At 64.7% G+C, this 57061-nt stretch carries 49 protein-coding genes and 1 pseudogene (1 of these 50 cut by a window edge); 21 read left to right on the top strand and 29 right to left on the bottom strand.

What is annotated here, in order from left to right; all coding sequences use genetic code 11:
* From AC3WL2_RS20795 to AC3WL2_RS20760, 8 genes are all read left to right on the top strand, one after another.
* Positions 1–780 carry the 3' portion of an LLM class flavin-dependent oxidoreductase gene (locus AC3WL2_RS20795; RefSeq protein ID WP_102683993.1) on the top strand. It extends 369 nt beyond the left edge of the window, so the window shows 780 of its 1149 coding nt (coding positions 370–1149); its start codon lies beyond the left edge, outside the window; its stop codon occupies positions 778–780.
* Positions 781–799: 19 nt separating this feature from the next.
* Entirely contained in the window at positions 800–1864 is a 1065-nt protein-coding gene (locus AC3WL2_RS20790; protein ID WP_102683994.1) for an ABC transporter substrate-binding protein, read from the top strand.
* Positions 1861–2919 carry an ABC transporter substrate-binding protein gene (locus AC3WL2_RS20785; RefSeq protein ID WP_102683995.1) on the top strand — a complete coding sequence of 353 codons (1059 nt, stop codon included), beginning with the start codon at positions 1861–1863 and terminating at the stop codon, positions 2917–2919. The genes AC3WL2_RS20790 and AC3WL2_RS20785 overlap by 4 nt, the downstream gene beginning before the upstream one ends.
* A gap of 207 nt (positions 2920–3126) precedes the next feature.
* Complete coding sequence (locus AC3WL2_RS20780; RefSeq protein ID WP_102683996.1) at positions 3127–5370, top strand: TonB-dependent receptor; 2244 nt, start codon at positions 3127–3129, stop codon at positions 5368–5370.
* Positions 5371–5435: 65 nt separating this feature from the next.
* Positions 5436–7883 (top strand): TonB-dependent receptor plug domain-containing protein, encoded by a 2448-nt coding sequence (locus AC3WL2_RS20775; RefSeq protein ID WP_102683997.1) that lies wholly within the window; start codon positions 5436–5438, stop codon positions 7881–7883.
* Between the two features lie 196 nt (positions 7884–8079).
* Entirely contained in the window at positions 8080–8832 is a 753-nt protein-coding gene (locus AC3WL2_RS20770; RefSeq protein ID WP_102683998.1) for an ABC transporter permease, read from the top strand.
* Between the two features lie 10 nt (positions 8833–8842).
* Positions 8843–9598 carry an ABC transporter permease gene (locus AC3WL2_RS20765; protein ID WP_102683999.1) on the top strand — a complete coding sequence of 252 codons (756 nt, stop codon included), beginning with the start codon at positions 8843–8845 and terminating at the stop codon, positions 9596–9598.
* Positions 9599–9609: 11 nt separating this feature from the next.
* Positions 9610–10395 carry an ABC transporter ATP-binding protein gene (locus AC3WL2_RS20760; protein ID WP_102684000.1) on the top strand — a complete coding sequence of 262 codons (786 nt, stop codon included), beginning with the start codon at positions 9610–9612 and terminating at the stop codon, positions 10393–10395.
* A 136-nt stretch (positions 10396–10531) separates the two neighbouring features.
* On the opposite strand, the gene AC3WL2_RS20755 is transcribed toward AC3WL2_RS20760, so the two are convergent.
* The 3 genes from AC3WL2_RS20755 to AC3WL2_RS20745 are packed head-to-tail and all read right to left on the bottom strand — an operon-like array spanning position 10532 to position 12283.
* A complete protein-coding gene (locus AC3WL2_RS20755) occupies positions 10532–11086 on the bottom strand; it encodes a hypothetical protein (RefSeq protein ID WP_102684001.1) in 555 nt (184 codons plus the stop codon).
* Positions 11083–11607, bottom strand: a complete 525-nt coding sequence (locus tag AC3WL2_RS20750; protein ID WP_102684002.1) for a hypothetical protein — start codon at positions 11605–11607, stop codon at positions 11083–11085. Before AC3WL2_RS20750 ends, AC3WL2_RS20755 begins: the two co-directional genes overlap by 4 nt.
* A gap of 22 nt (positions 11608–11629) precedes the next feature.
* Complete coding sequence (locus tag AC3WL2_RS20745) at positions 11630–12283, bottom strand: hypothetical protein (protein ID WP_102684003.1); 654 nt, start codon at positions 12281–12283, stop codon at positions 11630–11632.
* A 277-nt stretch (positions 12284–12560) separates the two neighbouring features.
* On the opposite strand from AC3WL2_RS20745, the gene AC3WL2_RS20740 reads away from it, so the two are divergent.
* A complete protein-coding gene (locus tag AC3WL2_RS20740; RefSeq protein ID WP_102684004.1) occupies positions 12561–13283 on the top strand; it encodes a tellurite resistance TerB family protein in 723 nt (240 codons plus the stop codon).
* A gap of 174 nt (positions 13284–13457) precedes the next feature.
* Positions 13458–13901 (top strand): GFA family protein, encoded by a 444-nt coding sequence (locus tag AC3WL2_RS20735; RefSeq protein ID WP_102684005.1) that lies wholly within the window; start codon positions 13458–13460, stop codon positions 13899–13901.
* A gap of 142 nt (positions 13902–14043) precedes the next feature.
* On the opposite strand, the gene AC3WL2_RS20730 is transcribed toward AC3WL2_RS20735, so the two are convergent.
* From AC3WL2_RS20730 to AC3WL2_RS20710, 5 genes are all read right to left on the bottom strand, one after another.
* Entirely contained in the window at positions 14044–14478 is a 435-nt protein-coding gene (locus AC3WL2_RS20730; protein ID WP_102684006.1) for a PRC-barrel domain-containing protein, read from the bottom strand.
* A 305-nt stretch (positions 14479–14783) separates the two neighbouring features.
* The gene (gene arsH, locus AC3WL2_RS20725) at positions 14784–15485 is read right to left on the bottom strand and encodes an arsenical resistance protein ArsH (RefSeq protein WP_102684007.1); all 702 of its coding nucleotides are present in this window, start codon (positions 15483–15485) and stop codon (positions 14784–14786) included.
* A 12-nt stretch (positions 15486–15497) separates the two neighbouring features.
* Entirely contained in the window at positions 15498–15968 is a 471-nt protein-coding gene (locus AC3WL2_RS20720; protein ID WP_102684008.1) for an arsenate reductase ArsC, read from the bottom strand.
* A gap of 27 nt (positions 15969–15995) precedes the next feature.
* The gene (locus AC3WL2_RS20715) at positions 15996–17279 is read right to left on the bottom strand and encodes an arsenic transporter (protein WP_102684009.1); all 1284 of its coding nucleotides are present in this window, start codon (positions 17277–17279) and stop codon (positions 15996–15998) included.
* Between the two features lie 21 nt (positions 17280–17300).
* Positions 17301–17648 (bottom strand): metalloregulator ArsR/SmtB family transcription factor, encoded by a 348-nt coding sequence (locus AC3WL2_RS20710; protein WP_102684010.1) that lies wholly within the window; start codon positions 17646–17648, stop codon positions 17301–17303.
* 239 nt (positions 17649–17887) lie between these two features.
* Between AC3WL2_RS20710 and AC3WL2_RS20705 the strand changes: the two genes are divergently transcribed.
* Positions 17888–19114 (top strand): MFS transporter, encoded by a 1227-nt coding sequence (locus AC3WL2_RS20705; RefSeq protein WP_102684034.1) that lies wholly within the window; start codon positions 17888–17890, stop codon positions 19112–19114.
* Between the two features lie 137 nt (positions 19115–19251).
* A complete protein-coding gene (locus AC3WL2_RS20700) occupies positions 19252–21102 on the top strand; it encodes an ABC transporter ATP-binding protein (protein ID WP_102684011.1) in 1851 nt (616 codons plus the stop codon).
* A 57-nt stretch (positions 21103–21159) separates the two neighbouring features.
* Here AC3WL2_RS20700 and AC3WL2_RS20695 read toward each other — a convergent pair whose 3' ends face one another.
* Positions 21160–22047 carry a LysR substrate-binding domain-containing protein gene (locus tag AC3WL2_RS20695; protein ID WP_102684012.1) on the bottom strand — a complete coding sequence of 296 codons (888 nt, stop codon included), beginning with the start codon at positions 22045–22047 and terminating at the stop codon, positions 21160–21162.
* Between the two features lie 126 nt (positions 22048–22173).
* Between AC3WL2_RS20695 and AC3WL2_RS20690 the strand changes: the two genes are divergently transcribed.
* Both AC3WL2_RS20690 and AC3WL2_RS20685 read left to right on the top strand, forming a co-directional pair.
* Positions 22174–22809: a glutathione S-transferase family protein gene (locus AC3WL2_RS20690; protein WP_102684013.1), complete on the top strand. Its 636-nt coding sequence runs from the start codon at positions 22174–22176 to the stop codon at positions 22807–22809.
* A 23-nt stretch (positions 22810–22832) separates the two neighbouring features.
* Positions 22833–23861, top strand: a complete 1029-nt coding sequence (locus AC3WL2_RS20685) for an LLM class oxidoreductase (RefSeq protein ID WP_102684014.1) — start codon at positions 22833–22835, stop codon at positions 23859–23861.
* Between the two features lie 82 nt (positions 23862–23943).
* Here the strand turns inward: AC3WL2_RS20685 and AC3WL2_RS20680 are convergent, their stop codons facing one another.
* The 4 genes from AC3WL2_RS20680 to AC3WL2_RS20665 all read right to left on the bottom strand — a co-directional run bounded on the left by AC3WL2_RS20680 (position 23944) and on the right by AC3WL2_RS20665 (position 29162).
* Positions 23944–26355 (bottom strand): TonB-dependent siderophore receptor, encoded by a 2412-nt coding sequence (locus AC3WL2_RS20680; protein ID WP_102684015.1) that lies wholly within the window; start codon positions 26353–26355, stop codon positions 23944–23946.
* Between the two features lie 171 nt (positions 26356–26526).
* Positions 26527–27447, bottom strand: a complete 921-nt coding sequence (locus AC3WL2_RS20675; protein WP_102684016.1) for a FecR domain-containing protein — start codon at positions 27445–27447, stop codon at positions 26527–26529.
* Positions 27444–27959 carry a sigma-70 family RNA polymerase sigma factor gene (locus tag AC3WL2_RS20670; RefSeq protein ID WP_102684017.1) on the bottom strand — a complete coding sequence of 172 codons (516 nt, stop codon included), beginning with the start codon at positions 27957–27959 and terminating at the stop codon, positions 27444–27446. The genes AC3WL2_RS20675 and AC3WL2_RS20670 overlap by 4 nt, the downstream gene beginning before the upstream one ends.
* Positions 27960–28145: 186 nt before the next feature.
* Entirely contained in the window at positions 28146–29162 is a 1017-nt protein-coding gene (locus AC3WL2_RS20665; protein ID WP_102684018.1) for an AraC family transcriptional regulator, read from the bottom strand.
* 185 nt (positions 29163–29347) lie between these two features.
* On the opposite strand from AC3WL2_RS20665, the gene AC3WL2_RS20660 reads away from it, so the two are divergent.
* A complete protein-coding gene (locus AC3WL2_RS20660) occupies positions 29348–30364 on the top strand; it encodes a PNPOx family protein (protein WP_102684019.1) in 1017 nt (338 codons plus the stop codon).
* 316 nt (positions 30365–30680) lie between these two features.
* On the opposite strand, the gene AC3WL2_RS20655 is transcribed toward AC3WL2_RS20660, so the two are convergent.
* The 8 genes and pseudogenes from AC3WL2_RS20655 to AC3WL2_RS20620 form a co-directional block, all read right to left on the bottom strand.
* A complete protein-coding gene (locus AC3WL2_RS20655) occupies positions 30681–33104 on the bottom strand; it encodes a TonB-dependent siderophore receptor (protein ID WP_102684020.1) in 2424 nt (807 codons plus the stop codon).
* A gap of 89 nt (positions 33105–33193) precedes the next feature.
* Positions 33194–34027 (bottom strand): FecR family protein, encoded by an 834-nt coding sequence (locus AC3WL2_RS20650; protein ID WP_102684021.1) that lies wholly within the window; start codon positions 34025–34027, stop codon positions 33194–33196.
* A 3-nt stretch (positions 34028–34030) separates the two neighbouring features.
* On the bottom strand, positions 34031–34540 hold the full coding sequence (locus tag AC3WL2_RS20645; RefSeq protein WP_046855966.1) for an RNA polymerase sigma factor: 510 nt from the start codon (positions 34538–34540) through the stop codon (positions 34031–34033).
* A 182-nt stretch (positions 34541–34722) separates the two neighbouring features.
* Complete coding sequence (locus AC3WL2_RS20640) at positions 34723–35649, bottom strand: DNA-3-methyladenine glycosylase family protein (protein WP_256582645.1); 927 nt, start codon at positions 35647–35649, stop codon at positions 34723–34725.
* Positions 35650–36011: 362 nt separating this feature from the next.
* Positions 36012–37019: pseudogene (locus AC3WL2_RS20635) on the bottom strand (chitinase); the annotation flags it as partial.
* Positions 37020–37056: 37 nt separating this feature from the next.
* Positions 37057–37692, bottom strand: coding sequence for a lytic polysaccharide monooxygenase auxiliary activity family 9 protein (locus AC3WL2_RS20630; RefSeq protein WP_046855967.1), 636 nt, complete (start codon positions 37690–37692; stop codon positions 37057–37059).
* Between the two features lie 227 nt (positions 37693–37919).
* Positions 37920–39608, bottom strand: coding sequence for a phospholipase D-like domain-containing protein (locus AC3WL2_RS20625; protein ID WP_102684023.1), 1689 nt, complete (start codon positions 39606–39608; stop codon positions 37920–37922).
* Positions 39609–39631: 23 nt separating this feature from the next.
* Positions 39632–40402: a ribonuclease T2 family protein gene (locus AC3WL2_RS20620; RefSeq protein ID WP_102684024.1), complete on the bottom strand. Its 771-nt coding sequence runs from the start codon at positions 40400–40402 to the stop codon at positions 39632–39634.
* A 154-nt stretch (positions 40403–40556) separates the two neighbouring features.
* Between AC3WL2_RS20620 and AC3WL2_RS20615 the strand changes: the two genes are divergently transcribed.
* On the top strand, positions 40557–40730 hold the full coding sequence (locus tag AC3WL2_RS20615; RefSeq protein WP_102684025.1) for a DUF2986 domain-containing protein: 174 nt from the start codon (positions 40557–40559) through the stop codon (positions 40728–40730).
* A gap of 49 nt (positions 40731–40779) precedes the next feature.
* On the opposite strand, the gene AC3WL2_RS20610 is transcribed toward AC3WL2_RS20615, so the two are convergent.
* The gene (locus tag AC3WL2_RS20610; RefSeq protein WP_102684026.1) at positions 40780–41664 is read right to left on the bottom strand and encodes a LysR family transcriptional regulator; all 885 of its coding nucleotides are present in this window, start codon (positions 41662–41664) and stop codon (positions 40780–40782) included.
* A gap of 175 nt (positions 41665–41839) precedes the next feature.
* Here AC3WL2_RS20610 and AC3WL2_RS20605 point away from each other — a divergent pair, with 175 nt between their 5' ends.
* Positions 41840–42832, top strand: coding sequence for an NAD(P)H-quinone oxidoreductase (locus AC3WL2_RS20605; RefSeq protein ID WP_102684036.1), 993 nt, complete (start codon positions 41840–41842; stop codon positions 42830–42832).
* 224 nt (positions 42833–43056) lie between these two features.
* Here AC3WL2_RS20605 and hchA read toward each other — a convergent pair whose 3' ends face one another.
* The 7 genes from hchA to AC3WL2_RS20570 all read right to left on the bottom strand — a co-directional run bounded on the left by hchA (position 43057) and on the right by AC3WL2_RS20570 (position 51217).
* Positions 43057–43911 carry a glyoxalase III HchA gene (gene hchA, locus AC3WL2_RS20600; protein WP_102684027.1) on the bottom strand — a complete coding sequence of 285 codons (855 nt, stop codon included), beginning with the start codon at positions 43909–43911 and terminating at the stop codon, positions 43057–43059.
* Between the two features lie 118 nt (positions 43912–44029).
* On the bottom strand, positions 44030–44593 hold the full coding sequence (locus AC3WL2_RS20595; RefSeq protein ID WP_102684028.1) for a nucleotidyltransferase family protein: 564 nt from the start codon (positions 44591–44593) through the stop codon (positions 44030–44032).
* Positions 44590–45561, bottom strand: coding sequence for an XdhC family protein (locus tag AC3WL2_RS20590; protein WP_094011103.1), 972 nt, complete (start codon positions 45559–45561; stop codon positions 44590–44592). Before AC3WL2_RS20590 ends, AC3WL2_RS20595 begins: the two co-directional genes overlap by 4 nt.
* Before the next feature lie 3 nt (positions 45562–45564).
* Positions 45565–46776 (bottom strand): cytochrome c, encoded by a 1212-nt coding sequence (locus AC3WL2_RS20585; protein WP_038705916.1) that lies wholly within the window; start codon positions 46774–46776, stop codon positions 45565–45567.
* A 2-nt stretch (positions 46777–46778) separates the two neighbouring features.
* A complete protein-coding gene (locus AC3WL2_RS20580; RefSeq protein WP_102684029.1) occupies positions 46779–47318 on the bottom strand; it encodes a (2Fe-2S)-binding protein in 540 nt (179 codons plus the stop codon).
* Positions 47311–50142, bottom strand: coding sequence for a xanthine dehydrogenase family protein molybdopterin-binding subunit (locus AC3WL2_RS20575; protein WP_102684030.1), 2832 nt, complete (start codon positions 50140–50142; stop codon positions 47311–47313). The genes AC3WL2_RS20580 and AC3WL2_RS20575 overlap by 8 nt, the downstream gene beginning before the upstream one ends.
* A 163-nt stretch (positions 50143–50305) precedes the next feature.
* A complete protein-coding gene (locus AC3WL2_RS20570) occupies positions 50306–51217 on the bottom strand; it encodes a LysR substrate-binding domain-containing protein (RefSeq protein WP_046855980.1) in 912 nt (303 codons plus the stop codon).
* Between the two features lie 95 nt (positions 51218–51312).
* Between AC3WL2_RS20570 and AC3WL2_RS20565 the strand changes: the two genes are divergently transcribed.
* The 4 genes from AC3WL2_RS20565 (at position 51313) to AC3WL2_RS20550 (ending at position 56498) form a co-directional block, all read left to right on the top strand.
* On the top strand, positions 51313–52404 hold the full coding sequence (locus tag AC3WL2_RS20565; protein ID WP_102684031.1) for a tartrate dehydrogenase: 1092 nt from the start codon (positions 51313–51315) through the stop codon (positions 52402–52404).
* Positions 52405–52638: 234 nt separating this feature from the next.
* Complete coding sequence (locus tag AC3WL2_RS20560; protein WP_102684032.1) at positions 52639–54237, top strand: BCCT family transporter; 1599 nt, start codon at positions 52639–52641, stop codon at positions 54235–54237.
* A gap of 101 nt (positions 54238–54338) precedes the next feature.
* Positions 54339–55460, top strand: a complete 1122-nt coding sequence (locus AC3WL2_RS20555; protein ID WP_038705911.1) for an aromatic ring-hydroxylating oxygenase subunit alpha — start codon at positions 54339–54341, stop codon at positions 55458–55460.
* Between the two features lie 63 nt (positions 55461–55523).
* Positions 55524–56498 (top strand): PDR/VanB family oxidoreductase, encoded by a 975-nt coding sequence (locus AC3WL2_RS20550; RefSeq protein WP_102684033.1) that lies wholly within the window; start codon positions 55524–55526, stop codon positions 56496–56498.
* Positions 56499–57061: the final 563 nt, after the last annotated feature.

Genomic DNA, 57061 nt, shown 5'->3' with positions numbered 1-57061 from the left:
TGGAACATCATCACCGGCGGTAACCCGGCCAGCCAACGCGCCAATGGCGATTTCCTGGAACATGACCTGCGCTACAAGCGCACTGGCGAATTCCTCGACGTGATCCAGGGCCTGTGGGCGCAGGACAGGTTCTCCTACGATGGCGACATCTACCGCCTGGAAAACGGCAGCCTGCCGCCAGGCCTGCAGAACGAACGCAAACCGGGCGTTTATTTCTCCGGATTTTCCGATGCCGCGCTGGAGGTGGCCGCGCGCCATGCCGACGTATACCTGAACTGGGCCGAGCCGATCGACAAGCTCAAGCCGCATATCGAACGGGTACGCGAGCTGGCCGACAAGCAAGGGCGCACGGTGCGCTTCGGTCTGCGCGTCGACCTGTTCGCCCGCGAAACCGAGGAGCAGGCGTGGCGCGAGCTGCGCCAGCAGTTCGAACGCCTGGAAGGCAAAGCCAGCAGCACCGCGAAAAATTTCGTGACCGGCTCCGACTCGGTCGGCGGCGCACGTCAGGCGGCCTACCACCAACACCTGCAGGGCTTCGACGAGCTGGTACTGGCGCGCAACCTGTGGGCCGGCTTTGCCAAGGCCAAGCCTGGCCCTACCGTAGGCCTGGTGGGCAGCCACCAGCACATCGCCGAACGCCTGGCCGAATACCGCGATGCGGGTTTCAGCACCTTCATCCTCGCCGCCAACCCGCACCTGGAAGAGGCCTTGCGCATCGGCCAGGAAGTGCTGCCGCTGGTGCAACAGGCGACCAATCCCCCTTTGCAGGCCAGCGCCTGATCCCGACCGGAGCCCGAACATGAGCCAACCCCTCGAAACCCTGTGGTACACCCGCTGTCCGGTGCCCACCGGCCTGGGCATTGCCGTGCAGCAAGGCTGGCTGCAAGACGACCTGGCCAGCCTGGGCACCCAGGTGCAATCGCTGCGCGAAGCCGACCAGCAGGCGGTGCGCGAATCGCACTTCGACCACAGCCTGCTCAACTCGGTGCGCCATGGCGGCAGCATCCCGGCCATCTGGGCCCGCGCCCAGGGCCGCGAAACCCGCGTGATCGGCCTGTCGTGGGCCGATGAGGCGCAGTTGATCCTGACCCGGCCAGACAGCGGCATCCACAGCGTGAAAGACCTCAAGGGCCGGCGCTTCGGGCTGCCTGACTGGGCTGCCGCGCAGATCGACTTCACCCGTGCCCAGGCCCTGCGCGGGCTGGAAAACGCCTTGAAGCTCGAAGGGCTGCAAGTGGGCGACGTGGCGCTGGTCAACTACCGATACGACGGGACCTTCAGCGACCGCCCAGTGCGCAACGTGGCCGGCACACCGGTGTCCAGCACCCAGAGCGAAGGCCGCAACCTGGAACTGGCTGGCCTGCTGCGCGGCGAAGTGGACGCCATCTTCCTCAAGGGTGCCAGCGCCGTGCAACTGGCCCACGCCTTTGCCCTGCACACGGTGATCGATACCGGCAGCCACCCCGACCCACTGATCCGCAGCAACAACGGCACGCCACGCACCCTGGCGGTGGACAGCCACCTGCTGACGCAGCACCCGCACGTGGTACGCACCCTGCTCGGTTCGGTGCTGCGCGCCGAGCGCTGGGCACACCAGCACCCGGATGAAACCCGCCGCTACCTGGCGCGAGAAACCAACAGTAGCGAGTACTGGGTGCAAGTGGCCTACGGCAATGACGCCCACCTGCGCCTGAGCACCCGCCTGGACGAGCAGGCCATCGTGGCCTTGCAGGATTTTGTCGAGTTCCTCGCACGCTGGCGCTTCATTCCGGCGCGCTTCGAGGTGCGCGACTGGATCGCCCGCCAACCCCTGGATCAGTTGCTGGCCCCCACTCCCATGGACAGGAAACCCGTTACCCCATGACCAAGCCCCTGGAAACCCTCTGGTACACCCACAGCCCGGTGCCCACCGGTCTCGGCATTGCCGTGCAGTCGGGGCGCCTGGCCAAGGCCTTTGCGCCATTCGGCACCAATATCCAGTCGCTGCGCGAGTCCAGCGAACGCGAGGTGCGCGAGGCCCACTACGACCACCACCTGCAGAACTCGGTGCGCCACGGCGGCAACATCCCGGCGATCTGGGCCTACGCCAGCGGCGTCGAGACCCGCGTGCTGGGGCTGTCGTGGAGCGATGAGGTGCAGTTGATCCTCACCACCGAAGAAAGCGGTGTACGCAGCATCCGCGACTTGAAGAACCGCCGCTTCGGCTTGCCCAAGTGGGCCAATGTGCAGATCGACTTCACCCGTGCCCAAGCCCTGCGCGGGCTGGAAAACGCCCTGAAGCTCGAAGGCCTGGCGGTGGCCGATGTGGAGCTGGTCGACTACCCCTACGGCGGCACCTACAGCGACGATGCCAAGCAGCACCTGTATGGCGCCGAAGTGAGCCTGGACACCAGCCGCTTCAGCCGCCGCAACAACGAGCTGATCGGCCTGCTGCGTGGCGACATCGACGCCATCTTCCTCAAGGGCGCCCATGCGGTACACCTGGCCCATGAGTTCGGCCTGCGCGTGGTGGTGGATACCGGCAGCCACCCCGACCCACTGATCCGCAGCAACAACGGCACGCCGCGCACGCTGACCGTCGACCGGCACTTGCTGGAGAACCATTTCGAGGCCAGTCGCACGCTGGTCGACACGGTGCTGCGTACCGAGCAATGGGCCTGGGCCAACCCCGAAGAGACTCGGCGCTTTCTGGCGCGTGAACTGAACACCAGCGAGTACTGGGTAGCGGCGGCCTATGGCGACGATGCGCACCGGCGGTTGCGTACGACGCTGGACAGCCGCTCGATCGAGGCGCTGCAGGACTTTACCGAATTCCTGTTCAGGTGGGGGTTCATACCTCGGCGTTTCGATGTGCGGGAGTGGATTGATTTTCGCGTGCTGGAGAATGTGATCGGCTCGACTTCGCGCTTGGCCGTTTAAGACGCTGGGGCTGCTGCGCAGCAGCCCCAGGCATTTCTGCCACCCCACTGCTGCCCCAGCAGCACCCGCCCAGCACCCCACTGCTGCCCAACCTGCAAGACCCTCCAAGCAAAGGCATTAAATTCATATAAATCAATCATTTAACAATGTGGCACAGTCCCTGCTCTAGCTCTCCCCAACAACGTTTTACATACGGGGAGATCCACCATGCACCAACGTCAACCACTCGCCCGCCAGGTCAGCCTTGCGCTGCTGCTGGCCGGCACCGGCACCCAGGCCATCGCTGCCAACCAAGACAAAAAGAACGAACCGGCCCTGGAAACCGTCACCGTCACCGCCCAGCACCGCGAACAGACTTTGCAGGAAGTCCCGGTCGCCGTGTCGGCCATCAAGGGCACCAGCATCACTGCCGACGGTGTGCGCGCGATGGGCGACATCACCACCTTCGTGCCCAACGCCTCGGCCAAGAACCCCGACGGCGACGGTCGCCCGCGTTGGTACATCCGCGGCCTGGGCACCGGCGACACTGGCGCGGCGACGGTCTACCCGGTGGGCATCTACGCCGATGACGTGTACCTCAACGCACCCATCGCCGGTGGTGGGCCGCTGTTCGACCTGGAACGCATCGAAATCCTGCGTGGCCCGCAAGGCACCCTGTATGGCAAGAACACCACGGCCGGCGCGGTCAACGTGATCTCGAAAAAGCCGACCTTCGACACCGACGGCTACGGCACGGTCGGCTTCGGTACCAAGAACGAGCGTATTGTCACCGGTGCCATCGGTGGGGCGCTTGTGGATGAAAAATTGGCTGGGCGGGTAGCGCTGTACTCCGAGGAGCGCGACGGTTTCCAGAACAACGACTTCGATGGCAACACTTACGGCGATGTGAACAAGAAGGCCATCCGCCTGCAGTTCCTGGCCCAGCTCAACCCCGATCTGGACGCCCTGCTCAAGCTGCACAGCCGCCAGTTCAAGGGCGACGGCAGCAACGGCTCGCTGCCGGTGGGCCGCTACTACAACGTCGGCTACGAACGCCCGCACGGGCGCGACATCTCGTTGAACGTCAATGAAGACTATCGCCTGGACCACGACGGCGCCTCGCTGACCCTCAACTGGTACCTGGGCGACTACACCCTGACCTCGATCAGTGCCTACGACTACATCCGCAACCGCTCCACCAGCGATGCCGACTACACCCCCTACGAGGTCAACGGCGCGGCCATCACCGACAACAGCTACCGCCAGTGGTCGCAGGAGCTGCGCCTGGCCTCGCCGGAAGACCGCCCACTGCACTGGCTGGTGGGCACCCACTACTTCCATGAAGACCTGGACAGCTCTGCGCAGCGTATCGTCACCCCGGGGCCGACCCCCAACGGTACCGGCTCAAACCAGGTGGGCACCACCGCGTTCCGCGACCTGGGTTACGATCACCGCACCGACAGCTACGCCCTGTTCGGCAACCTGACCTACGACTTCACCGATGACTTCAGCGTCACCGGCGGCCTGCGCTGGACTCAGGAGAAAAAGGACATCGACCTGGACCTGGTGCAGCAGACCCGTGCCACGGCCAGTGGCCCGCTGATCCCATTGGCTGGAGCAGGCACCAACGGCAACCGCCAGGAAGACAAGACCTGGGAAGCCTGGACTTACGACCTGACGCCTGAATACCGCATCAACGACAACCTGCGGGTGTTCTTCCGCTACGCCCATGGCTTCCGCTCGGGCGGCTTCAACACCGGGCTGTCGACCAGCCTGGCGCAGTTGACCACGGTCGACCCGGAAAAGCTGGACGCGTACGAACTGGGGCTGAAGTCGGAGTGGTTCGACCGCCGCCTCACGGTCAACGCGAACATCTTCTACTACGACTACTCCGACATCCAGGTGAACCTGCTGACGGTGAACAACGGTGTGCTCACCACCGCTCTGACCAACGGCGCCAAGGGCAAGGTCAAGGGCGCGGAACTTGAGATCGAGGGCCAGCCGACCGATCGCCTGCACCTGCGCGCGGCGTTATCGTTCCTGGACACCGAGTACACCGACTTCAAGAACACCAACCCCACCACCGGCGCAGTGACCGGCGACTACAGCGGCAACAGCTTCGTGCGTTCGCCGCGCAACGTGGTGTCGCTGGGGGCGGACTACACCATCCCGCTGGAAGTGGGCGGCAAGCTGGTGGCCGGCGGCGACGTGAGCTTCCGTGACAAAGAGTACTTCCTGGCCGACCGTCAGAGCAGCGCCGACGCCACCCTCAGCCAACCCCACTACACCCTGGCCAACGCACGCCTGAGCTGGTTCAGCCATGACGACAAGCTGAGCGTGACTGGCTTCGTCAACAACCTCACCGACCGCCGCTACCAGGTGCACGGCCGGCCCAACGGCACCGCCGGGCAGTACGTGATCACCTACGGCGACCCGCGCACCGTCGGGCTCAGCGTTACCAGCCGCTTCTGATTATCAAGCCATTGGGCTGCTATGCAGCAGCCCCAATGCATCACGCTGCATAAAAGGATTACTCCATGCCCCATCCAACCGCCTTGGCCAGCGCCATCGCCCTGGCCATCGCCGGCCTTGCCGTGCCCGCATTCGCCGCCGAACCCTCCGCCCGCCTCGACACCGTTGTCGTGGTCGGCACCCATCGCAGCGACGTCACCGCCCTGCAAAGCGCCGCCCCGGTCGATGTGCTGAGCGGCGAAAAACTCCAGCAAACCGGTGCCAGCGACCTGTCCGCCGCGCTTACCGCGCTGTCGCCCTCATTCAGCTTCCCACAGTCGCCGCAAGGTGCGTTTGCCGGCTCCATCGCCCAGGGCGCCTCGCTGCGCGGCCTGGCTTCGGACCAGGTCCTGGTGCTGGTCAACGGCAAACGCCGCCATACCAGCGCCAACGTCACCCGCCAGGGCCTGGTCAACGCCCGGGGCGCGGCAGCGGTGGATCTTGGCCTGATCCCGCTGTCGGCCATCGAACGGGTGGAAATCCTGCGCGATGGCGCCGCAGCTCAGTACGGCTCGGATGCCATCGCCGGGGTGATCAACATCGTGCTCAAGGAGCGCGACGAAGGCGGCAACGCCGGCTACCGCTTCGGCGGCTACAAGAAAGGCGACGGCCTGCAGCGCAAGCTCAGCGGCTGGAAGGGCTTTGCCCTGCCCAACGACGGCTTCCTGACCCTGGCCTTCGACGCCGGCAGCCAGGACCCCGCCAGCGATACCCGTGACGACAACCGCCTGTTCTACCCCGGCTCCACCAGCATCGACACACCGCGCGAGCAGAACAACCGCTACCGCAACTGGCGCTGGGGCTCGGGCAATGTCTCGGACCAGTACAATTTCACCGCCAACGCCGAAATGGGCTTGAGCGAGGGACTGAGCGCCTATGGTTTCGCGACCTACGCGCACAAGAACACCGACGCCGAGAATTTCTTCGACCCACCGACCACCCTGCGCAGCAACTATGGCAGCGTAGCCCTGGCGCGCTACCCAGACGGCCGCCTGCCAGTCACCCGCTACGGCCTGGAAGACTATGCCGCCACCGGTGGCCTGCGCCTTGAAAACGACACCCTGGGCAATTTCGACCTGGCACTGAACTACGGTAACAACCGCGTCGACTCCACCGACCGCAACGCCATCAACCCCAGCTGGGGCACCACCAGCCCGTCGACCATCTACACTGGCCGGCGCGAAGCAGACCAGACCAACCTGACCCTGGACTGGACCCGCGACTTCGCCAACGACTGGCTGTTCAAGCCATTGACCGTGTCCGCCGGGCTGGCCTGGCGCCAGGAAAACTACGACCTCAGCGAGGGCGAGGCTGCCGGCTGGTCCAACGGGCCGCTATTCAACACGATCGACCCCATTACGGGCCGACGCATTCCTGGTTACTACTCGGGGATCACCCAGGTCGATGCGGTGTCGCTGGACCGCCGCGTGATCGGTGCCTACTTCGATGTCGAAGCCCAGCTGACCGAGAAATTCCAGGCCGGCGTGGCGGTGCGCAGCGAACATTACTCGGACTTTGGCGACACCACCAACGGCAAGCTGTCGCTGCGTTACGACTTCACCCCGCAAATTGCCGCGCGGGCCAGCGCCAGCACCGGTTACCGCGCGCCCTCGCTGGTGCAGAGCGGGTTGTCGTCGTTCAGCGTGCAGGTGGTGGAGCAGCCGCCGGGCAGTGGCAACTGGGTCGAGGTGCAGCAGCGCACCCTGCGCGCCGACAGCCCGGAAGCAGCCTTGCTGGGCGGCAAGGCACTGAAGCCGGAAGAGTCGACCAACTTCTCCGTGGGCCTGGTCTGGCAGCCACTGCCTAACGCCTCGGTCACACTCGACGCCTACCGCATCGACATCGACAATCGCATCACCCTGTCCGACCAGTTGCCCGCGTCGGTGGTCGGCCCGATCTTCGCCGGCACGCCCTACGCCAACATCCAGAGCGCGGCGTTCTACACCAACATCGCCGACACCCGCACCGACGGCTTCGAGCTGGCCGGGCATTACCAGCTGGACGTGGGCCGCTGGGGGCGTGTGGACTTCAATGGCGGCTATGCACGCAACAACACCCGCATCACCGGCCTGGGCGACGTGGGCAACATCCCCGGCAACCAGATCATCGGCCGCAACACCCAGGGCCTGATCGAAGACGGCACACCCAAGGACAAGCTGACCCTCAGCGCCAACTGGCTGCATGACGGCTGGAGCGTCACCGTGGCCCAGCGCCGGTATGGCGAGTGGCAGAACCGCAACGCCGCCAACCCCGCCCTGGACCAGACCTTCAGCCCGCAGTGGGTAACCGACCTGGACGTGTCGTACCACTTCGACCTGGGCCTGACCTTGTCGGCGGGCGCGATCAACCTGTTCGACAGCCACCCGGACAAGCTTGAGGGCGCGCAGCTATATGGCGTGCCGAAATACTCCATTACCAGCCCGGAGGGGGCGCAGGGGGCGTTCTACTACACCAGTGTGAGTTACGATTTCTGATCTGAAACCGAGTGGGCGGCTTCTCGGGCAAACCCGCGAAGCGCCAACGCCGATGCTGCTGACCGACTGCTGCTGCAGCAACACCGCGCTGCTTCCCCAGCACCATCCCCTCCCTGCAGCCCTGTAATCCAGGGCCTGCGCCGCCTGGCACAGCTCTTGCGATAAGCCGTTATCTCCTGCTCTCCCAAGGCCAGCCATGCGCGTGCTCTCGTCCCTTACCTGGTTCATCTCACCCCTGGCCCTGCTCACCCTCTGGGCCGTGGTGGCCAATGCCGGACTGTTTCCGGCCAACCTGCTGATCTCGCCGCTGGACGTGTGGCGCAGCCTCACCGACCTGCTGGCCAGCGGCGAGCTGCAGGAGCACCTGGCCGGCAGCCTGTCGCGGCTGGCCCTGGGCTTTACCGGTGGCGCACTGGCCGGCCTGGCCTTTGGCGCGGCACTGGCGCTGTCGAAAACCGTGGAGGCTTACTGCGCCCCTCTGTTCCATACCCTGCGCCAGGTGCCGAGCATCGCGCTGATCCCGATGTTCGTGCTGCTGTTCGGCGTCGACGAAACCTTCAAGGTGGTCATCGTCGCCAAGACCGCGTTCTTCCCGGTGGCGCTGGCCACCTGCGAAGGCATCCGTGCGATCCCTCGCAGTCATTTCGAAGTGGCAGCGGTGTACCGCCTGCGCTGGCCCACGCTGGTAGGCCGGATTGCCCTGCCCGCCGCGGTCCCGGCCATTGTCACCGGTATCCGCGTGGCCCTCACCCGTGCCTGGGTGGTGCTGGTGGCCTGCGAACTGCTGGCGGCCGACAGCGGCCTGGGGCAGATGATCGAGATGGGCCGGCAGATGCTGCGCATCGATGTAGTGATGGTCGGCGTGGTGCTGACCGGGCTGATCGGTTTCTGCCTGGATTTCACCCTGCGCCGTGTGCAGCGGCGCCTGTCTGCCTGGCAAAGCCGCTGAGGAGGATGCGATGAAACTGCAGAATGTGCGTGGCCTGGTATTACCGCTATTGCTGCTCGGTGCCTGGGAATATGCCTCGCGCCAGGGCGCGACTGGCGCCTATGCCTTCGTACCGCTGGCGCAGGTAGGTAGCGCACTGGCCGAACTGCTGGTCAGCGGCGAGTTGCTGGTCAACCTGTGGGCGAGCCTGTTGCGCACCTGCAGCGGCCTTGCCATCGGCATCGTCGGCGGTGTCGGCCTGGGGGCACTAATGGCCCTGTCCGTGCCGGCCAACCGCCTGATCGCACCGCTGTTCCATGCCCTGCGCCAGGTGCCGATGCTGGGCTGGATCCCGCTGATTGCCCTGTGGCTGGGTAACGGTGAAGGCGCCAAGCTGCTGATCGTCAGCCTGGCAGCGTTGTACCCGATGGTGCTGAACACCTTTGAAAGCCTGCGCCAGGTCGCCGGCCCGCACCGTGAGGCCGCGCGAGTATTGATGCTCGGCCGTTGGCAGCAACTGTGGCTGATCCTGCTGCCGGCGGCATTGCCAGGCATTGCCGCCGGCGTCTTGCAAGCCCTGGCCTTCGCCTGGGTTACCTCGGTGGGCAGCGAGTTGTTTCTGTCCGCCGGGGCTGGCCTTGGCAGCCTGATGATGAACGCCGAGGCCGCGGCGCGCATGGAGATTATCGTGGTCTGCGTGCTGTGTATCGGCCTGTGCGGCTACCTGATGTCCTGGCTGTGTTCCCTGCTTACCCGCCGCCTGCTGCGCTGGCAGCCCACCCGTTGAAAGGCCCGATCATGAACGCTATCGCCCATGCCTTACCCACCAGCGTCAGCCCTGCCGCCCTGACCATCCGCGGCCTGAGCAAGGCCTACCCGCTCAAGGGCAAGCCAGTGCCGGTACTTGAAGACATCGACCTGGACATCCGCCCCGGCGAGTTCGTCAGCATTCTCGGCGCCAGCGGCTGCGGAAAGTCGACCTTGCTACGACTGATCGTCGGCCTTGATCAGGATTACCAGGGGCAGATCCTGCTGGACCAGCAGGCGGTGCGCGGGCCGGGCCTTGAGCGCGGCATCGTGTTCCAGGACCACCGCCTGTTCCCGTGGATGACCCTGCAGCAGAACATTGCCCTGGCCTTGAAGAACCATAGGTTACCGGCGGCTGAAAAGAGCCGGCTGGTGGCCGAGCACATCGAACTGGTGGGCCTGGGCGGTTACGAGCAGGCCTACCCGCACCAGCTGTCTGGCGGCATGGCCCAGCGCGCGGCGATTGCCCGGGCACTGGTGAACAAACCCAAGGTGCTGTTGCTGGACGAACCGCTCGGCGCACTGGATGCCTTGACCCGGGTGCGTCTGCAACAGGAGCTGCAACGCATCTGGGTGCAGGAGCGCTGCACCGTGATCATGGTGACCCATGACGTCGAAGAGGCTCTGTACCTGGGTGACCGGGTGATCGTGATGGATGCGCGGCCTGGCAGGATAAAGGAAGACATCAGCATCCCCCTGCCCCATCCACGCCGACGAGACAGCGCACGCCTGCACGATCTCAAACAGCGTCTGTTGCAAGAATTGGCCGGCGCTTGAGCTCAGCGTTACGCATCATGCCGAATAGCACCCGGTTCGAACACGTGGGCGGTGGCAAGTCACATTCAGAACAATGCAGGTTCTGGATCAATCATCCTCGGATGTGCGATGGAGATCTCATTGTGCTGCCCACGACTTACCGTTGATCAACCAACCCAACCTGCCCCGCATCATCGACATGGGGAATCAGCGCACTGGCCTCCAGGTCGCGCATCAGTTCAGTCAGCATCTGCCGTTGGTTCTCGGTAATCGGCGGCGGCACATACCAGGCGCCCACACTCATGCCCTCGCGCTTGTAGCTGAAGCTGCGCAGCAGCTCGCCATCCTTGTAGACCTTGCCGGTGAGGTTGTGCACGTAGCTGTAGGGCATCGGGAACGTCAGCAGCGTCAGGGCGTTGAGCGCGACCAGAAAACCAGCCCCTTCCCCTGGCGGCTGGCTGATGACCAGGGCGTAACCCTTGCGCGGCAGTCCGTGGTCGACGAAAGAGAACGCGCCCGACGACCTGACCGCCTTGGTCAGCTCGTCGCGCTTCTGGACGTCCAAGCGGGTGTAGCCATCCGGCAGCACCAACAGGCTCATCGGCACATAGGGCTTTTGCGCGTGATAGCCCAGCGGCTTCATCGACGGGTTGCAGCCGCCGAGCAATGCCAGCCCGGCCACCATCAGCGCCGCCTTGACCAGCTTGTTCATCGCTGCGCCTCCAGCGGCTTGCTGCCCTGGTTGGCGGCCTGCATGTCACGGGCGAAGGCGCGGGCGACCCTCCGGATGTTTTCCTCGCGTTCAGGAACACCGAGGTCAAGCAGCCAGGCGTACTTGGCCATGTAGTTCTCATAGTGATAACGCTTGAGCACCTTGCCATCACGCATCACGATGAAGTCGGCCTTGGTGTCCAGGTCACTCTGCAAGGGCAAGAGGAACAGAGTGGCGGCACTTAGGAACAGTAGAGGAAATGGCGCGACCTTGCGCTGGGCATCCAGCTTGACCATCACCTGGGTCTGCCCTTCGCCGGCGGCACCATTCTCGACCTTGCTGAATACGCCGCTCTCGCGCAGGTAATTGCGCAGCTCGGTGCCGTGCTCGAGCGAATCGACCATTACCGCGATCGGCGGCAGGTAATCCTGACCTGCCTCGATGTGCGGATCGGGCAAGGTCTGGGTACCTGCGCAGCCGGCCAGCAGCAGGCTGGCGCTGAGGAACAGAGTCTTTTTCATTGCGGGGTTTCCTGGGTACGGGTCACTTCGCCGGCTGGGCGGCTTGGGGCAGTGGCATGACGAAGGGGAATGCCGGCGCCATGTTCAAGTTCAGGGCCTGCAGGGGTGGCAATGCGGGGGTGTAGCGCCGGGCGATCACTTCATCGCGCGGCTGCTGGTCGCCATGGAAGAACAGGCAGGCGGAAGGCCCGAGGCAACGCGAACGGAATTCGCCGATGTAGTACGCCTTGCCGGCTTCCAGGTGCATGGGCACGAGGAACTGTTCCCGTGCCCGGATGGAGCTGTAGCCACCGTTGTAGCCGTTCCAGAAGAACTGGAAGTCATAGAATTCGTAGTCGCCCGGCTTGAGTGGCATGACGAACACGCTGGCCTCGCCGGGTAGCGCCTGTTTGTCGGGGCCGCGCACCTCTTCGATGTCCTTCGGGGTGTGGGCCACCTCGGCGAAACCCCACCATGCCGCCGCGCCGTCCTGCGCGCCACGTTTGCGCAGGAGGATGCGTTGGTTGGTGTAGGCACTATCGCGGCCAAGGGGGCCGATGCTGCCTACCAGGTACGTTACTGGACCACCAGCGGCCGGTTGCAGGGCCTCGCTGACCAGGACGGAGGATTTGGCGGCGCAGCCGGTAAGTAGGGCAAGCGGTAAAAGACGTGCGAACGCACGGAGCAATCCAGACATGAAAAATCCTTGGGGCGGGTCTCGATCCATCGGCAGCTGCAATCAGCGAGCAAGCACCTCAGCTGCGAGGGCGCAATGATATAGCGCGGCAAGGGATCAGGCGAGCAGGAATACGGCCTTTTGCCACCATCGTTGGGCAGACGGTATTGCCCTCCCTCAATCCAAGCAACGACAACGCATTGAGCCGAACGCCCCATTGGTCAGGCGGTCATGGCGGATCGCCTTCAGGGGGCTATCGTTGCTTGTCTGGGCGACCACGACCGACGAGGGCGGTGCCATGAATACCAGTGATCTACTCGAACAGCTGCTTCGGGCAAGACAAGCTTCGCAGATGCAAAAAGGGAGCGGCGGCAGCTCATCGCAAGACAGCATGGGTGGCTTGGGTGGCTTGCTCGGCGGCCTGCTTGGCGGCGGCGGTACGACGGCTGGCGGTGGCGGCCTTGGTGGATTGCTGGGCGGACTGCTGGGCGGCGGTGGCAGCAACACTGGCGGCTATACCCAGGGGCGTTCCGCGGGCGGCGTCAATTACGCGGCCCTGGCGTCGCTGGGGATGATGGCATTCAAGGCCTATCAAAGCTGGCAGCGCAGCCAGGCGGCAACCCCGCAGCAGGCGGTTCGCACGGTGGATCAACTGTCCGGCGCCGAGGCCGAGGATCACAGCCATGCGATCCTGCGCGCGCTGATTGCGGCGGCCAAGGCCGATGGGCGCATCGACCAGCAGGAAGAACAGTTGATCTACGCCGAAATCAAACGCCAGACCAGCGACCCGCAACTGCAGCAATGGCTGGATGAAGAAGTCGGCAAGCCACTCGATGCTGCAGAGGTGGCGCAGTCGGCGCGGGACCCGGCGATGGCCGCGGAAATGTACCTGGCCAGCGTGATGCTGGTGGATGACCAGCAGGAAGCAGAGCGGGCCTACCTGGATGAGCTGGCCGGCGCACTGCAACTGGATCCGGCATTGCAGGTGCATCTGGAGCAGCAGGCCAAGGGCGCCGCCTGACTTGGATGCGATGTCTGCGCTCGCCATTGATCCGCGGCCAGAGTGGGCAAGGCTTTTGCGAACGACGGCCGTGGGGCGATCGCTACCATCTGCGAGTGACCACTTACGACTCAAAATACTCGCCCCAACCTGTTGGGCCGGCCATCCGTTCCCAGACTCAAGTAGAAGAATGCCATGCTCAATGAAACAAACGATAACCGCGCTGTCTACCAAGCCGCCTGCCATTGTGGGACAGTGCAATTCTCATTGCGCTTGACCGACGGCACGCGTACAGCGCGCAGGTGCAACTGCTCTCTCTGCCGTATGCGTGGTGCCGTGGCGGTATCAGCTAACCTGGGCGACATCACTGTTACCCAAGGGGAAGAGGCGCTGACTCTTTATCAGTTCAACACACGCGAAGCAAAGCACTACTTCTGCTCGAAGTGTGGCATCTACACCTTCCACCAGCGCCGTTCTGCGCCTGATCAGTATGGAGTCAATGTGGCCTGTATCGAGGGCATGAGCCCATTTGACTTCCCAGAGGTGCCTGTCTGTGAAGGTCGGATTCACCCCAAAGACCGTGTAGTCGCAGGTTCCGAGGTTGCAGGATGGGTGCGATACGAAAGCACCGCAGAGTGACTGCACAGCCTGCCTGGAGACCGTGCTGCGAGGGCGTGTGGCTCTCGCTGCGAAGAGCACGTCCATCGACCCAAAGCCGCCTGTCACGGTTCTGTTGATCAGGATAGGCTTGGCCGGGAGCCCGGCCAAGCAGGTTGACACATCACAGCCGGGGATCGTTTTCCCACGTGGTGCCGTAGTAGTCGTGGATACCTCTGCCCCAAGTCGGATCACTCATGTTTGGCCAGTTGTCCTTATCGAAGCCTGGGGCGTTCTTCAGGCGGTCCTTGTCGGCATCAAGGACGAAGCGCTTGTTCACCGTATCCAAGCGTAAAGCCCCCCACGGCACGGCGAACAGCTTTTCACCCATCCCAAGGAAACCGCCGAACGACAGTACAGCGTACGCAACCTTGCCGCTGGCGGTGTCCAACATGATTTCCTTGATGTCACCCAAGTCTTCGTCTTGCGTGTTATACACGTCGTTGCCGATGAGTGTATCCGCCCCCATCAGCCGCGGCCCCGGGCCGCGGTCTCCCTCGGCAGTGAAATCGGTCCGTCCCTTGTACATACCGTACTTGTCGCGTTCTTCGAAGTTCATAGTGCGCTCCTGGCCAGAGGCCATAGGCAGTGAGCATCTCGACGCTTGGTTCAAGGCTGCTCGGGTGACGCCGGCGGTGATGCCCGGCGTGATCAGACAATTTTTTAACCGCACGGTATCTCTCCTCCGTCAGCAAGGCTCGTAGGAGAGGCGGGCGGGACAGCGAGCGACGGGCTAGGACACTAAGCTTCGAGGGCCTGGATCCGTTGCTGCGGTGCTCAGAACAGGAGAGTGATGAGCATCATCAGCCGTTCGCTATTTGCGACCAGCGGTGGGACGTGGAGACGACTGAAGCGGCATCCGTCTCAGATCGAGCGCTGGTTCACACGGGCAGCGAGTTGCTCGGCGTTTTCCTTACGTTCCGAATAGCGATCCACCAAGAGCGCCTGGCGGTCGCGCAACAGAACGGTGAACTTCACCAGCTCCTCCATGACGTCCACCACACGATCGTAGTACGGCGAGGGTTTCATTCGCCCGGCGTCATCAAACTCAAGGTAGGCTTTGGGCAGCGAAGACTGGTTGGGGATGGTGAACATGCGCATCCAGCGGCCAAGCACGCGCAACTGGTTGACCACGTTGAATGACTGCGAGCCGCCACACACCTGCATGACCGCCAGGGTCTTGCCTTGAGTGGGGCGAACCGCACCCAGTGCCAGAGGAATCCAGTCGATCTGCGCCTTGAACACCGCTGACATTGCACCGTGGCGCTCTGGCGAACACCAGACCTGACCTTCCGACCACTGCACCAGATCACGCAGCTCCTGCACCTTGGGGTGCTCAACAGGTACATCGTCAGGTAGCGGCAAGCCCGACGGATTGAAGACCTTGGTCTCGGCACCGAAGTGCTCCAGCAGGCGTGCAGCTTCCTCCACCAGCAGGCGACTGAAGGAACGTTCGCGGGTCGATCCATACAGCAACAGGATGCGCGGTTTGTGCTCGCTGGAGCGGGTTGCCGCTGGCGGCAGATCGAACAGCGAGAGATCGAGATTAGGCAGTTGCTCGGACATGTTTCCTCCTGCTCAAAGCGTAGCGATGCGATCCAGCTCATTTTTGAGCTGCTCACGATCGAGATGTTCGAATGGCAGCGCAAAGAAGGCCTGGCAGCGAGACTGGATCCGGGCCAGCGTTGCGCGGAATGCAGCGTCGGCCGACGCTTCGTCAGCCACGACAGCGGACGGATCCTCCAGCCCCCAGTGCGTCTTCAGCGCAGGGCCGAAATACACGGGGCAGGCTTCACCGGCAGCGTTGTCGCAAACGGTGATGACGATGTCAGGAGGGCAACGCTCGAACGCGTCATTGCCCTTGCTGCTCAGACCCTCGATCGAGATGCCGGCATGCTGCAAGGTGGTCAGGCTGCGAGGCAACACTTGGCCTTTCGGGTAACTGCCGGAACTGACGGCTTCAAATCCGTGAGGCGCCAGGTGATTGAACATGGCCTCGGAAAGGATGCTGCGGCAGCTATTGGCCGTGCACATGAATAGGACTCGCATGAGGGCTCCTGCGCTTCGTGGCGGGTTTCAGAGGCTGAGGCGCAATGCCAGAGCCGAAAGGGTGATCAGTAGAACTGGCAGCGTCAGCAGGATGCCGACTTTGAAGTAGTAACCCCAGGTGATGCGCATGCCTTTGCGCTCCAGTACGTGGAGCCAGAGCAGCGTGGCGAGGCTGCCGATGGGGGTGATTTTCGGGCCGAGGTCGCAGCCGATGACGTTGGCGTAGATCATCGCCTCGCGTACCAGCCCTTGCGCCTCGCTGGCCTGGATCGACAAAGCGCCGATCAGCACGCTGGGCATGTTGTTCATGACCGAGGACAGCAATGCAGCGATCAGCCCGGTGCCGATGGCGGCACTCCACAGCCCTTGCTGCGCAAGGCGGTCGAGCAGGTGGGTGAGCATGTCGGTGAGGCCGGCGTTCTTCAGCCCGTATACCACCAGGTACATACCGAGAGAGAAGATCACCACCTGCCAGGGTGCTTCGCGCAGCACACGCCGGGTCGAGATGCGGTGGCCACGGGCGGCGACGGTAAACAGGATCGCTGCACAAGTTGCTGCTACCGCACTGATCGGGATACCCAGTGGTTCCAGAGCGAACAGGCCGATCAGCAACACCAGCAGCACCCAGCCACCAACCTTGAAGGTTGCGCGGTCATGAATTGCCTCGTTTGGCATCTTCAGGGCCGCGAGCGCGTACTGTCTCGGGATATCACGGCGGAAGAACAGGAACAGCACCAGCAGGGTTGCCGACACACTGGCGAGATTCACTGGCACCATCACCGAAGCGTATTCGCTGAAGCCCAGCTTGAAGTAGTCGGCCGAGACGATGTTCACCAGGTTGGAGACCACCAACGGCAGGCTCGCCGTGTCGGCGATGAAACCGGCCGCCATGACGAAGGCCAGTGTCGCGGCGGGCGAGAAACGTAGCGCGAGCAGCATCGACATGACGATAGGTGTGAGGATCAGCGCCGCACCATCGTTGGCGAACAGCGCCGACATAGAGGCGCCGAGTAGCACACAAAAGGCGAACAGGCGATAGCCGCTGCCGTTTGCCCAGCGCGCCACGTGCAGCGCGGCCCACTCGAAGAAACCGGCCTCATCCAGCAGCAGGCTGATGATGATGACGGCGATGAAGGTGACGGTGGCGTTCCAGACGATGGCCCACACAGTCGGGATGTCATGCAGCGAAACGGCGCCTGCCGCCAGGGCGATGAGGGCACCGAGCGCTGCGCTCCAGCCAACGCCAAGCCCCTTCGGCTGCCAGATGACCAGGATGAGGGTGAAAACGAAGACTGCAATCGCTACCAGCATGATGACCTCGTACAGTGATGATCAGCAGCAGGCAGCGTCACGAACGGGGCGACCGTCCATGTTCTGCAGACGCAGGGTGTTTTCTGCCAACCATTGCCTGTTGGCCTGCAGTGTCGCCTGCAAGATCTCGTGTACCCAGGCGGGCAGGTCCGGGTTGAGGCGGTAGTACACCCATTGCCCTTGGCGGCGGTCCAGCAGCAGGCCACTGCTGCGCAGCTGCGCCAGGTGGCGACTGATCTTCGGCTGGCTGTCGTTCAGCGCGCACATCAGCTCACAGACACATAGCTCACCGAGACTGGCAATCAGCAGGCTGGCGCGAGCACGGGTTTCGTCAGACAGGCTCTTGAACACATCGGGCGGGGTTATCATGGCTGCACCAATACATATGGAAATCCAAATATACGGATCCCCATATGTATTTTGCAAGCGTCCACGGGCGTTCAGGCGTGCCAGGAGTGGTCGTATTCGCGGTACAACCATCGATCAGGCTGATGTTTACTATCGAGCGCCCCGCCTGTCGGCTCGGCAAAACCGTCTCTTATAATCGCCAACCATTTTTTCCGCTCCCCGGTCCGCCCCAGGCGGCATCCCCCATGGAATCCAACACCATGCCCAGTGTCACTCCGCCGTCTCACGGCCGTCCCGAACACAGTCAACAAAGCGTCAGCCAACAGTGGCTGGCGATTCTCTCGGTCGCCGTGGGCGCCTTCGCGCTGGTCACCAGTGAGTTTCTCCCGGTGGGCGTACTCAACGATGTCGCCAGCGACCTGGGCATCAGCGCCGGCCAGGCCGGCCTGATGGTCACCCTGCCCGGCATCATGGCCGCCCTCGCCGCGCCCTTGCTGTCGGTGGGCATCGGCGCCCTGGACCGTCGCTACCTGCTGATCGGCCTGACGCTGATCATGATCCTCGCCAACGCCGTCGTGGCCTACGCCAGCGACTTCAGCCTGCTGCTGTTCGGCCGCGTGCTGCTGGGCATCAGCATCGGCGGTTTCTGGGCGACCGCCATTGCCCTCAGTGGCCGGCTGGCCCCCAAGGGCGTGGGCGTGGCCCAGGCCACCTCGATCATCATGGTCGGCGTGACCTTGGCCACCGTGCTGGGCGTGCCGGTCGGCACCTGGCTGAGCGGCCTGATGGGCTGGCGCATGACCTTCCTGGCCACCGCGCTGGTGGGCGTGCCAGTACTGCTGGCGCAGGTCTTCCTGCTGCCGCGGCTCACCCCCGACAAAGCCATTCGCATCAGTGACCTGCCGGCGCTGTTCGTCAATCCGCAGGCGCGGGTCGGGTTGATCGCGGTATTGCTGATCGGCCTGGCGCATTTTGCCGCCTATACCTATGTCGCACCGTTCTTCAAGCAAAGCGCCGGTTTCGATGGGCCGACCATCGGTTCGCTGCTGTTGCTGTACGGCGTGGCCGGGGTGATCGGCAACATCTTCGCCGGTTTCGCCGCCAACCGCAGTGTGCGTCACACCCTGTTGCTGGTCGCCCTGATGATCGGCATCAGCACCGCCCTGTTCCCCTACTTCGCCACCGGCATGACCGGCGCCGCGATGCTGATCGCGCTGTGGGGCTTCGCCTTTGGTGCCTTCCCGGCCTGCGCCAGTATCTGGATGTTCGTGGTGGCGCCCAAGGATGTCGAACGCGGCATGCCGCTGTTCGTCGCCATGTTCCAGGTGATCATCGCCTTGGGCTCGTTCTTCGGCGGGCGCATTGTCGATCAGCTCGGTACCGCGGTGCTGTTGAGCCTGGCCACGGCCCTGGTGGGCTGCGGTTTTGTCGCGGTACTGGTGCTCGGGCGCAACGTCTCCAATCGGATGGCGGCGCAGCCTTGCTGACCAATCGCGGTAGATAACACTGGGCAGCGGCTGCCCTCGGGAGGACACGAGCGGCAAGGCGAACACCTCGATGTGCGGTATGGTTGCACGATCGCTACGGCGTTGCCGATCAACGCCGCGCCCTTCCGGAGACCAGCATGCTGCGTGTTTTTGAACGATGGCTCGACCCCTTCCCGCCTGATGAAATACCACCGCCACCGCTAGGCCTGCTGCGCTTTTTGTGGGCCTGCACGCGGGGCGCGCGCGGGTACCTCCTGGCCCTCGCGCTGTTCAGTGCCGGCGTGTCGATCTATGAAGCCTGGCTGTTTTCCTTCCTTGGCCAGGTGGTCGACCTGCTTCCCGCCTGGCAGGCGGGTGGCGCAAGCGAACAGGAAAGCCGCGTGCTCTGGAGCATCGGTATCGTCCTGCTGACCAGTATCGTGCTGGTGACCCTGCGCACCCTGATGCAGCACCAGGTGCTGGCGATCAACCTGCCGCTGCGCCTGCGCTGGGATTTCCATCGGCTGATGCTGCGCCAGAGCCTGTCGTTCTTCTCCGACGAGTTTTCCGGCCGGGTCACCACCAAGGTGATGCAGACCGCGCTGGCCGTGCGCGAGGTGTTGTTCACCCTGATCGAAGTCCTGCCCGGCATCGGCGTGTACTTCATCGCCATCATCGCCCTGGCCGGCGGCTTCGCCGTGCAACTGATGCTGCCGTTCCTTGCCTGGGGTGCCCTGTTCGGGCTGGCCATGCTGTACTTCGTGCCGCGCCTGGGCAAGGTCGGCCAGGAGCAGGCCCACGCGCGGTCATCGATGACCGGGCGCATCTCCGATGCCTACACCAACATCACCACGGTGAAACTGTTCTCCCATTCCAAACGCGAAGCGCACTTTGCGCGGGCGGCGATGGAAGACTTCAAGCTCACCGGCTTTCGCCAGATGCGCCTGGTCAGCCAGTTCGAGATCGTCAACCAGGCGCTGGTGGTCGGCTTGATCCTGGGGGCCGGCGGCTATGCCCTGTGGCTCTGGCACCAGGGCCAGGTCGGCGCGGGCGCCGTGGCGGCGGTCACGGCCATGGCCCTGCGGATCAACGGCATGTCGCACTGGATCATGTGGCAGATGACCTCCCTGTTCGAAAACATCGGCACCGTGCAGGACGGCATGGCCACCCTGACCCGCGGCCCCAAGGTGCAGGATGCGCCCGACGCCGGCACGCTGGTGACCCGCGGTGGCGCGGTGACCTTCGACAAGGTGAGCTTCAACTACAACGGCGAACGCCAGGTGCTCGATGACCTGACCCTGCACATTCGCCCCGGCGAAAAAGTCGGCCTGGTGGGCCGCTCCGGCGCCGGCAAATCCACGCTGATCAACCTGCTGCTGCGCTTCTACGACGTCAACGACGGCGAGATCCGCATCGATGGGCAGAACATCGCCCAGGTCACCCAGGACAGCCTGCGCAGCGCCATCGGCATGGTCACCCAGGACACGTCGTTGCTGCACCGCTCCATCCGCGACAACATCGCCTATGGCCGCCCCGAAGCGACCGAGGCGCAGATCCGCAGCGCCGCGGCCAACGCCCAGGCCGATGGTTTCATCAGCCAGCTGAGCGACCGGCAAGGCCACAGCGGTTACGACACCCTGGTGGGCGAGCGTGGCATCAAGCTGTCCGGTGGTCAGCGCCAGCGCATTGCCATTGCCCGGGTGATGCTCAAGAACGCGCCGATCCTGTTGCTCGACGAAGCCACCAGCGCCCTGGACTCGGAGGTTGAAGTCGCGATCCAGGAAAGCCTCGACGACATGATGCAGGGCAAGACCGTCATCGCCATCGCCCACCGTTTGTCCACGATCGCCGCCATGGACCGGCTCATCGTCATGGACGAGGGGCGCATCATCGAACAAGGCAGCCATGCCGAACTGCTCGACAGGAACGGCACCTATGCACGGCTGTGGCGGCATCAGAGCGGTGGTTTCCTGGGTGAGGACCAGGGGCTGGCGGAGGCAGTGGAGTAGCGTAAAGCAGGGAAACGTCGTGAAAGTCGCGGCTCGGAAAGTACCGCCCCCTGCCCTCTAGTCGCCAGCAAGCTGCCCACCCAGCCAGTCGATGAACGCCCGCACCGGCGGTCGTTCGAGCTTCTCCCTGCGGGCGACCACGTAGTAGGCGAAACGCGACGGCCAGGGCCGGTCCACGGCCACCACCAGTCGACCCTCGCGCAGGTCTTCCTCGGCATGCTGCGCCTGCACCAGCGCGATGCCCTGGCCACCGACGGCCGCACGCAACAGCAGCAAGTCCTCGTCGAAGCTCGGCCCGCGCCGGCTGCGGCTGTCCGGCACCACGCCGTGGGCCTGCAACCACAGCGCCCAGTCGGCGCGCTCGGCCTCCTGCAGCAGCGGGTAGTGCAGGCAGTCCTGCGGCTCGCGCAGCTGCGGCCCGCCGGCGAGCAGGGCCGGGCTGCAGACCGGCAGCAGCACCGGTGCCAGGAAAGGGATCGATTCAAGCCCCGGATAGTCGCCCAAGCCATGGCGCAATGCGATATCAACACGCCCACGCTGCAGGTCGACCAGTTGCGCGGTGGCCTCCACGCGCACCTCGATATGCGGATGCAGCGCATTGAAAGCGGCCAGGCGCGGCACCAGCCAGCTGGAGGCGAACGAGGGCTGGGTACTGATGGTCAAGGTGCTGGCGCCGACCAACGCGTCCAGGTCCAGCAGCGCGCTCTCGATCTCGCCGAAGCCACGCGAGAGGCCCGGGTACAGCGCCGCTCCCGCCTCGGTGAGCTGCACACCATGGCGGCTGCGGGTCAGCAAGCTGACGCCAAGGCGGTCCTCCAGCTGGCGGATCTGCTGGCTGATCGCCCCAGGCGTCACCCCCATGCGCTCGGCCGCAGCCTTCAGGCTGCCCAGGCGAGTGGTTTCGGTAAAAGCGCGCAAGGCGAGCAATGGCAGGACAGCGCCCATAGGGACCCCTTGATTTAGAAAATCTAATTCTGGTAACAGAAGCTATCGTTTTAAATGCGCATACAGCATGCATAGGATAGCGCTCAGGCCAAACAACTTACGTTAGTTTTCCTGAGGTTATCCAGCATGCAAGACCCCTCCCTCGTTCTTTACACCGACAGCTCCCCCAACGGTTTCAAAATCACCATCGCACTGGAAGAGATGGGCCTGCCCTATCACCTGGAACATGTCCGAATCGAGCACGGCGAGCACATGCAACCAGACTTTCTCGCGCTCAACCCGGCAGGCCGCATTCCCGTGCTGGTCGACCGTGATGCCGATATCGTGCTGTTCGAGTCCGCCGCTATCCTGCTTTACCTGGCTCAGCTCAGCGACCAGTTGCTCGATCAGGCAGCGCAGCCCCGCTGGGCCGCGATCACCTGGCTGATGTACCACAGCACCAGCATGGGGCCCCTGCTCGGCCAGCGCGTGCACTTCGAGTGCTTCGAGGCCACGCCCAACCCGGCGGCGCTGCAGCGCTACCGCAGACTGACCGAAAGCACCTTCGAAACGCTCGACCAGCACCTGGCCAGCCGCTCGTGGCTGGCTGGGGACGCTTATTCGATTGCCGACATCGCCACCTTCGCCTGGCTGCATATAGCAGCCCTTGTGAGCTTTGATTTCAGCGCCCACCGCCACCTGACGCGCTGGTACCGGCAGGTCGAACGGCGCCCGGCTGTGCAACGCGGTATCCGCCTCCCCGCCCCGGCCACCGGCCCGTGAACACGCTGACCCAAGGAGCAGTCATGAATACCACCCCGAACACCTGTGGCGCCGACGCCGATGCCTTCCGCGAGCATCCCGGCTACCGGCGCATGTTCGCCCCCGACACACTGACGCTGGGCATCTTCATGCCACTGCGCTTCTATGACGGCGATATGCGCGTGCTGTCCGGCCAGGCGCGCCTGGTCGGCAAGATCGACCAGTTGGGTTTCGCGGCGGTCTGGGTGCGTGACGTGCCGTTGTTCGACCCGCACTTTGGCGATGCCGGGCAGGTCTTCGATCCATTTGCCTACCTCGCCTATCTGGCCGCCCATACCGAACGCATCGCCCTGGTGACCGGCAGCACCGTCTTCCCCCTGCGCCACCCCATCGACCTGGCCAAGGCCGCGGCGACCCTCGACAACCTGTCGGGCGGGCGCCTGGTGCTGGGCATCGCTTCGGGGGACCGGCCCGTGGAGTTCCCGGCCTACGGCCTGGACCACGACAGCCGTGGCGAACGCTTTGCCCAGGGCGTGGACTACTTCCGTCGGCTGTTGGCCCAGCAGCCTGGGCCGATCGACTCACCGCTGGGGCAACTGCACGGCGCCCGCCTGCTGCCCGCGCCTGTCTGCGGGCGCATCCCGCTGGTGATGACCGGCTCGTCGCGGCAAAGCCTGCAGTGGCTCGGCGAGCATGCCGATGGCTGGCTCACCTACCCGCACGCCACCCACGACAGGCACGGGCCGCTGCGCCTGGCGGCAAAAGTCCGCGCCTGGCGCGAAGCGATACCGGGTGGTGGTTTTCGCCCGCACATGACCAATGAATGGATCGACCTGGACGACGACCCGCACTTTCCCCGAACGCCCCTGCAGGGCGGTTATGTGCTGCGCACAGGGCGCCATGGGCTGGTCGAACTGCTGGAGGAATGGCGCGAGGCCGGGGTGAACCACGCCGCGCTGGGATTGCAGATGGCCAGGCGTCCGGCGCAGGAGATCATCCAGGAGCTGGCCGAGGAGGTGTTGCCATTGTTTCCGACACTGCCTGGGCCGCAGCCTCATTCCCAAAGCTGGTAGCGCCAGGCAGCCGCAGAGCCTGTCCATCGCGGTATGTCGGGTGGCCCCAGCCATCGGCGCCACCCGACCTGCCCGACGTGGATCAGAATGCGTAGACCAACGTTGCCGTGGCACTGCGCGGGGTGCCGTACCATCCGCGCCCACCGATCGCGGAGTAGTACTTCTCATCCAGCACGTTGTTGAGGTTCAAGGCGACGCTGGTCTGCGGCGTGAACGCGTACTGCGCCATCAGGTCGACCACACTGTAGGCGCCCTGGGTGAACGTCTCCTTGTTCGGGCCGGCGTTCTTCTTGTACTCCATCCCCTGCCAGCGCACGCCGCCGCCAATCTTCAACTGTGGCAAGGACTGCAGTTGGTAACTGGTGAACAGCTTGAAGGTATCGCGCGGTACCTCAGTGAGCAGGCGCTTGCCATCGGAATCTTCGGCCTGGGCATAGGTGTAGCTGGCGGAAACCTGCCAATCAGGCAGGATCTGCCCCGCCATTTCCATCTCGAAACCACGGGTCTTGGTGCCGGACTCGGCACGGTAGGCCTGGTCGCCGTTCGGTGCCAGCTTGTCGCCGTCAGCCACGGCCAGGTTGTCCTGCTGCACCTCGAAGACACTGAAGGCGGTGGTCAGGCGCTTGTCCCAGAACTCGCTCTTGATACCCAACTCGTAGTTCACACCCTCCAGCGGCTCGATGTAGCCGCCACTGGCATCCTGTCTGCTCTGCGGCTTGAAGATCGCGGTATAGCTGGCGTAGGCCGACCAGTTCTCGGCGAAGTCGTAGACCAGCCCCACGTAAGGCGTGACAACCCCGGTTTCGCTGCGCGAAGTGCGCTTGGTCTTGCCGGTCGCCAGGGTGGTGGCGCTTTCGTCGCGCTTCCAGTCGATCACCCGCGCGCCGGTAATCAACGACAGATCATCGGCCAAGCTCCAGCGTACCGAGGCCACCAGGCCATCCTGGGTTTCATCCAGCGCATCTTCCGAAGACTTGGTGTGGATGGCATCCGGGATCGCCAGCGAACCGTCCCAGGTATGGATGTTGTCAATGGACTGGATCGTCCACAACGGATAACCGTTGTTGCGGTAGTAGGCCCGGTAGTGGCTGGCGCCGAGGTACGCTTGATGCTCGCGGGAAAGCAGCTCGAACGGGCCGCTGGCGGACAGGTCGAACGATGTCTGCCGGGGCTCGCCCGCCCAACGCCCGGTCCAGGTACTGATACCGCTGCCATCGGGCTTGACGCTACCGGCGGCGGCAGTGGCGAAGGTGTCGTCATAGCTGCGGCGACTGTGCTCGGCATTCAGTTTCAACTGCCAGCCGTTGTCCAGCTGGTGTTCCAGCGTGGTGAACAGCGTTTTCGCGCGGCGCTTGTGATAGCTCCAGTCCGAAGCCGAGTTGAACGAACGCGACGGATTGAAATGGCTGCCATCGGAGTTGTACATCGGGAAGCCGTGGTTGCCCGCGTCGTCGTTGTCCATCTCCTGGTACTCGGCGCCCACGGTCAGCATCGTGTTGTCGGTGACGTCCCACTCCACCACGCCGTAGGCGACCTGGCGCTCCAGCGACTGCCGGTCGATATGGCTCTGGCTGTCGGTGGTCGAGGCAACGAAGCGTCCACGCACATGGCCGCTCTCCGACAGCTTGCCGGACAGGTCCAGTTCGGTGCGGTAGCTGTCCCAGGAGCCGGCCTTGAGGGTCAACTTGCGCTGCGTCTCGAGGGTCGGCTTCTTGCGCACCAGGTTGATGGTGGCACCGGGATCGCCAGTCCCCGACATCAGGCCGGTCGCTCCGCGCACCACCTCGACCCGGTCGTACGACACCATGTCGGCCAGGTCGTCGCGAAAGCCGAAGGTATCGGGGCGGTTGACGCCATCGACCTGGATGCTGCCGACCTGGAAGCCGCGCACATAGATATGGTTGGCGTCGCTACCGGCCGGCCCCATGCTGTCGACGACCACGCCCGGCGTCTGCTCAAGGACCTGGGTGACGTCTGTCAGGTTCTGGTCCTCGATCTGCTGACGGGTCACCACACTGACCGACTGCGGCGTCTCGCGTGCCGACAGGCGCAGGCCGGTCGCGGTGCTGGCAGAACCTGTGGTGTAGCTGCCGGTGCCTTCGGTGGTGCTGCCCAGGCCCAGGGCGTCGACGCTGGTAGCGCCAAGCTCGACGGCGCCGTCGTTGTACACCTTGCTCAGCACGTAGCGCTTGTCGCCCACCTGCTGCACGCGCAGCCCCGATCCCTGCAGCAACGCAGAGAAACCTTGCTCCAGCTCGAAGCTGCCGTGCAGCCCCGAGGAATGCAGCCCGCTGGTTTCGTCATTGCTGAAGCTGATGGTCACGCCGCTGGCGGCGGCGAACTGGCTGATCGCGGAAGCCAGGCTGCCGGCCGGGATATCGTAGCGCTGCGCGGCGGCCCAGGCGGTCGAGGTCGCCAGCGCGGCGCCGCAAAGGCTCAGTGCGAGGGTCGCCTGACGAATACTGCAGGCTAGCGAGGTACGGCGTGCGGACATGAAAAAGGGTTCCTGTTTCGGGTTGGCTTGGGCACGCTTGATGCGCGCGCCCTCAAGAGCCGAAGCAGCGAAGGAAATCTGCTACCCCAAATGCGAAAAATTCTCGAATGTTTGAGAGCGAATGAGATTTCAATCACTCTTCCCGGCTCGGGCCTCCACGATTGTGGGCCCCTACCCCTTGCCGATCGGCTCCAGGCGCACCCAGTAGCGCGTCATGCGCCGTGCGCGAACCGGCAACGCGTCTTCCAGGCTGGCCAGGGCGACGTCGGTGTCGTCCAGGTTGAATGCGCCAGACAGGCGCAAGCCAGCGACCTCCCCGGCGCAGCCGAGATAACCGGGGCGGTAGCGCGCCAGCTCATGGACCACCTCGTCCAGGCGCCAGTCGACGCTGACCAGCATGCCCTCGGCCCAGGCCTGGCCACCGGGGGCCAAGGGTTGCAGGGGGCCGATGTGGTCGGCGGCAAAACTCAGGCTGTACCCGCTGTCGATACGCACCACCTGCGACGCCCGGCTGGGCCGCACCTCCACGGCATGGGCGGCCACCGCCACATGGCTCACGTCGTTGTCCTGACGCACGCTGAAGCGGGTACCCAGGGCCAGGATGTCGCCTGCCACGGTGCGCACGCTGAGTGGCCGCGCATCCTTGGCGGTTTCCACCAGGATCTCGCCGCGCTGCAGCTGGATCAGGCGTTGGCCCGCGTCGTAGCGAACATCGACACGGCTGTCGGTGTTGAGGTCCAGGCGTGTGCCATCGGCCAGGGTCAGTCGGCGGCGCTCGCCGATCCGAGTCGCATAGTCGGCACTCCAGGGCGAAGCCCGGTACCCCTGCCAACCAACGGCCCCGACGCCGAGCAACAGCGCCAGTGCCTTCACCGCATGGCGCCGGGCGCGCCGGGCGTTCTCCAGGGTCTGCGCGGCGCCGCGGGGGGCGCTGCCCAGGCGGCCTTGCAGTTGCTCCAGGCGCGCCCAGGCTGCGGCGTGGCGAGGGTCGGCCATGCACCAGGCTTGCCATGCGGCGCGGGTGGCGTCATCGACACTGCTGTCATGCAGGCGCACATACCAGTCCACCGCGGCGCTGAGAATGGCCTTCATGCGTCCTCGACCAGCAGGCAATGCATCAGCGCGCGGGCCAGGTGCTTGCGCACGGTGCTCACCGAAACACTCAGGCGTTCGCTGGTCTTCTCGTAGCTCAGGCCATCGAGTTGCACGGCGAGAAACACAGCCCGCGTGCGCGGGCCAAGCCCATCGAGCATACGGTCGATGGCCATCAGGGTATCGAGGATCGCGGCGTGGGTTTCGGCCGAGGGCGCATAACGCTCCGGCTGCTGCGCCAAGGCTTCGAGATAGGCGCTTTCCAGGCTGCGGCGGCGGTAGAGGTCGATGGTCAGCCCGCGCGCGATGGTCGCCAGGTAGTGCCGCGGCTCCTTGAGGGTGCCGGCGGTGCGCGCCAACAGCACCCGGATGAAGGTGTCCTGGGCCAGGTCCGCGGCATCGGCAGAGTTGCTCAGACGCTGGCGCAACCAACCGTGCAGCCAGCCGCTGTGCTCACGGTACAGTGTTTCCAGGCCGGTGTGCGCAGTGCCATCGGGAACAACGGTGGACATCACGCCTCCCTAAAAAGATTACCAGGTGCAAATAAGAACTTGTCTCAAGTGTACTCAGTGAGGGAGGAATTGGGAATGCTGGCATGTGAAAGGGGTCGCAGGGATTGAAGTCCGCCATAGGCCCTGGTGGGGTTTGGGCATAGCTGGATATTTGGGCAAGCGCAAAGCTAGGCAACGAGGACTTTGCTAGTCTCGAAAGGCTCCCGGAGGGCGGTCGAACCAGCGCTTGAAGGCACGGTGGAAAGTGCTGGTATCCCTGAACCCCAGCCGCTCGCTGACCGTCGCCACGGGCAGCCCCTGGCGAATCAGCTCCGCGGACAACTCGCGACGTACCTCCGCCACCAGCGCGCTGAAACTGGTGCCCTCTTCCTTCAAGCGTCGGTAGAGCGTGGTGCGACTGACGTGCAACGCCTGGCAGGTTGGCTCGATGCTCATGGCTTCGGGCAGGCTTGCGAGAATCAAGCGACGCACCGTGCCGGCAAGCGTATCTGCGTCTCGCAGCTGCGCGAGTGTCGCCCTTGCACGAGCCTCCAGCATCTGTCGCAGGTAGTCGCTGGCGCCGAGAATGGGATGCTGCAGGAAGTCGCGCGGTAGGTGGAGGCTGTTTCTCTCGCTGTCGAAGCGCAGCTCGCTGCCGAACAGCTCGACATAGTGCGCATGGTAGGCCGGGGATGGGAAAGCGAACTCGCAGGCCAAAGGCCGCAGCTCTACGCCGGTCATCTCCCGGCTCCAGCGCAGCACTGCACTCATGCTGCGCTCGATGGCGGCCTGCGGGTAGGTTTTGCCGGGGGCGAAGGTGATCTCCAGCACCAGAGCATCTGCCGTTTCACTGTACTGCCAGCTCTCCGAAGGGTTCATCAGCGCGATATGCCGCTGGAACACTTCCAGCGCCTCGCTCACCCGGCTGCATTGGCACAACCAACTAGCCAGCACGCCATGCGTGGCGGGGTTGAAGGTCTGCCCGACCAGCAGGCCGATATGCGGCAAATGCGTGTTGTTCGCGGCGAACTGCCACAGCGCCAGTAACTGGGTCTCGTCGACACGCTGCTCCTGGATCGGCGATGCCGCAGCCCCCTGGTCGAGAAGTTTGGCAGCCTCCACCCCGGCCTCCCGCAACTGGGTTGCAGTGACCACGCCTAGATTCAGCAACTGGTCGTGCAGATCCAGCACTGCGACGGCCGATACGGTGGTACTTCTGACCATCGGGCTTGCTCTTGGTAGTTGCTTGGGTCACGACTCTAGCGCACGGTGCAGAGCGGCGGCCAGCCGTCGGCCGTGCAAGTGCAGGTTGCAACCAAAAGCCATGCATGTTGAACCGCAGAGCCATGGCCAGCCGTCATCGGACTGCCTAGCATCGACGACACGACCATGGCACAGGAAGACCTGCTATGCCCGAGCACAGAATCGAATCGTTAAGCGCCTTGCGCGCACTGATTCCGCCACCACCGGCGATGATGCACAAACGCCTGCAGCGCAGGTTGGATGAGCACTGCCTGCTGATGATCCGCCAAGCGACGGTTTGCGCCGTCGGCTTCGCCGACCCGCGGTTAGATATCGGGTACCTCGATTTGCGCCACCATCCAGTGTTACGGGCCGAGGGCCAGGACATCCTGCTGCCCTGGCCGGCAGACAAAGCGACCTCACAGCAGCCGATAGAGGAAATGGCCTGCAGTCTGTATTTCATCCTGCCCGGCGTGGGGTTCAGCCTGCGCGCCAACGGCCGGGGCTCTCTGCGGGCCGGAAAGCTGTTGGAGTTCCGCGCCGAGGCGCTGTTCCTGCACTGTTCGCGAGCCAAGGTACGCGCCGATTTCTGGCGGGCCAGAGACTACACCACGCCCTTTTTAGCTGACACAGGGCAGGCCTTGTCCGAGCCAGCGCAGGCCTTTATCGCCGCCTCGCCGTACCTGCTGATGCTCACGCAGCGCCAGACCGACGCCACCGAGATGTCGCCACGAGGTGACCCGGCTGGTTTCGTCCAGGTACTGGATCGCCACACTCTGCTGGTACCGGAACGCCCCGGGAACAAGGTTGCCTGCAGCCTGAGCAATATCCTCGTCGATGGCGCCTTGCGCCTGTCCTTCCTTCAGCCCGGCGCCGACACGGTTTTATCCGTGGCCGGACGCGCCTGGTTGAACAGCGACTCGAACTTGCTCGCCCCACTGGCAATCAACGGCAAGCCACCTCGGGTCGCTACCGTCGTGAACGTCGAGCGCTATCGCTTCCAGCACTGCCCAGAACTGCTGGCCGCGGGCTTGTGGGATCGCGCAACACACCTGGACGAAAGGCAGATTCCAGCCTTTTCCAAGATGCTGTCCGAGCACATGAACGGTACGGGCCTGTTAGGCAAGGCCACCAGCCTGGTGGTCGATGCGGTGGTCAAGCATGACCTGCGCCATCTCTACTGAGGTGACGGGCTAGGCGACGGCTTGAGTGCCCTTCTGTACCTTGCCCAGCCGGATGCTTATTGCTGTCCGTCAGCATCCGCTGCGCCTTCTAGCGAGGTTCTACTTTAGCCGGTCATGTAAGCATGCGACTGGCTGGTATTGGCCGGTTCAGGTCATCCACGAACGGGCGCAAAGGGTCGAAAACAGCCGGTCGCGACTCGCTGCTATAGACCCAGAGCAGACATTGATCCAAGCCTTTGTGTTGTCCACGACCGACATTCGCTCGCGCCATGAGCCCTGTGACAATCACAGCAGGCCCTCGCGCACTACAGCCAAACTAGAGTTCCGGCGTGTACTTCACACTGAACATGACGTTGCGCGGGTCGCCGTAGTAGTTGTTGTAGTCGATGGTGTTGTAGGCCGGCTGGTAGTACTTCTTGTCCAGCAGGTTGTTGAGGTTCGCCGCCACGGTCACCTCGTCGCTGACCTTGTACGCGACCCGAGCATCCCAGATGGCATAACCGGGCAAGTCGAATACGTGGTCGTAGGAGGTGGTGCCGGTGACCGCCGTGGTGCCCAGCCCCACCGAGGTACGGCTCCAGTTACCGGGCAAGGTGTAGTCGGCCCACAGCTTGAACTGATGCTTGGGCGTCCAGGTGCTGTAGACCTTGTCCTTGTAGGTGGCGTCTTCCAGGTAGCGCGTGGTGTTGTAGACGTAGCCGGCCATCACTTGCAGGCCACTGAGGACTTCACCGCTGACCTGCGCCTCCAGGCCCTGGCTGCGCACCTTGCCTGAGGCTTTCGAGCAGTACCAGCCATTGCAGTCCATCGGCCCGCTGCGGTCGAGCACCGCGTGGTGCTCCTGGTCGTAGCGGAACAGCGCGACCGAGGTGTTCAGCGCCCCGTCGAACAACTCGCCCTTGAGCCCCAGTTCGTAGTTGCTGCCAATGATCGGCTCGACCACCGAACCACTGCTGGTGCGTGCACTCTGCGGCTGGAAGACGTCGGTGTAGCTGGTGTAGACCGACCACTGTTTGTTCAGCGCATACACCAGGCCCGCATAGGGCGAAACCTTGCCGTTGCTGCTGGTTGTCGACTCGCTGTAGCCGGTGCGGGCGAAGGACTGGGAGGCGTAGCTGTAGTCGTACCAGCTGGTGCGGGCACCGACGATCAGCTTCAGCGGCTCGGTCAGGTTGATCGACCAGCGCGAATACAAGCCTTTCTGGGTGATCTGGTACTCGGTCAACTCGCCACGGCCCCGGCTTGCCAGGCCGTAGATGTCTGGCATCGGGCGGTGATGGTCGACGTTACTGGAGTCTGCGCCTAATGTGGGAGCCCTGGCCCAGCGGTCGTCGGTATTGATGCGTGAGTAGTTGGCGCCGAGCAGGAAGGTCTGCTCGAAACCGAAACCGGTGAACTGGCCGTCCAGGTACAGGTCCAGGCCCTTGCTGTGGGTGGTGAAATCGGTGCTCCAGTCGATGTAGGTGTTGCTGGTGGAGCCGTTGGCCGGGAGGGCATCCCACAACGCCTGGTAGGTCGCGCCGTTGTGTTCGCTCATGTACACGCCGGCAGCCTTCAGCCGCCAGTCGTCGTTGAGCCGGTAGCTGGCGTCGAGGAACACGCTGGTCTGGTCGTTGTTGGCACGGTTCCAGTCCGCGCCGACATAGGTCGAGCGCGACCAGTCGGGGTTGCCGCCGTCGGCATAGCGCGGTAGGCCGAGCATGGCCGGGCGGGCGTGGCCCTTCTGGTTGGCAACGCCAAGGCCCATCGTGAAGTCCGGGGTGAAGTCATAGTCCACGGCAGCGTAGACGATCTGGTTCCAGCCACGCACGTAGTCGATGAACGAGCCGTTGTCGTTCTGGCTGACCACCGTGCGGGCACGCAGGGTGCCCTCGGCATTCAGCGGGCCGCCAGCGTCCAGTTGCAGGCCATAGCGGTCCCAGGAACCGGCCTTGCCGGTCAGGCTGACCACCGCCTTGTCCTGCCCGCGCTTGCGTACCAGGTTCATCGCCCCGCCCGGGCTGTCACCGCCTTGCAGCAGCGCGGCCGGGCCACGCAGCACTTCGACACGGTCATAGAAGCTCAGGTCTTCGGTGAGGTAGCTGCCGAGCGAGTAGGTATTGCGCGGGATCGGCACGCCATCGTACTGCAGCGTGTCGATGCTGAAACCGCGCGAATAGATGAACAGCCCCGACCCCGGCGAACGGCTGGCGGTGAGGCCGGGCGTGCGGTTGACCAGGTCGCTGATGGTCTGGGTGTTCTGGTCGTCCATCTGCTGGCGGGTCATCACCGTGACCGACTGCGGGATGTCCTTGAGGGTCTGTACGCCCTTGCCCAGGGTGACCGCGCCGGAGGTGTAGGAATGGCTGCCCTCGGTGGTGGTGACCGGCTGGCGGCCGATGACGCTGGACGCGTCCAGTTCCAGCGCACCGTTGCTGGGTTCGCTGGGCAGCGCGATCAGATACTGGCCATCGGCTGCCTGGGTGAGGCTCAGGTGGCTGCCGGCGAGCAAATGGCGCAGCGCCTGTTCGACGCTCAGTTGCTGGTGCAATGCCGGCGCTTGTACCGCGTGCGCGGCGTCAGTGTTGAACAGAATGCGGCTACCGGTCTGGCGGGCAAGGGCGTTGATCGACTGATCCAGCGGTTGGGCCGGCAGGTCGATGCGGTAGTGCGTCTGTTCGGCCTGCAAAGGCCCGGCAAGCAGAAATCCGAATGTCGCCAGGCCCATGGCCTGACGCAGCGGGTGGATAAAGAGCGTCATGGAATCCCCATCGGAGCAAGTGAGAATGCGTTTCATAGGGATTGGCGTTTGTGCTGACCCGCACATTGATGCAGCGCTGAGAATTTTTTTCAGCGCTGCAGATCCACCTGCACAGCACCGCTCTTGTCGCGGCTGACTGTTACCGGCGCCAGTTGGGGCAGGCTGTCGAGCAACTGTTCGACATTGCCGGTGGGGAACTCTCCGCTGAGCCGGTGTTGCCTGGCGGTCGCGCCCTGCAGCCGAATCGGCGCGTCACGGTGGCGGCGCAGTTGCGCCAGGACCGACTCGAGCGGGGTGCCGTCGAAATGGAACAGGTCATGCCGCCAGGCATCTCGTTCGCCGGGCTTGCTGGCGTGCACCGGCCCCAGGCGCTGAGGGTTGGCAAGCAGTTGCTGGTTGGCCGTCAGCCGTTGACGCGCCATACCGTTGTCCACTTCCACCTCGCCCTCCAGGACAGCCACCCGCACGCCGTCCAGGTCGCTGCGTACATCGAACACCGTGCCGATATCGCGCACAGCCACGCCCTGGCTACGCACGATGAAGGGCTTGGCTTGATGAGCCACGCTGAACAAGCCTTCACCATCGAGCAGCTCGAACTGCCGACTGCGCAGGCGATATTCGATGCGCAGCACGCTTCCGGCGTCCAGTTCGACCACGCTGCCATCATCCAGGTGCAACGTTTCGCGACCGCTGCTGGCCACCTCGACCTGGCGGTAGCCCAGCGCCGGGTCGGCCAGCCAGGTCCAACCGGCCAGGGCCAGCAGCAGGGCCGTGCCGGCGGCCTTGCGCCGACGATTGGCGTTGCGTGCGCTCTGCGCCTTGGCTTCCTGCAAAAGCGCCTCACGGCTGGGCACCAGCGCACGCAAGGATTCAGCGTAAGGCTCGAGGGCATCGCGCGCGCCGGGCGCGCTACGGCGTTGCATCGATCAGGCCTCCGGCTGCCAGCGTTGTGCGAGGGTGCGCATGGCCCGCATGAAATGCTGGGCAACCATGTTCACGGAAATCTCCAGCTCCTGCGCGATGTCCTTTTGTGGCATGCCGTGGATACGGTGGAGCAGGAACACCTGGCGCTGGCGCGCCGGCAATGCGTCGATCACCGCCAGCAAGGCACGCAGGCGCTGTTCGAATTCGAGCGCCATCGCACCATCCAGCGGGTCGCAGTGCTGCTCGACCACGGCGATCTGGCTCTGCGCGTACAGCGTGCGGGTGCTTTCCGAACGGCGCCGGTCGATTGCGCGGTTGAGCGTGGCACGCCGCAAAAAGGCCATGGGCACGCTGATGGCGTTGAGCGGCGGCTTTTCCAGGATCTGCACGCAGACATCATGGACCACGTCGCGGGCAAAATGCTGGTTGGAAAAACGTCGGCGAATGTGCTCGACCAAATCGTCGTAGTGCAAGGCCAGGGCTCGCAGGAGATCGTTGTCGGTCGACGCCATGATGGCAACCAATTGATAGTGAATCTCATTTATATCATGCGCTTTTCAGGTCGGGCAACTTGACCTGCCATGACAGGCACGTCACCTATGTTCGGCGCCCAGCGCTTCGAATCCCCCCGATACTCAAGAGAAAAGCCCGAGTGTGCGTCCACCCATGCATCTGCAAGTTAGTGACTGGCCTGTCAGTGCAGGCTTTGCCAGGCGCGCAGCACTGCATAACCGCGCCAAGGTCGCCAGCCCTGCGCGGCTTGCGTTGCCGCCTGTGCGCTGCTCACCCCCAGGGCTTTTTGCAGCGCCACATCGCCCGCCGGGAAGGCATCGGGCCAGCGCAACGCACGCAAGGCGATGTATTGCGCGGTCCAGTCGCCGATCCCCGGCAGTGCGCGCAAGCGGGCACAGGTGGCCGCGACGTCCACCCCTGGGCTCAGGATCAGGCCGCCCTCCAGCACCGCTTCGGCCAGCGCCTTGAGCGCCGCCTGGCGTTGGCGCGTGATGCCCAGCCGGCCCAGTTGATCACCGCTGGCCGCAATCAACGCGGCGGGCGTGGGGAACAGACGGTCCGTGCCAGCCAGCGGTGTTGTGATGGGTTGTCCGAAGGCCGCGACCAGGCGTGCGCCCAATGTGCGCGCAGCGGCCACGGTGATCTGCTGGCCCAGCACGGCACGCACGGCCAGCTCGAAACCATCCACCGTTCCCGGAACGCGCAGGCCCGCACCCGAGGGGAACGCACTGTGCAGCACGGCGTCGATGGCGAGCGGGTCGGCATCCAGGTCGAACGCGGCGCGCACGCGGTTGATCACCGTGGGCAGGACGCCCGCCAGGGAATCGCTGATCGTGACCCGCGCCTGGGCGCGCGCCTCGTCAAAGGCCACGCTCAACCAGCCGCAATGTTCCTGACCGTCCTGCATGAGGCGCAGCGTACGGGTGTATGTCCCCTCCTCCACACACTCCAGGCCGGGTATCGCCCGCAGGCGCAGAAAGCCGAGCATTGCCGCAGAGTCATAGGGCGGACGCCAGCCCAGGAAAAAACAGCCGTCCAAGCGCGCATCGTGCGCTTTCAGTGCCAGGTCGCAGGCGTCGTTTTCGGTGGTGTCGTTGATATTGGCCATGGGTGACATGGTAGCCCCTGTGCATAGCGGTGACTCGCCATTTTCGTACCGGCGCCCTAGTGTGGTGTTTTGCAAATACGACCACTAAATCGCGAGCGATTTTTGCGCTCAGGCAAGGCGTCGCGACGAGTCGTAGCCCAGCTACGGCGAGGAGCGACAACGCTGCATGAGCGCAAAAAGCGCCGCGAGTTATGGTCGTTATTTGTGAAACACCACACTAGCGACCAGGCACAAAAAATCCGATGCCTTGCGGCATCGGATCTTCATGCGGTGATCAAGCCGACAGGCCTCGACTGTCGGGCATCAGGCACGTCTGCCGGATGCTGGCTCGATCAGGCGTCGGTGGACGCTGTGGCCTTGTTGCCACTGTTGATCAGCGGCCCGTAGCGCCGGCTGAACTCCTGGTTGTAGGGCACGTGGTTCTTGTTGACCCCGCTGTCCCAGTTGACCGACCAGGTCATCAGGCCCTTGATCGACACACCCTTGGCGTAAAGGCGCTTGAACGCGTTGGTCACCGCCGTCGGGTTGATCACATAGCCGGTGGCGGCGGCATCGACGTTGGCCGGCAGGCCGATGACGAACTTGTCGGCCGGGATCCGGGTGAAGCCGCGGGTGCCACTGACCAGGCTCTCGGTCAGGTAGAACAGGAAGTCCTCCTTCATGGCATCGTTGTTCTGCGCGATCCAGGCGCCGTTGCCATTGTTGGCCTCCTGCACCCAGAGCCCGTCGCCCCCCTGGTTGTAGAACTGCGGGGCGATGAAATCGTAGTACCCCTCCAGTGCCTTGAGGTAGTCGACGTAGCGCCCCGCGCTGGTCAGGTAGGGGAACTCCGGTGCCATGCTGATGATGAAATGCTTGCCCTCGGCGGCGTAGTGATCCTTCACCAGTTTCAGCGCGGCAGGCAGGACCGTCTTGTTGGCGGCGAAATCGATCGCGCTCTGTTCAAGGTCGATGTCCAGCCCGTCGAAACCGTAGGTTTCCACCAGGCGAATGATTTCATTGGCCAGCGGTTGTTCATGGCCCGGGTTCAGGGCGATATGCGCATCGGCGCCGCCCAGGGACATCAGCACCGCCCTGCCCTGGCTGTTGAGCACGCCCACCTGGCGCCGGAACTCGGCATCGGACAGGTTGTACGGCTTGAAGGTCGGTATGCCGCTACCTTTCATGAAGGCCACCGCCACCACGTTGTAGTCGCGTGGCACCTCCTCCAGGCTCATGTTGGCGAACTGCCCGCGCTGGTAACCATCCGCCGGGCCGGCCGGCCAGTTGTGCCAGTAGCCCATGAGGATCTTCTTGCCCGCCAGGCTGGGCATCCGCGATGCAGCGTCATCCTGCGCTGCCTTGAGTTGGGTAAAGTCAATCATTGCCATGTTCCAATCCTTCAGAACGTGTGTAGATCCCGCGGACTTACTGGAAGTCGACGTCGAATGCCTGGTAGAAGGCGTTGCCGGTGTTGGCCACGATCCACATCAGCACGATCACGTGACGACCCTTCTTGTTGGCCGGCAGCTTCACTTCGTGATCGACCTTGGCCTTCAGCTCGCCGGCGTGGCTGTAGTACGGCACCTGCGGGTAGAAGTCCTCGGCGAACGGCTTGTCTTCCAATTGCGCACGGGTGATGCGTTGTTTCGGGTCCCAGCCGTCCTTGGTGATCAGCCAGCGATAGCCGCGGGTGGTATGCGGCGCGGTGTAGCGCCAGGTCACCTTGAACACTTGCCCGGCGTCGACATTGATCAGCGGCCAGGTGAAGGCGCGGTTGAGCTTCTTGCCCATCTCCTCGTCGGTGAAGTTGACGCAGTCACGGGCGTCGGTCTTGCCACCGCTGAGGATGTAGCCATCGGCGGGCGGTGCGACGCTCGGGTTGTCCGACTGGAACGGCGCGGGGAACGGACCGGCGGCCAGGGCCGGGAAGTTCTTGCCGCCTTCCATTTCATCGACCTGCCAGCCGCTCAGCACGCCGAGGTCGATGGCGACGGCGCCACGCGAGGCTGGGGTGGTGACACGACCGTGGCGAAGCGGGTTCTGGTTTTCTGGTTGGTTCATCGTTGTAACTCCATGTGGTTTGAGAACTCTCCCTTTCCGAAGGAGAGGCCTTCAAACTAACGGAGCTGGATTTATTGTCCACGCACCTATTTTTCGTCCTGGCGGCCTCAGCCAGGGGAATCGCCAATGAATACTGGACATGCATCCAGTACCACTTAAATTATCCTACCCACCTTGAAGGAAAACACCTACACGCCAGCGCGATGTCTGGCCTGTATACGAGCCTGTCAGCCAATGAAGTACTGTCGGCGTTTCGAGCGGTAGTTCGACGGGTCCAGGTGCGCGGGCAGCCATTGCCCGGCCGTCTCCTTCAGATAATTGCCCTGGCTGCCGGGCCGGTCCTGGTACCTGGCCGCCAGGTAGCGGGCGTAGTGATGGTCGAACAGGCGCATGAATTCGCCGAAGTAGATGTCCGCCACCCGGGTGTCGCCGTGGATCACCAGCATGTTCTCGTCGTTCTTCACCTGGGAGGCGCTGCTGAAGTTCGCCGAGCCCGTCACCACCGTGGGCTGCTCGCCCAAGGGATCGACCAGCATGTACTTGGTGTGGATGTAATCGTTGCTGTTGAGCGGGTTGTCGCGTTCCTTCAGCGCGTTGCTCAGCGTGTTGTCCTCGCTCAGGTAGCTACCGGCAGCGAAGATCACGTCACCGTCGGTACCGATGTTCTCCGTCGCCTTCAGCGGATCGTCCTTGATCACGTAGCGCAGCACATCGTTCTGTGCCTGGAACACCGCCTGGAATTCGGCGGCGATCTCAAAGGCAGCGGTGAAGCACACCAATTGACTGGCCGCGCTGGCCAGGTTGGCGTACCACTGCAAGGTCTTGCGCGCCTGGGGCTCCTCGTTATCTTCGCGCGGGCTGAACACGGGATAGGTACCCGGCTGCAACGGCAATGCCGGCAGCGGGCTGGCCTGGGCATTGGGCGTGCGCAACTTGCCTGGCGTCAGGTTGCGTTGCAGGCGTGTCCAGTAATCAAGGTATCGCCGGGCGATTTCGGGGTCGTGGACGACGTGCCCCACGTTCGAATGGCCGAAGATCCCACCGGCCGAGATATTGGTCGAGCCGGTCCAGACACTGACCGGCTGGCCATGCTCGAGCAGCACGATGAACTTGTTGTGGCGGATACCTTCGCTGACCGTACGCGGATGAGCGTGGGCGGCCAGGCCGGCCTGGGCGATGGTGGCCTGGTTCTCGGCCTTGTATTTGCTGGCCGCATCATAGACCACCTGCACGTCGCCTTCTTGCGCGGCATCGCTTAGCGCCTGGGCGACCGGCAGGTAGTGAAATTCATAGAACGCCGCGCGCAAACCCATGCCCGGCCTGGCACCGCGTTCGATGAAGGCAAGCAGGGCTTCGTACAAGCCTCGCGAAAGCCACCTCATCGGCTTGGATTGCGGCGCGTCAGGGTCGGGAGCGACGTTGTCGAACTCCCGGGCATAGGCCTGGGAGCCGATCACGCCACGGTTGAAGTGCACGTCGTGGCGCACGCCCGTGCCTGGCGCCGTCGTGCTTTCGCAGCGCACACGCACGGCAACACCCAGGGCCTCATCCACACGCAGGTTCTTCGGCTCGCCGAACACCGGTTGCACCGCGTACTCGTAGTCGCCTTCGGCAGTGGCGGTGTAGTCCGCCCACAGGAAACTCTGGATGGGGTGCTCGCTGGTCGGCACCCGCGTGCCCGGGGGCAGCCCCTTGTCCTTGTCTGCGAAGCGTTTCAAGCCACGCAGGTAATAGCGGGTACGCACCTGGCCGGCCGCGTCGAACTGCTTGCGCTGCACGGCAAAGCCCAGCAGGTTCTGCTCGGCGACCAGCGTCGCAAGGTTCGGTGGCGTGACGAAGTCCCAGGCCAGCACCACGACATGGGTGCCGGCGATGGCGCGTACGCGCAGGTAGTCGCCCGTGGCGGATGCTCGCATGGGAGGCGCTCCTTGCAGGAAGGTTACTGGTAAGGTGTGCGGACCTTGATCTGCTGGTTGTCGGGGGTCCCGCCGGCCGGGCACGGCATTGGGCCGAGCTGTTTGTCCAGGCAGACCCAGAGCTCTTTCAGGCGGTTGCCCGAACCCACCGATACCCGCAGGCTCTGCGCAGGCAGCGCCGGGTTATGGGCCAGGAACGCCTGCTTGATGTCGCTCACCCTGGCGTCCACCAATTGGTTGGGACCTGCTTCGCTGCCGAGCATTTCCTGCAGGGAGGGCCGCTGCAGCGAGTCGTAGACCCGCTGGATATCGGCAAAGTAGCGCTCCGGCGATGACCAGCCGCAGGTACCGTGGGCCTGCCATTCGTTCTGCATCAGGTCCGGCCCGGGCATCATGCACAGGTGCTGCCTGACCAAGGGTGCCGGCAGCGAGCCGACAGTCTGGCAGTTGCGCGGATGGTCCTGGTTGGACTTGGCATAACCATTCTGCGGCCACAGGCCGTGCACCACCCATTCGAAACGATTGCCCGAGAAGCACTGGAAGGCATGCTTTTCGCGTTGCGCCTTGGGCTTGTTGCGCTGGGCTTCACAATGCTCCGGCGACCAGGACAGCACCAGGGCCAGGTAATCGGTGGGCAGGTCCTTGTTGACGTAGTCCACCGGGCGGGCCGGCGCAGGCTCGACATTGTCGGGCAACACGCAGACTTGCTCGGCGAAGGCGGGCCAGGCGGCGGCTGCCAGGCAGCCAAAGAGCAGCGCTTTCAGGCAGGTTGCAGATTGTGGCGTCCATTGCATGATGACCTCCTTGTCGGGTGCGACAGGCTCCGTGCCTGTCGCTCGGTTAAACCCGTCAGGTGATGGTGTAGCGCGAATATGACGATTCGTCAGGGGCGGTTTGCTGTATCGTTCGCCCCTGCGGCAGCACCCAGCGTCAACGAAGTGGAAGAACATGAACCGTCGTAAAAAGATCAACCAGCTGTTGAAAGCCCACGCCAAGAAGGCCAGCGCCAAGTTGGCGCCGAAAAACAGGAACCCCTACATCTCCAAGGCCGACCGGTTGAAACTGGCGGCCGAGGCCGGCCAGCAGGCCGTGGCAGAGGGTGGCGTGCCCGCGCAATCCTGATTGACGGCAGGCCGCTCACAGAAACTGCGGCGTCGCGAGGCAAACCCGCTTACAGGGGCCTTATGGTGCTTGGCCCGGCAAACGCCCGCACCAACTGGTCGATCACCGCGCGCACCCGCGCCGTGTGGCGCAGGTCCTGGTGGGTGACCATCCACACCTCGTAGGGCTGGCTGCGCGTACGCTGCGGCCAGACTCGCCGCAAGCCGTCCCGCTGCCCCAGTTCCACCGGGATCTCCCCCAGGCCCAGGCCTTCGGCGATGCCGCGGCGCAGCATCATGCTGGCGTTGGCCGCCATCACCACCCGCCCTTCGCCCATGGGCACGTCCACCAGGGTCGGTTCGGCGCGGTCGCGCCAATACGGCTCGTACACCACCAAGTCGTGGCCGGCAAAGCTGCCCTCCTCCGGCACGCCCCGCCGCGCCAGGTAATCCGCCGAGGCGAACAGGCCCATCTGCCAGCTGGCCAGCTTGCGCAGCACCAGGTCGGGGCTGTCCGGGCGCTGGTTGCGGATGGCGATGTCGGTTTCGCGTTGCGACAGGTTGACGATCTCCGAACTGCCACTGAGCACCACGCGCACCTCGGGATGGGTCTCGTGTACCTGCCGCAGCGCCGGGATGACGAACTCCAGGGCCAGGGAGTCGGTAGTGGCGATGCGCACCTCGCCGGCCTCCTCGTTGTCGGCGCCACGGGTTCGGCGGGCCAGCTCCAGGGCGGCCTGTTCCATCTTCTGCGCCAGTTCCACGGCCACCTCGCCGATGGCGGTCAACTGGTAGCCGGCCGGCGTACGCAGGAACAGGGTCGAGCCCAGGTCCGCCTCCAGCGCCGCCACTCGCCGGCCCACCGTGGCCTGGTCAACGCGCAGCACCCGGGCGGCGCGGCGCAGGGTCTGTTCGCGGCTCAAGGCCAGCAGCATGCGGGCATCATCCCAGTTCATTGGTCCACTCCTGATTCAGCGCAGTCACTGCCGGCTGAAGAAAATCTGCAAAGGTGCGTCGCAAAATCGCCGCGCGACCCGGCAACCCGGGTTGCATACCCTGTGACGCAACGGGCCGGCACGGCCTTTCTTCAGAATGACAGAGGTCTTCATGCGTCACATCATCCCCAGCCAAATGAGCGCCATCGACATCACCCGGCCAGGCGGCCCCGAGGTCCTGCAGGTCGCCAGCCATGCCACGCCCCCGCCAGGCCCGCGCGAGGTGCTGGTGCAGGTGCATGCCGCCGGCGTCAACGGCCCCGACCTGCTGCAGCGCAAGGGCCTGTACGATCCACCCGCCGGCGCGCCGGCCATCCCGGGCCTGGAGATCGCCGGCAAGGTGGTGGCCATCGGCGAGCAGGTCCGTCACTTTGCCCTCGGCGATGCCGTGATCGCCCTGGTGCAGGGCGGTGGTTATGCCGAGTACGCCGTGGCCGACGAACGCACCACCGCGCACCTGCCGGAAAACCTGTCGATGGTCGAGGGCGCGGCGCTGCCGGAAACCTTCATGACCGTGTGGGTCAACCTGTTCCAGCGCGGCGGCTTCAAGGCCGGTGAGAGCGTGCTGATCCATGGTGGCGCGTCGGGCATCGGCACGACCGCGACGCAGCTGGCCCGGGCCTTCGGCGCGGCGAAGATCTTCACCACGGTCAATGGCGCCGGGCAACAGGCCGCCAGCCTGGAACTGGGCGCCGACGTGGCCATCGACTACACCCGCGAGGACTTCGTCGAGCAAGTCATGGCGCACACCGATGGCAAGGGCGTGGATGTGATCGTCGACATCATTGCCGGCGACTACGTGGCACGGAACTTCAGGGCCGCCGCCATGGACGGGCGCATCGTGCAGATCGGCGTGGTCAAGGGCCCGGCCACCGAGGTTGACCTGTTCCCGCTGCTGACCAAGCGCCTGACCCATATCGGCTCGACCCTGCGCGCGCGCAGCGCCGACGACAAGGCGGCGATCCTCGGCGAGCTGCAGTCCAAGGCCTGGCCCCATGTACGCAGCGGCGCGGTCAGGCCGCTGATCCACGCCACCTTCCCGCTGGCCGCGGCCAGCCAGGCCCATGAATTGATGGAGTCGGGCCGGCATATCGGCAAGGTGGTGCTGAACGTCACGCACAAGGGCTGAGTCAGTCTGGGCGTCGATCGCCTGGCCATCGCCGAACCAGCCCCCCTCCACCCAATGGATACGCTCGACCACCTCGTCCCGCGCAGCGCTGGCGCTGAACAGCACGAAGCGGTCATAGCCCAGCGGCCGGGCGACATTGCGCACGGCCGACTGGATATCCGCCAGGTCGGTGGCCTGCGCGATCCGCTGGACAGCTTGCACCACCTGATCGAACGGCAGGTCCCTCATCCGCCGTTGACTGCCTTGAGCAACGCCGAGGCGGCCAGCTTGCCCAGGGCATTGCCGGCCAACGGACTGTCGCCGGTCAGCAGCTTGCGGTCCTGATGGACGGCACCAGAGATACCCTCGTTGATGATCTCGACGCCCTGGGCCTGCAGGCGTTCGCCGAACTTCCAGGTCAGGTGGCCGGGCATGTAGCCGATGTCCGGGGTCTTGGCATCCAGATCGTCAGGGAAGGCGCAGATCCTGTAGCCGTCGTAGAGCTTGCCGCCGGCCAGCAGCGCCGCCGGGCCGTGGCACAGGGTGATGACGAACTTGTCGTGGTCCGCCGCCCATTTCAGCACTCGCCCGACCTCCTCGCTTTCCGGCAGGCCGATCAGCGCGCCGTGGCCGCCCGGGATGAACACCCCGATATAGTCCGAGTCCTCACCCAGGGCCTGTTCCAGCACATCGGCGAGCTTGCGCGGCTGCTTGAACGCTGGCTTGTAGCGATCGAACAGGCCCAGCACCTCGGTGTCCTCGCCGGGCATGGCCCAGTACTCGAACTTGACCGGGTTGCCCGACAAGGTCGCGACGTCGAAGGTAAAACCGGCCTTGTCCAGGTGGTACATCGGCAGCAGGGTTTCCACCGGGTGGTTGCCGGTGGAGAACAGCGTGCCGTTGTCGGTGAGCAGGTAGCGCTCGTCGGCGCCGATCAGCAGGACCTTCCAGCGTCCGCCACGGTAGGCGTCGGGATAGTCGGCGCCGCTAAGGTCGGACTTGCGCGAGGTGAACTGGCTGAGGGAATACGGCGAAGGGAAGAAGGCGTTGTCCTCGGCCGGGTCGGGGGTTGGGCGTTTGTCGTCGTTGGGGCTGGTCATGGTTGTGCTCCTGTGCCTGGGGTAGGTAACCGGATCCATGCTAGGAGGCCGCCGGATGAGCGGCAATGAGGGTTTTCCCTCAACGCTGGCGTCGCTGACGGGGCAGCCCCAGGGCAGTCTAGCCGAGCGCCGAGGGCGTATCGACGTCGCGCAGCACGCCGCAGTCCTGCAGTTCCAGCAGCAAAACGCTGTTCGCATGCCGTCGCAGCACCGAGCGCGCCCCTTCATCGCCAGACAACTGGCCAAGCTCGCCCCAGTAATCCCGGCCGAACACCACCGGATGGCCGTTCTGTCCCTGATGACGCGGTACCACGATGACCGAGGGCGCCGCCGAGGCGAGCAGACGACGGAAGGTCGCCGCCCCGATCCATGGCATGTCCCCGAGCAGGATCGCCACCGCCTGCGCCTCGCTGTCACCCAGCGACACCGCGCCAGCCGCCAGGCTATGACCCATGCCCAGATCGGCCTCGGGGCTGTGGACGACCCGGCAGGCCGACGGCAACCCAAGGTCCTCGGCCCGCTCGCCAGCGCGCAGCACCACGCGCACCTCGTCGAACGCCGCCAGGGCGCGCTCCACGCTGTGCTGCAGCAGGCTGCGCCCATCGGCCATCAGGGCCTGGCGCTTGTCCGCGCCGAAGCGCGCGCCCTGCCCGGCCGCGAGCACCAGGGCGACGACCTTCACAAGGCCTCGCGGGCGATGCCGCTGCGGGTCCGCAGGATATCGGCGAGCACCGCCAGGGCGATCTCCGCCGGCGTCTTGCTGCCCAGGTTCAGGCCGATCGGCGCATGAATGCGCGCCATATCGGCATCACCGAGCTCGCCGATGCGGCGCAGGCGCTCACGACGCTTCGCCGACGTGGCCTGTGAACCCATCACACCGATGTAGAACGCTTCGGTACGCACCGCTTCGAGCATGGCCAGGTCATCGATCTTGGGGTCGTGGGTGAGCGCCACCACCGCGGTGTCGCGATGGCAGCCGCCGTTGGCGATGAACAGCGAAGGCAGTTCCCGACGGATTTCTATCCCGTCCAGCGCCACGTTGTCCATCACCTCGTCGCGAGGGTCGCACAGCACCACCTCGAAACCCAGGCCCTTGCCGAATTCGGCGCAGAAATGCGCGACGCTCGAGTACCCCGCCAGCAACAGGCGCTGGGCGGCGCCGATGCGCAGGCGCACGCAATGCTCGCCACGCTCCACCCGTGGCCCCTGGCCGAGGTCATCGCTCAGCCTCCGTTCACCGCTGCGCAGGTCGACCTCGCGCAACAGCCGCCGACGCCCGAGCAAGGCGCTTTCCAGCTCGGCAAGATGCGCCTGGGTGGCGCAGTCGCCGGGCAGGTTCTCCACCAGCACGTCGAGAATGCCGCCGCACGGCAGGCGAATGTTGCCGCGGGTGTCGCTGCCGTCGCCGTAGCGCACCACGGCAACCGCCGTGGCGAACTCGCCGGCGGCGACGCGCTCGAGGAAGTCATCCTCGACACAGCCGCCCGACAGCGATCCAACCCAGTGCCCGCCCTCGCTCACCGCCAGCAGCGAGCCCGGCGCGCGCGGCGCCGAGCCATAGGTGCACAGCACACTGCACAGCCACACGCGCAGCCCGTCGCGCGACCATTGCGCCGCCTGGCGCACCACCTGCAGGTCGAGATGCTGCACGGGTCAGTCCGCCTTCAGCTGTGCCAGCTGCTGGGTGGTCAGGTCGCCCGGCAGGCCGCCCCAGGCTTCACGCAGGTAGTTGACCATGTCGGTCAGCTGCTGGTCGTCAAGCTTGTCGGCAAAGCCCGGCATCGGCTGCATGCGCTCGAAACCGGTGAACTGCTGTTCGCGGATGCCGTCGACGATGGCCTTGACCAGGTTGCGCGAGTCGGCCTGGCGCAGCACGGTATTGCCCTGCATGGCCACGGCAATGTGCGGCTTGCCCTCGCCATCGCCGCCGTGGCAACCGGCGCAGACATTGAGGTACTGCTGGCGGCCACGCTTGGCGCTCTCGCCCAGGGTTTCATGGGCCACCGCCTGCACCACCTTGGCCGCCGGCGGCTGGTCGCCGAGCAGGTAGGTGGCCATGGCCGACAGGTCGCTGTCTTCGAGGTGCTGGGTGCTGTGGTGCACCACCGGGTACATCTCGTTGAACATGCTGCCCTGGGCACTGATACCGTGCTTGAGGAAGGTCGCCAGGTCGGCCTGGTTCCAACCGCGGTCGGCCAGGTCCTGGGCCAGCAGGCTCGGCGCCAGATAGCCCAGCAGCAGGCCGCCGGTCAGGCGTTTGTCCTGCTGCAGTGCGCCGATGGGGTTGCGCGGGGTGTGGCACTCGCCGCAATGGCCGAGCACTTCGACCATGTACTGGCCACGCTTCCAGGCCTCGCTGTTGCCCTTGCCCTCCTCCAGCTGCACGCTCTTGCCGTACAGCAGGTTCCAGCCCATCAGGCCGGTGCGCACGTTGAACGGGAAGCTCAGGCTGGTTTCCGGCGCCGGCCGGTTGATCGGCGCCACGCTCATCAGGTAGGCGTGGATCGCATCGGAATCCTCGCGCTTGATCAGGTGGTACGAGGTGTAGGGCATGGCCGGGTAGAGATTGGCGCCGTCCTTGCGCTTGCCCTCGGTGAGGGCGGCGAAGAACTCGTCGCTGCTGTAGTTGCCGATGCCGTGCTGCTTGTCCGGGGTGATGTTGGTGCCGTAGATGGTGCCGAACGGCGAATGGATCGGCAGACCGCCAGCGTAGGGCGCGCCGCCCTCGGCGGTGTGGCAGGCCATGCAGTCGGCGGCGCGGGCGAGGTATTCGCCGCGCTTGATCAATGCCTCATCGGCCGCCTGGACATTGCAGGCGACCAGCGCGCCAATGGCCAGGGCGAGGCTGCTCAGAACTCGCGTCATGCTCAACCCTCCTTGACCAGGCCGAGGTCGCCCAGCACGTCGCGGGTCGCCTCGTAGTAACGCACATAGCCAGTGCAGCGGCACACATGATGGCCGAGGCTGGCTTCGATGGCCTGCTCCAGCTCGCTTTTTTTCAGCGGCTTGCGCTGGGCCTTCTCCACCAGCACCGTGGCGGCGTTGACGAAGCCCGGGGCGCAGTAGCTGCACTGGAAGGCGAAGCGGTCGACGAACTTCTGCTGGATCGGGTTCAACTCGGTGGGGTTGCCCGCTTCGTCGCGTTTGGCGTGGCCTTCGATGGTGCGCACTTGCTTGCCCTCGAAATAGTGCGCGCCGGTGATGCAGGTGCGCACTTCCTCGCTGGTGCCGTCGGGGTTGTCGACGATCACCACGCAGGCGTGGCAGATGCCCTGCCCGCAGCCCAGGCGCGAGCCTGTGAGGTTCTGGTATTCGTGCAGGTAGTCGATCATCGCCAGGTCATCGGGGACCACCTCGGTGACGACAGGTTGACCGTTGAGGGTCAGTTGCAGCTTGCGGTCAGCCATTGAGGGCCTCCTTGACGCGGGCGGGGGTGATGGGCAGGTCGCGGACACGCTTGCCAATGGCATGAGCCACGGCGTTGCCGATGGCGCCGACCACCGGGATCATCACCACCTCGGCGATGCCCTTGGACGGGTCGGTCGGCGACAGCGGCGGCAGGATCTCGGACGTCTGCTTCCACACCGCCACATGCCGGGCCATCGGCAGGCGGTAACGGTTGAAGTTCCAGTCGCCCTCGCCCGGGCCACCCTCGTACAGCGGCATCTCTTCCAGCAGCGCATGGCCGATACCCATGGCGATACCGCCTTCGAGCTGGCCCTTGACCAGCTCGGGCACCAACACCCGGCCGCACTCGACCCAGCTGTGATGGTTGAGTACTGTGACCTCGCCACTGCCCTTGTTCACCTTGACCTCGACGATGGTCGCCACCGGGCTGTAGTAGGTGACCATGGCGTTGTTCAGCTGGGTGGCCGGGTACTCGGCGTTCTGCCGGTCGAGCAGGTGGAAGCCGGCGCTGTTCATCTGCGCCTTCTTCGCGTTCAGCGCACCGTCACCGTACTTCACCGCCAGGGCATCGAGCGGCAGGCGCTCGCGCACGCCGTCGATGACGAAGTCGGCCTCGGCCCAGCTCCAGCGGTTGAAGCCATGCACGCTGACGCCGGTAATCAGGCCCATCTCGTGGGCCTTCTTCGCAAGCTCCGCGAACGGGATCGGCTCCAGGCCGTTGCCAGTCAGCGCACCGTTGACCCACACCGCGTTCTCGCGGCGCACCACCAACGGGTTGGCCTGGCCGCCGAACGGGCCCTGGCTCCACAAGGCCATGGCCGCCGGCCACAGGCCGTGGTTGAACAGCACCCGGGCCGCCTCGCGGGTGGCGTGGCTGAAGTAGAACGCCGAGTTGGTCGCCGACGACGGCGAAGCCAGCTTGGCGACCCAGCGCGGGTTGCGCAGCGCGGCGTCCTGCTCGGCCTGGCTGATCAGGTAGGGGTTGCCGCTGGTGCTCAGTTGCAGCTCAGGCCATTCGGTCTGGGCGGTCTGCACGTGATCGGCGACGCGGCCGAGGAAGTCGCTGACCACCAGGGCCTGGGAGGTCGACATGCCGGTGCCCAGCTCGGTGCCGATATGGCGCAAAGTAATCTGGCCATCGGCAGTGAACTCGACCGCCGCCATCGGCGCTTCGGCACCGGTGCCGAAGTCCTTCTGGGTGATGGCGAAGCCCACGCCGTACCAGTTGTCGTGGTCCTTGGCGTCTTCGGCCTGCTTGCGCGCATGGCGGTTCTTCCACCAGTCGTGTTCCGCGGCCTTGTCGAGGATCTCGTGCAGGCGCAGGGCACCGGCGGGCACCGCGCCCTGGGTGTTCTTCATGCCCGACTTGAGGGCGTTCTTGCGGCGCAGTTCGATGGCATCCACGCCCAGGCGGTCGGCGATCTCGTCGACCATCATCTCGGTGGCGGCCATGCTCTGCAGGGTGCCGTAGCCGCGCATGGAGCCGGCCTCGACGCCGCGCGAGTGGTAGGCGGTGACCGACAGGTCGTTCTGCGGCATGTAGTAGATCGACTGCGCGGCGGTGGCGCCCACCGAAGCCACCGACGGGCTGTAGTTGATGCGCCCGCCGCCGTCGACGGTCATGTCGGCGCGGAAGATCTTGAAGCTCATGTCCTTCTTGTCGACGGCCAGCTGGTAGCGGATGTCGAACGGGTGACGCTTGATGCCGCTCTGGAACTGCTCGTAGCGGTCGTTGGCCAGGCGGATCGGCACGCCCGCGCCGTACAGGGCGGCGACAGCGGCGTAGAACACGAAGATGTTGTTGTCCTTGGAGCCGTAGCCGACGGTGTAGCCCGGGTGCATGTTCAGGTGCTTCAGGCCGAAACGCGACGGCTTGATCATGTGCACGCATTCCTGCGCCACTTCGAACGGGCACTGGGTGGCGACGACGAAATGCAGGGTGCCGGTGGCCGGGTCGAACCAGCCGTTGCCGTTGTCCGGCTCGAGGGCTGCGGGCTCGATCGACGGGGTCTTGTAACGCTCGTCGAACAGCAGCCAGTCTTCCGGCGGCTGCTTGAGCTGCTCGTCGATACGCTGGGCGTAGAACATCCCCTGCTCGGTGAGGGTGCCGTGCTGCTTGGGCTCGGCGGTCCATACCGGCTTGCGGGCCAGGATGGTGGGGAACAGCATGGTGTTCTTCAGGCTCGAGTATTCGTCCTCGTCGAACGGCGTCTTGCCGGCCACGCGCACGAAACGGAAGCTGCCGTAAGGATCGCGCTGGTACAGCGGGGCCTGGGCGCCGTAGCGGATCGCCTGGTCGTTGAACTGCAGCTTGAGCTTGGCCTTGCGGAAGCGCTCGAAGTCGTTCCAGATCAGGATCGCCACCGGGTGGCCGATGAACATCGGTACCTGGCCGGGCGGCAGCAATGGATCTGGCGAGTGGGCCTCGGGCCAGGCGATGCCGTCCTTCTTCAGGTCATCGGCGCTGACGACGCGGTCCGGCTGCAGCTCGGCGCCCAGCAGCGACAGGTCGTAGCCTGCGTAGATGCGGTCGGCCTTGGTCGCCTTGAGCAGCATGGCGTGGCCTTGCTGTTGCGGCCAGCCAGGCATGTCCTTGGCACGGATGTCGCGGGCGAACACCTTGTTGCCGCAGACCTTGGACAGCGCGTCGTTTCGCGAAAGCGCCTTGCCGTCGTGGTTCATCCACTTCTGCGGCGAGGTGGTGACCTTGCTCTCCATCAGGGCGGCGAACGCCTGGCTGCCGAGCGGCGCCATGGTCACGCCGACACCGGCGATCAGCCCGCCTTGCAGGAACGAACGCCGGGAAATATCACGGTTGGACATGGTTGATCCTCTGGGCAGCTCTTGGGTTGCCCATGCTTTTTCTGGTGCTTGAGAAACTGAAAGGGCGCGCACGATCACAAAAACTGACTACGAAGTCAAGTTAACGATCGTAGGGTGCCTCTGCAAGTCAAGCAGACAACTTGTCGCGGGGCGCCGCGAAGGGTCAATCCGGCAAGCGATAGCGCTCGGCGAAGTACTGGCGGAAGAACTCCACCGCCACCCGCACCTTGGCTGAACCTGCCAACGGCGCCGTATACACCGCCCAGATATCCGCCGCCTGCTGGTACTCGGGCAGCACCTGCACCAGGCGCCCATCGGCGATGCTGTCATGCACGTCCCACCAGGAGCGCAGCAGGATCCCTCGCCCGTCCAGGCACCACTGGTGCGCCACCTCGCCGTGGTTGCTGGAAAGCCCGCCGGTGACGCGCACGCTTTCCTCGCCCTGGGGGCCTTCCAGGTGCCACAGGCCGAACGGGTGGTCGCGCTCCTTGATCACCAGGCAGTCATGGCTGGCCAGGTCGGCCAGCACCCGCGGCGTGCCATGCGCGGCCAGGTAGCCAGGGGCGGCGCACAGCACCCGACGGTTGCGTGCCAGGGGTTTGGCGATCAGGTGCGGGGCAATGACGTTGCCGACGCGGATGTCCAGGTCCACCCCTTCGGCGATCAGGTCCACCAGGCGGTCATGCACATCCAGGCGGATGTCCAGCCCAGGGTAGCGCGCCGCCAGCTCCGACAGCGCCGGCGCCACGAAGCGCCGCCCCAGCCCCAGGCTGCTGGCGATGCGCAGTTGCCCCGCCGGCTCGCGCTGGCCGGCGTTGAGGTCGTCGTCCATGCGCCGCAGGGTCTCGAAGATCTGCTGCGCCCACTGGTACACGCGCTCGCCCTCCTCGCTCACCGTCACCCGCCGGGTGGTACGGTGCAGCAGGCGCACGCCGAGGCTTTCCTCCAGCAGGCGAATACGCTTGCTGATGAATGCCGCCGACATGCCGCGCTCGTCCGCCACCGCGGCGAAGCTGGCGCGGCGGGCCACCTGCAGGAAGATATCGAGGTCATCCAGGTTCGGCAAATTATTCACGTTTCGTGCACCAAGAATTGATGGATTGCCGGATTATCTCCGAAGCACAGCCTTATAGCATGGCCTGCATCTTCCCTGGACACGAGATGCGCCCCATGACCAAGACCTTCAAGATTGCCGCCATCCCCGGTGACGGCATCGGCAACGAAGTCCTCCCCGAAGGCCTGCGCGTGGTCGAGGCCGCCGCCCGCAAGCACGGCCTGGACCTGCAGTTCGAGTTCTTCGAATGGGCCAGCTGCGATTACTACCTGGCCCACGGCAAGATGATGCCCGACGACTGGTTCGACCAGCTCAAGGGCTTCGACGCCCTGTACTTCGGCGCCGTCGGCTGGCCCGACAAGGTCCCGGACCACATCTCGCTGTGGGGCTCCCTGCTCAAGTTCCGCCGCGACTTCGACCAGTACGTGAACATCCGCCCGGTGCGCCTGTTCCCCGGCGTGCCCTGCCCGCTGGCGCACAAGCAACCCGGCGACATCGACTTCGTGGTGATCCGCGAGAATACCGAGGGCGAATACTCCTCCCTGGGCGGGCGCATGTTCGAAGGCACCGACAACGAGTTCGTGCTGCAGGAGTCGGTGTTCACCCGTCGCGGCGTCGACCGCATCCTCAAGTACGCCTTCGACGTGGCGCAGACCCGCGAGCGCAAGCACGTGACCTCGGCGACCAAGTCCAACGGCATGGCCGTGAGCATGCCCTACTGGGACGAGCGCACCGCCGCCATGGCCGCGCACTACCCCGAGATCAGCTGGGACAAGCAGCACATCGACATCCTCTGCGCCCGTTTCGTGCTGCAGCCTGAGCGTTTCGACGTGGTGGTGGCCTCCAACCTGTTCGGCGACATCCTCTCCGACCTCGGCCCGGCGTGCGCCGGCACCATCGGCATCGCGCCGTCGGCCAACCTCAACCCCGAGCGCAAGTTCCCCTCGCTGTTCGAGCCGGTGCATGGCTCGGCGCCGGACATCTACGGCAAGAACATCGCCAACCCGATCGCGATGATCTGGTCCGGCGCGCTGATGCTCGAGTTCCTCGGCCAGGAAAACAACGATGCCCGCTACCAGGCGGCCCACGACGACATCCTCAAGGCCATCGAGACGGTGATCGCCAACGGCGACACCACCCGTGACATGGGCGGCAGCCGTTCGACCCAGGAAGTGGGCAAGGCCATTGCCGAGCTGCTCGGCGCCTGATTCGGCATCAGGTTATCGCGGGGCCGATGCGACTTGCCCCGCGATATCGCCAACCCAGCCCAATCATCCGGATTGTCCGACGATCCTATTGCCACCCACATCAATTCAATGCAGAATCTGTCAACCAAAAGATACTTGTTATCTATTAGTTAACAGAAAGGAAACACAGAACCTCGATACGGACTTCCCAACGCCTGACGCCTACTACAAAAAAAATGCTCCAGGAGACAATTGATGTCCCCCAATAACAAAAAGATCGACGTGTTCCTGATCGCCGTGAGCCTGTTGGCCGTGCTGCTCACCGTGATCGGCCTTGCCGCCTTCCCTGCCCAGGCCGAAAGCCTGGCCAACCAGCTGTTCGAAGTGGCCACCCGCACCTTCGGCACCAGCGTCCAGGTACTGGTGTTCGGCAGTTCCCTGGCCGTGCTGTACCTGGCCTTCAGCAAATACGGCAACATCCGCCTGGGTGCCGGCAAGCCCGAATACTCCACCACCACCTGGGTGTTCATGTTCATCTGCGCCGGCATGGGTTCCTCGACCCTGTACTGGGGCGTGATGGAATGGGCCTACTACTACCAGACCCCAGGCCTGAACATCGCGCCGATGTCGGCCAAGGCTCTGGAATACAGCGTCAGCTACTCGTTCTTCCACTGGGGCATCAGCGCCTGGTCGATCTACGCCCTGGCCTCGCTGGCCATGGCCTATCACTTCCATGTGCGCAAGAAGAGCGGCCTCAACCTGGCCTCGATCATCGAGGCGGTCACCGGCTTCAAGGCCACCGGCCCGGTCGGCCGCGCCGTCGACCTGATCTTCCTGCTGACCATGATGGGCGCGCTGACCGTGTCGCTGGCGCTCACCGCCTCGACCCTGACCCGCGGCCTTGCCGACCTGGCCGGTACCCCCAACACCTTCACCGTGCAGTTGCTGGTGATCGGCGCGGTGGCGCTGCTGTTCTCGCTGAGCTCGTACATCGGCATCGACGGCGGCCTGCAGCGCCTGTCGAAGATGGTCTGCATCGGCGCCCTGGTATTCGCCGCCATCGTCCTGCTGGTCGGGCCGACCCAGTTCACCCTGAACAACACCGCCAATTCCATCGGCCTGATGCTGCAGCACTACGTGCAGATGAGCCTGTTCACCGACCCCGCCGGCGACGGCGCCTTCACCCGCAACTGGACGGTGTTCTACTGGCTGTGGTGGGTGTCCTACGCCCCGGGCGTGGCGATGTTCGTCGCCCGCGTGTCGCGTGGCCGACTGATCAAGGAAGTGGTATTCGCCCTGCTGCTGGGCGGCAGCTTCGGTTGCTGGTTCTTCTTCGGCGCGCTGGAAAGCTACAGCATGCACCAGTTCATCAACGGTCAGATCGACGTACCCAAGCTGCTCGGCACGCTGGGCGGCGAAGCCGCGGTGACCGACCTGTTGCTGGCCCTGCCCTGGGGCACGCTGTTCCTCGCCGCGTATCTGTTCATCATGGCGGTGTTCTGCGCCTCGCACATGGACGCCGCCGCCTACGCCGTGGCCGCCACCAGCACCCGCAACCTGCGCGAAGGTGAAGACCCAAGCCCCACCCTGCGCCTGTTCTGGTGCGTTGTGCTGACCCTGGTGCCACTGGCCATGCTGTTCGCCAAGGCCTCGCTGTCGACCATGAAGACCGCCGTGGTGCTTACCGCGATCCCGTTCATGCTGATCCTGCTGGTGAAGATCTACGGGTTCTTCAAGTGGCTGGCGGCCGATTACGGCCAGGTGCCGGCCTACCGCATCGAGGAAGAGGCCACCCGCCTGGCGGGTGAGGAACCGCAGCCGCAGGCACCGCGTAGCGCTGCCGTGGTGCACTGAAATACAAGGTGGGGGCGGCTTGCCCCCCCATTAGGCAAATTTTTTTGCCCAGATTGTTAACCAACAGATACGCGTTAACCAATAAGAACCGAGATAGAGCCATGAACGATTTCAAACGCCTGCCCGCCGACTTCTGCGCCAACCCCGAGGAGGCCTTCACCCTCCCGGCCAAGTTCTACACCCAGGCCGCCGTCTTCGAACACGAGAAGGAAGCGATCTTCGCCCGCAGCTGGATCTGCGTCGGCCACCGCAGCGAAGTCGCCGAGAAGAACGCCTACATCACCCGCCAGGTGATCGGCGAGAGCATCATCGTCGTGCGTGGCCGCGACGACGTGCTGCGGGCCTTCTACAACGTCTGCCCGCACCGTGGCCACCAACTGCTCGAAGGCAGCGGCAAGGCCAAGAACGTGATCACCTGCCCATACCACGCCTGGACCTTCAAGCTCGACGGCGAGCTGGCCCACGCGCGCAACTGCGAGAACGTGGCCAACTTCGACAAGGACAATTCCACCCTGGTGCAGCTGCGCGTGGAGGAATACGCCGGCTTCATCTTCATCAACATGGACAACGACGCAGGCTCTGTCGAAGACCAGCTGCCGGGCATGCAGAAGCGCATGCGCGAAGCCTGCGCGGTGATCGACGACCTGCACCTGGCCGCGCGCTTCGTCAGCGACACTCCGGCCAACTGGAAATCCATCGTCGACAACTATCTGGAGTGCTACCACTGCGCCCCGGCCCACCCCGGCTTTTCCGATTCGGTGGACGTCGGCCAGTACAGCCACAGCCTGCACGGCAACTGGACCCTGCAATACGGCCTGGCCAAACCGTCGGAGCAGTCATTCACCTTCGACGAGTCGGTGAAAGACCCGTCCTTCGCCGGCTTCTGGGCCTGGCCGTGCACCATGTTCAACGTACCGCCAGGGGCCAACTTCATGACCGTGATCTACGAGTTCCCGGTCGATGCCGAGACCACCCTGCAGCACTACGACATCTACTTCCTCAACAAGGAACTCAGCGAAGAGCAGCACAAGCTGATCGACTGGTACCGCGAGGTGTTCCGCCCCGAGGACCTGCGGCTGGTGGAGAGCGTGCAGAAAGGCCTGAAGTCCCGCGGTTACCGTGGCCAGGGCCGAATCATGGTCGACGCCCAGCGCAGCGGCGTCAGCGAGCACGGCATCGCCCACTTCCACAACCTGATCGCGGTCGCCCACCTGGACGACTGAATACACGCCAGCTCCCCGCCCCGCGCCAGGGCCTGGCGCGGGGCCTTGTTGTCGAGGTACGCCATGGCCAAGCAATACGAGATGTTCAAGGTGCGCGTGACCGGTGTGGAACAGGCCACGCCGCAGATCAAGCGCTTCACCCTGGCCCGCGCCGACGGCGGCCCCCTGCCCGCCTTCAGCGGCGGCAGCCACGTGATCGTGCAGATGCACTCGCCCTGCGGCAGCCAGTTCAGCAATGCCTACTCGCTGATGAGCGACCCGCGTCAATTGCACAGCTACCAGATCGGCGTGCGGCTCGAGGAGCAGTCCAAGGGCGGTTCGGCGTTCATGCACAACCAGGTCGCGGTGGGCAGCGAGCTGACCATCTCCACCCCCAACAACCTGTTCGCCCTGGACGCCGATGCCGGGCGCCATGTGCTGATCGCCGGCGGCATCGGCATTACCCCGTTCCTGGCGCAGTTGCACGAGCTGGAAGGGGGCGCCACCCCCTACGAGCTACACTACGCCTTCCGCGCCCCGGAACACGGCGCCTTCCAGGGCGACCTGGAACAAGGCCCGCATGCCGGCAACACGCGGTTCTACATCGACAGCCTGGACTGCAAGCTCGACCTCGCCGCGCTGTGCGCGGGCCTGGCCGATGACGCCCACCTCTATGTGTGCGGGCCCAAGCCGCTGATCGACGCGGTGATCGCCACCGCCGCCGCCGCTGGCATCGCCGAATCGCGGGTGCACTGGGAACAGTTCGCCGCCGCCGCGCCGGCCACAGGTGCGGCCTTCACCGTGGTGCTGGCCCGGTCGGGCACCGAACTGCAAGTCGAGGAAGGCATGACCATCCTCCAGGCCATCGAGAAGTCCAAGGCAGCGAAGGTCGAGTGCCTGTGCCGCGAAGGCGTGTGCGGCACCTGCGAGACGGCGATCCTCGAAGGCGAGGCCGAGCATTTCGACCAATACCTCAGCGACGAGGAAAAGGCCGCGCAGCAGAGCATGATGCTGTGCGTGTCGCGGGCGCGCTCGGCGCGGTTGGTGCTGGATCTCTGAGGGGCAGCGGCGGATCGTCTCCCCTGAGAGATGTAACTGAATACCGCCAAATAGCGCCGAAAAGGATAATCAGAGAAACGTCCTACGCGGATTTGGGAAGCCCTGTCGACCACCCATAATCCGTTCCTCGCTAGTGTTTCAGGTCTGCGTCACCGTCGCCCGTGGCTGGCTGCAACAGCCATCCACGGGCCTGCACGACGGTACGGCCATTGCCAGCCAGCGAGGACCTTATGCGAACGTTCCCCGAAACACGTCAGCACCAAAAAAACCCGCCCCCCCAATCGAGGCGCTCTACGCCGTCATGCTGCGATAGCTGACAGGCCACTCCCAAGATGCCAGGCAACGACGAGCACCGTCTCGTTCAAGGACAGCCGTATCCGAAGGACCTCTCATGTCCAGCCAATCAAACACTGGCCTCACGCGAGGAGCTAAACCATGACTGACGCCACCGTCGGCAGCGCCACCTCCGGCCCTGCCTGCAGCCCACGCGTGCCCATCCTGCCGGTGCGCTATGCCATCGTGCCGCGTACGGGCGATGCCCCTGCCTGTCGCTACGCAGACGC

The organism is Pseudomonas sp. FW305-96 (genome assembly GCF_058783825.1).
Note: the sequence above shows the minus strand (reverse complement) of the source record. Positions and strands in the feature narration are given on the sequence as shown.

Excerpts from the sequence above, each read along its gene's own strand:
- AC3WL2_RS20790 (WP_102683994.1), top strand. The coding sequence starts at position 800 with ATGAGCCAACCCCTCGAAACCCTGTGGTACACCCGCTGTCCGGTGCCC.
- AC3WL2_RS20785 (WP_102683995.1), top strand. The coding sequence starts at position 1,861 with ATGACCAAGCCCCTGGAAACCCTCTGGTACACCCACAGCCCGGTGCCC.
- AC3WL2_RS20780 (WP_102683996.1), top strand. The coding sequence starts at position 3,127 with ATGCACCAACGTCAACCACTCGCCCGCCAGGTCAGCCTTGCGCTGCTG.
- AC3WL2_RS20775 (WP_102683997.1), top strand. The coding sequence starts at position 5,436 with ATGCCCCATCCAACCGCCTTGGCCAGCGCCATCGCCCTGGCCATCGCC.
- AC3WL2_RS20770 (WP_102683998.1), top strand. The coding sequence starts at position 8,080 with ATGCGCGTGCTCTCGTCCCTTACCTGGTTCATCTCACCCCTGGCCCTG.
- AC3WL2_RS20765 (WP_102683999.1), top strand. The coding sequence starts at position 8,843 with ATGAAACTGCAGAATGTGCGTGGCCTGGTATTACCGCTATTGCTGCTC.
- AC3WL2_RS20760 (WP_102684000.1), top strand. The coding sequence starts at position 9,610 with ATGAACGCTATCGCCCATGCCTTACCCACCAGCGTCAGCCCTGCCGCC.
- AC3WL2_RS20755 (WP_102684001.1), bottom strand. The coding sequence starts at position 11,086 with ATGAACAAGCTGGTCAAGGCGGCGCTGATGGTGGCCGGGCTGGCATTG.
- AC3WL2_RS20750 (WP_102684002.1), bottom strand. The coding sequence starts at position 11,607 with ATGAAAAAGACTCTGTTCCTCAGCGCCAGCCTGCTGCTGGCCGGCTGC.
- AC3WL2_RS20745 (WP_102684003.1), bottom strand. The coding sequence starts at position 12,283 with ATGTCTGGATTGCTCCGTGCGTTCGCACGTCTTTTACCGCTTGCCCTA.
- AC3WL2_RS20740 (WP_102684004.1), top strand. The coding sequence starts at position 12,561 with ATGAATACCAGTGATCTACTCGAACAGCTGCTTCGGGCAAGACAAGCT.
- AC3WL2_RS20735 (WP_102684005.1), top strand. The coding sequence starts at position 13,458 with ATGCTCAATGAAACAAACGATAACCGCGCTGTCTACCAAGCCGCCTGC.
- AC3WL2_RS20730 (WP_102684006.1), bottom strand. The coding sequence starts at position 14,478 with ATGAACTTCGAAGAACGCGACAAGTACGGTATGTACAAGGGACGGACC.
- arsH (WP_102684007.1), bottom strand. The coding sequence starts at position 15,485 with ATGTCCGAGCAACTGCCTAATCTCGATCTCTCGCTGTTCGATCTGCCG.
- AC3WL2_RS20720 (WP_102684008.1), bottom strand. The coding sequence starts at position 15,968 with ATGCGAGTCCTATTCATGTGCACGGCCAATAGCTGCCGCAGCATCCTT.
- AC3WL2_RS20715 (WP_102684009.1), bottom strand. The coding sequence starts at position 17,279 with ATGCTGGTAGCGATTGCAGTCTTCGTTTTCACCCTCATCCTGGTCATC.
- AC3WL2_RS20710 (WP_102684010.1), bottom strand. The coding sequence starts at position 17,648 with ATGATAACCCCGCCCGATGTGTTCAAGAGCCTGTCTGACGAAACCCGT.
- AC3WL2_RS20705 (WP_102684034.1), top strand. The coding sequence starts at position 17,888 with ATGCCCAGTGTCACTCCGCCGTCTCACGGCCGTCCCGAACACAGTCAA.
- AC3WL2_RS20700 (WP_102684011.1), top strand. The coding sequence starts at position 19,252 with ATGCTGCGTGTTTTTGAACGATGGCTCGACCCCTTCCCGCCTGATGAA.
- AC3WL2_RS20695 (WP_102684012.1), bottom strand. The coding sequence starts at position 22,047 with ATGGGCGCTGTCCTGCCATTGCTCGCCTTGCGCGCTTTTACCGAAACC.
- AC3WL2_RS20690 (WP_102684013.1), top strand. The coding sequence starts at position 22,174 with ATGCAAGACCCCTCCCTCGTTCTTTACACCGACAGCTCCCCCAACGGT.
- AC3WL2_RS20685 (WP_102684014.1), top strand. The coding sequence starts at position 22,833 with ATGAATACCACCCCGAACACCTGTGGCGCCGACGCCGATGCCTTCCGC.
- AC3WL2_RS20680 (WP_102684015.1), bottom strand. The coding sequence starts at position 26,355 with ATGTCCGCACGCCGTACCTCGCTAGCCTGCAGTATTCGTCAGGCGACC.
- AC3WL2_RS20675 (WP_102684016.1), bottom strand. The coding sequence starts at position 27,447 with ATGAAGGCCATTCTCAGCGCCGCGGTGGACTGGTATGTGCGCCTGCAT.
- AC3WL2_RS20670 (WP_102684017.1), bottom strand. The coding sequence starts at position 27,959 with ATGTCCACCGTTGTTCCCGATGGCACTGCGCACACCGGCCTGGAAACA.
- AC3WL2_RS20665 (WP_102684018.1), bottom strand. The coding sequence starts at position 29,162 with ATGGTCAGAAGTACCACCGTATCGGCCGTCGCAGTGCTGGATCTGCAC.
- AC3WL2_RS20660 (WP_102684019.1), top strand. The coding sequence starts at position 29,348 with ATGCCCGAGCACAGAATCGAATCGTTAAGCGCCTTGCGCGCACTGATT.
- AC3WL2_RS20655 (WP_102684020.1), bottom strand. The coding sequence starts at position 33,104 with ATGACGCTCTTTATCCACCCGCTGCGTCAGGCCATGGGCCTGGCGACA.
- AC3WL2_RS20650 (WP_102684021.1), bottom strand. The coding sequence starts at position 34,027 with ATGCAACGCCGTAGCGCGCCCGGCGCGCGCGATGCCCTCGAGCCTTAC.
- AC3WL2_RS20645 (WP_046855966.1), bottom strand. The coding sequence starts at position 34,540 with ATGGCGTCGACCGACAACGATCTCCTGCGAGCCCTGGCCTTGCACTAC.
- AC3WL2_RS20640 (WP_256582645.1), bottom strand. The coding sequence starts at position 35,649 with ATGGCCAATATCAACGACACCACCGAAAACGACGCCTGCGACCTGGCA.
- AC3WL2_RS20630 (WP_046855967.1), bottom strand. The coding sequence starts at position 37,692 with ATGAACCAACCAGAAAACCAGAACCCGCTTCGCCACGGTCGTGTCACC.
- AC3WL2_RS20625 (WP_102684023.1), bottom strand. The coding sequence starts at position 39,608 with ATGCGAGCATCCGCCACGGGCGACTACCTGCGCGTACGCGCCATCGCC.
- AC3WL2_RS20620 (WP_102684024.1), bottom strand. The coding sequence starts at position 40,402 with ATGCAATGGACGCCACAATCTGCAACCTGCCTGAAAGCGCTGCTCTTT.
- AC3WL2_RS20615 (WP_102684025.1), top strand. The coding sequence starts at position 40,557 with ATGAACCGTCGTAAAAAGATCAACCAGCTGTTGAAAGCCCACGCCAAG.
- AC3WL2_RS20610 (WP_102684026.1), bottom strand. The coding sequence starts at position 41,664 with ATGAACTGGGATGATGCCCGCATGCTGCTGGCCTTGAGCCGCGAACAG.
- AC3WL2_RS20605 (WP_102684036.1), top strand. The coding sequence starts at position 41,840 with ATGAGCGCCATCGACATCACCCGGCCAGGCGGCCCCGAGGTCCTGCAG.
- hchA (WP_102684027.1), bottom strand. The coding sequence starts at position 43,911 with ATGACCAGCCCCAACGACGACAAACGCCCAACCCCCGACCCGGCCGAG.
- AC3WL2_RS20585 (WP_038705916.1), bottom strand. The coding sequence starts at position 46,776 with ATGACGCGAGTTCTGAGCAGCCTCGCCCTGGCCATTGGCGCGCTGGTC.
- AC3WL2_RS20580 (WP_102684029.1), bottom strand. The coding sequence starts at position 47,318 with ATGGCTGACCGCAAGCTGCAACTGACCCTCAACGGTCAACCTGTCGTC.
- AC3WL2_RS20575 (WP_102684030.1), bottom strand. The coding sequence starts at position 50,142 with ATGTCCAACCGTGATATTTCCCGGCGTTCGTTCCTGCAAGGCGGGCTG.
- AC3WL2_RS20565 (WP_102684031.1), top strand. The coding sequence starts at position 51,313 with ATGACCAAGACCTTCAAGATTGCCGCCATCCCCGGTGACGGCATCGGC.
- AC3WL2_RS20560 (WP_102684032.1), top strand. The coding sequence starts at position 52,639 with ATGTCCCCCAATAACAAAAAGATCGACGTGTTCCTGATCGCCGTGAGC.
- AC3WL2_RS20555 (WP_038705911.1), top strand. The coding sequence starts at position 54,339 with ATGAACGATTTCAAACGCCTGCCCGCCGACTTCTGCGCCAACCCCGAG.
- AC3WL2_RS20550 (WP_102684033.1), top strand. The coding sequence starts at position 55,524 with ATGGCCAAGCAATACGAGATGTTCAAGGTGCGCGTGACCGGTGTGGAA.